This window comes from Acinetobacter sp. F9 (assembly GCF_019195275.1).
In the GTDB taxonomy this organism is placed as follows: Bacteria; Pseudomonadota; Gammaproteobacteria; order Pseudomonadales; family Moraxellaceae; genus Acinetobacter; species Acinetobacter pseudolwoffii.
On sequence record NZ_CP078068.1, the window covers coordinates 1,867,354 to 1,915,914 of the forward strand.

General features: G+C 43.7%; 40 protein-coding genes and 2 pseudogenes. 23 read left to right on the forward strand and 19 right to left on the reverse strand.

Features of this window, described 5'->3' with window-relative positions:
• Positions 1–274: 274 nt before the first annotated feature.
• Complete coding sequence (locus KT990_RS08910; RefSeq protein WP_100355787.1) at positions 275–847, reverse strand: peptidylprolyl isomerase; 573 nt, start codon at positions 845–847, stop codon at positions 275–277.
• 103 nt (positions 848–950) lie between these two features.
• On the opposite strand from KT990_RS08910, the gene KT990_RS08915 reads away from it, so the two are divergent.
• A complete protein-coding gene (locus tag KT990_RS08915) occupies positions 951–1,625 on the forward strand; it encodes an acetoacetate decarboxylase family protein (protein ID WP_100355786.1) in 675 nt (224 codons plus the stop codon).
• Positions 1,626–1,696: 71 nt separating this feature from the next.
• Here KT990_RS08915 and KT990_RS08920 read toward each other — a convergent pair whose 3' ends face one another.
• On the reverse strand, positions 1,697–2,767 hold the full coding sequence (locus KT990_RS08920) for an alpha/beta hydrolase (RefSeq protein ID WP_218208669.1): 1,071 nt from the start codon (positions 2,765–2,767) through the stop codon (positions 1,697–1,699).
• A gap of 216 nt (positions 2,768–2,983) precedes the next feature.
• On the opposite strand from KT990_RS08920, the gene KT990_RS08925 reads away from it, so the two are divergent.
• The 6 genes and pseudogenes from KT990_RS08925 to KT990_RS08950 all read left to right on the forward strand — a co-directional run bounded on the left by KT990_RS08925 (position 2,984) and on the right by KT990_RS08950 (position 8,859).
• On the forward strand, positions 2,984–3,475 hold the full coding sequence (locus KT990_RS08925; protein WP_218208670.1) for a hypothetical protein: 492 nt from the start codon (positions 2,984–2,986) through the stop codon (positions 3,473–3,475).
• An 853-nt stretch (positions 3,476–4,328) separates the two neighbouring features.
• The gene (grpE, locus tag KT990_RS08930; protein WP_005173545.1) at positions 4,329–4,877 is read left to right on the forward strand and encodes a nucleotide exchange factor GrpE; all 549 of its coding nucleotides are present in this window, start codon (positions 4,329–4,331) and stop codon (positions 4,875–4,877) included.
• 155 nt (positions 4,878–5,032) lie between these two features.
• A complete protein-coding gene (gene dnaK / locus KT990_RS08935) occupies positions 5,033–6,976 on the forward strand; it encodes a molecular chaperone DnaK (protein ID WP_074383783.1) in 1,944 nt (647 codons plus the stop codon).
• Between the two features lie 170 nt (positions 6,977–7,146).
• Positions 7,147–7,407, forward strand: a pseudogene (locus KT990_RS08940) (OXA-134 family carbapenem-hydrolyzing class D beta-lactamase); the annotation flags it as partial.
• A 60-nt stretch (positions 7,408–7,467) separates the two neighbouring features.
• Entirely contained in the window at positions 7,468–8,376 is a 909-nt protein-coding gene (locus KT990_RS08945) for a matrixin family metalloprotease (RefSeq protein WP_218208671.1), read from the forward strand.
• A gap of 105 nt (positions 8,377–8,481) precedes the next feature.
• Positions 8,482–8,859 carry a hypothetical protein gene (locus KT990_RS08950; RefSeq protein WP_167381287.1) on the forward strand — a complete coding sequence of 126 codons (378 nt, stop codon included), beginning with the start codon at positions 8,482–8,484 and terminating at the stop codon, positions 8,857–8,859.
• A 55-nt stretch (positions 8,860–8,914) separates the two neighbouring features.
• Here KT990_RS08950 and erpA read toward each other — a convergent pair whose 3' ends face one another.
• From erpA to KT990_RS08970, 4 genes are all read right to left on the reverse strand, one after another.
• Entirely contained in the window at positions 8,915–9,250 is a 336-nt protein-coding gene (gene erpA / locus KT990_RS08955) for an iron-sulfur cluster insertion protein ErpA (protein ID WP_004281944.1), read from the reverse strand.
• A 121-nt stretch (positions 9,251–9,371) separates the two neighbouring features.
• On the reverse strand, positions 9,372–10,379 hold the full coding sequence (locus KT990_RS08960; protein ID WP_074384156.1) for a putative solute-binding protein: 1,008 nt from the start codon (positions 10,377–10,379) through the stop codon (positions 9,372–9,374).
• A 192-nt stretch (positions 10,380–10,571) separates the two neighbouring features.
• Positions 10,572–11,582 carry a putative solute-binding protein gene (locus KT990_RS08965; RefSeq protein WP_100329867.1) on the reverse strand — a complete coding sequence of 337 codons (1,011 nt, stop codon included), beginning with the start codon at positions 11,580–11,582 and terminating at the stop codon, positions 10,572–10,574.
• A 253-nt stretch (positions 11,583–11,835) separates the two neighbouring features.
• Entirely contained in the window at positions 11,836–12,840 is a 1,005-nt protein-coding gene (locus KT990_RS08970; RefSeq protein ID WP_100535514.1) for a putative solute-binding protein, read from the reverse strand.
• A gap of 217 nt (positions 12,841–13,057) precedes the next feature.
• On the opposite strand from KT990_RS08970, the gene KT990_RS08975 reads away from it, so the two are divergent.
• Both KT990_RS08975 and KT990_RS08980 read left to right on the forward strand, forming a co-directional pair.
• Entirely contained in the window at positions 13,058–14,989 is a 1,932-nt protein-coding gene (locus KT990_RS08975) for an ATP-binding cassette domain-containing protein (protein WP_180051067.1), read from the forward strand.
• Between the two features lie 344 nt (positions 14,990–15,333).
• Positions 15,334–16,497 carry a zinc-dependent alcohol dehydrogenase gene (locus KT990_RS08980; RefSeq protein ID WP_005173519.1) on the forward strand — a complete coding sequence of 388 codons (1,164 nt, stop codon included), beginning with the start codon at positions 15,334–15,336 and terminating at the stop codon, positions 16,495–16,497.
• A gap of 1,178 nt (positions 16,498–17,675) precedes the next feature.
• Here the strand turns inward: KT990_RS08980 and gyrB are convergent.
• The 4 genes from gyrB to dnaA form a co-directional block, all read right to left on the reverse strand.
• The gene (gyrB, locus tag KT990_RS08985) at positions 17,676–20,147 is read right to left on the reverse strand and encodes a DNA topoisomerase (ATP-hydrolyzing) subunit B (RefSeq protein ID WP_100329864.1); all 2,472 of its coding nucleotides are present in this window, start codon (positions 20,145–20,147) and stop codon (positions 17,676–17,678) included.
• Positions 20,148–20,203: 56 nt separating this feature from the next.
• Positions 20,204–21,286 (reverse strand): DNA replication/repair protein RecF, encoded by a 1,083-nt coding sequence (gene recF / locus KT990_RS08990; protein WP_218208672.1) that lies wholly within the window; start codon positions 21,284–21,286, stop codon positions 20,204–20,206.
• A gap of 28 nt (positions 21,287–21,314) precedes the next feature.
• Positions 21,315–22,463, reverse strand: a complete 1,149-nt coding sequence (dnaN, locus tag KT990_RS08995; protein ID WP_218208673.1) for a DNA polymerase III subunit beta — start codon at positions 22,461–22,463, stop codon at positions 21,315–21,317.
• Positions 22,464–22,571: 108 nt separating this feature from the next.
• Positions 22,572–23,948, reverse strand: a complete 1,377-nt coding sequence (gene dnaA, locus KT990_RS09000) for a chromosomal replication initiator protein DnaA (protein ID WP_074383792.1) — start codon at positions 23,946–23,948, stop codon at positions 22,572–22,574.
• Between the two features lie 661 nt (positions 23,949–24,609).
• Between dnaA and rpmH the strand changes: the two genes are divergently transcribed.
• The 5 genes from rpmH to mnmE all read left to right on the forward strand — a co-directional run bounded on the left by rpmH (position 24,610) and on the right by mnmE (position 28,715).
• Positions 24,610–24,744, forward strand: a complete 135-nt coding sequence (gene rpmH, locus KT990_RS09005) for a 50S ribosomal protein L34 (RefSeq protein ID WP_000831329.1) — start codon at positions 24,610–24,612, stop codon at positions 24,742–24,744.
• Between the two features lie 29 nt (positions 24,745–24,773).
• Positions 24,774–25,166, forward strand: coding sequence for a ribonuclease P protein component (gene rnpA, locus KT990_RS09010; protein ID WP_100355778.1), 393 nt, complete (start codon positions 24,774–24,776; stop codon positions 25,164–25,166).
• A 9-nt stretch (positions 25,167–25,175) separates the two neighbouring features.
• On the forward strand, positions 25,176–25,496 hold the full coding sequence (gene yidD / locus KT990_RS09015; protein WP_005173498.1) for a membrane protein insertion efficiency factor YidD: 321 nt from the start codon (positions 25,176–25,178) through the stop codon (positions 25,494–25,496).
• Positions 25,497–25,501: 5 nt separating this feature from the next.
• Positions 25,502–27,265 (forward strand): membrane protein insertase YidC, encoded by a 1,764-nt coding sequence (yidC, locus tag KT990_RS09020; RefSeq protein ID WP_005173495.1) that lies wholly within the window; start codon positions 25,502–25,504, stop codon positions 27,263–27,265.
• A gap of 91 nt (positions 27,266–27,356) precedes the next feature.
• Positions 27,357–28,715 carry a tRNA uridine-5-carboxymethylaminomethyl(34) synthesis GTPase MnmE gene (mnmE, locus tag KT990_RS09025; protein WP_218208674.1) on the forward strand — a complete coding sequence of 453 codons (1,359 nt, stop codon included), beginning with the start codon at positions 27,357–27,359 and terminating at the stop codon, positions 28,713–28,715.
• 388 nt (positions 28,716–29,103) lie between these two features.
• Here mnmE and KT990_RS09030 read toward each other — a convergent pair whose 3' ends face one another.
• Entirely contained in the window at positions 29,104–30,249 is a 1,146-nt protein-coding gene (locus KT990_RS09030) for an MFS transporter (RefSeq protein ID WP_100329859.1), read from the reverse strand.
• A 414-nt stretch (positions 30,250–30,663) separates the two neighbouring features.
• Here KT990_RS09030 and KT990_RS09035 point away from each other — a divergent pair, with 414 nt between their 5' ends.
• Positions 30,664–31,365 (forward strand): DsbC family protein, encoded by a 702-nt coding sequence (locus tag KT990_RS09035; RefSeq protein ID WP_005173487.1) that lies wholly within the window; start codon positions 30,664–30,666, stop codon positions 31,363–31,365.
• Positions 31,366–31,442: 77 nt separating this feature from the next.
• Here the strand turns inward: KT990_RS09035 and KT990_RS09040 are convergent, their stop codons facing one another.
• The 5 genes from KT990_RS09040 to KT990_RS09060 all read right to left on the reverse strand — a co-directional run bounded on the left by KT990_RS09040 (position 31,443) and on the right by KT990_RS09060 (position 36,634).
• Positions 31,443–31,700 carry a GlsB/YeaQ/YmgE family stress response membrane protein gene (locus tag KT990_RS09040; RefSeq protein ID WP_005173486.1) on the reverse strand — a complete coding sequence of 86 codons (258 nt, stop codon included), beginning with the start codon at positions 31,698–31,700 and terminating at the stop codon, positions 31,443–31,445.
• 172 nt (positions 31,701–31,872) lie between these two features.
• Positions 31,873–32,400, reverse strand: a complete 528-nt coding sequence (hpt, locus tag KT990_RS09045) for a hypoxanthine phosphoribosyltransferase (RefSeq protein WP_100355776.1) — start codon at positions 32,398–32,400, stop codon at positions 31,873–31,875.
• 218 nt (positions 32,401–32,618) lie between these two features.
• Entirely contained in the window at positions 32,619–33,956 is a 1,338-nt protein-coding gene (gene guaD / locus KT990_RS09050) for a guanine deaminase (protein WP_100355775.1), read from the reverse strand.
• 187 nt (positions 33,957–34,143) lie between these two features.
• Positions 34,144–35,109, reverse strand: a complete 966-nt coding sequence (locus KT990_RS09055; RefSeq protein ID WP_100329858.1) for a TerC family protein — start codon at positions 35,107–35,109, stop codon at positions 34,144–34,146.
• Between the two features lie 331 nt (positions 35,110–35,440).
• The gene (locus KT990_RS09060) at positions 35,441–36,634 is read right to left on the reverse strand and encodes a sugar transporter (protein ID WP_005173477.1); all 1,194 of its coding nucleotides are present in this window, start codon (positions 36,632–36,634) and stop codon (positions 35,441–35,443) included.
• Positions 36,635–36,787: 153 nt separating this feature from the next.
• On the opposite strand from KT990_RS09060, the gene KT990_RS09065 reads away from it, so the two are divergent.
• Positions 36,788–37,072 carry a GNAT family N-acetyltransferase gene (locus KT990_RS09065; protein ID WP_218208675.1) on the forward strand — a complete coding sequence of 95 codons (285 nt, stop codon included), beginning with the start codon at positions 36,788–36,790 and terminating at the stop codon, positions 37,070–37,072.
• Between the two features lie 24 nt (positions 37,073–37,096).
• Positions 37,097–37,387: a GNAT family N-acetyltransferase gene (locus KT990_RS09070; RefSeq protein WP_218208676.1), complete on the forward strand. Its 291-nt coding sequence runs from the start codon at positions 37,097–37,099 to the stop codon at positions 37,385–37,387.
• Positions 37,388–37,529: 142 nt separating this feature from the next.
• Here the strand turns inward: KT990_RS09070 and KT990_RS09075 are convergent, their stop codons facing one another.
• Complete coding sequence (locus KT990_RS09075) at positions 37,530–38,612, reverse strand: zinc-dependent alcohol dehydrogenase family protein (protein ID WP_218208677.1); 1,083 nt, start codon at positions 38,610–38,612, stop codon at positions 37,530–37,532.
• 306 nt (positions 38,613–38,918) lie between these two features.
• On the reverse strand, positions 38,919–40,283 hold the full coding sequence (mpl, locus tag KT990_RS09080) for a UDP-N-acetylmuramate:L-alanyl-gamma-D-glutamyl-meso-diaminopimelate ligase (protein WP_100329854.1): 1,365 nt from the start codon (positions 40,281–40,283) through the stop codon (positions 38,919–38,921).
• Positions 40,284–40,525: 242 nt separating this feature from the next.
• Here mpl and KT990_RS09085 point away from each other — a divergent pair, with 242 nt between their 5' ends.
• From KT990_RS09085 to KT990_RS09100, 4 genes are all read left to right on the forward strand, one after another.
• The gene (locus KT990_RS09085) at positions 40,526–40,867 is read left to right on the forward strand and encodes a DMT family protein (RefSeq protein ID WP_074384157.1); all 342 of its coding nucleotides are present in this window, start codon (positions 40,526–40,528) and stop codon (positions 40,865–40,867) included.
• Between the two features lie 199 nt (positions 40,868–41,066).
• Entirely contained in the window at positions 41,067–41,579 is a 513-nt protein-coding gene (gene purE, locus KT990_RS09090; RefSeq protein ID WP_005173464.1) for a 5-(carboxyamino)imidazole ribonucleotide mutase, read from the forward strand.
• Positions 41,580–41,606: 27 nt separating this feature from the next.
• Entirely contained in the window at positions 41,607–42,728 is a 1,122-nt protein-coding gene (locus KT990_RS09095) for a 5-(carboxyamino)imidazole ribonucleotide synthase (protein ID WP_218208678.1), read from the forward strand.
• Between the two features lie 653 nt (positions 42,729–43,381).
• Entirely contained in the window at positions 43,382–44,677 is a 1,296-nt protein-coding gene (locus KT990_RS09100; RefSeq protein ID WP_218208679.1) for a lytic murein transglycosylase, read from the forward strand.
• A gap of 73 nt (positions 44,678–44,750) precedes the next feature.
• On the opposite strand, the gene KT990_RS09105 is transcribed toward KT990_RS09100, so the two are convergent.
• The gene (locus KT990_RS09105; protein WP_005173456.1) at positions 44,751–45,878 is read right to left on the reverse strand and encodes an anhydro-N-acetylmuramic acid kinase; all 1,128 of its coding nucleotides are present in this window, start codon (positions 45,876–45,878) and stop codon (positions 44,751–44,753) included.
• Between the two features lie 80 nt (positions 45,879–45,958).
• Here KT990_RS09105 and tyrS point away from each other — a divergent pair, with 80 nt between their 5' ends.
• Together tyrS and KT990_RS09115 are read left to right on the forward strand one after the other, a co-directional pair.
• Positions 45,959–47,173, forward strand: coding sequence for a tyrosine--tRNA ligase (tyrS, locus tag KT990_RS09110; protein ID WP_100535507.1), 1,215 nt, complete (start codon positions 45,959–45,961; stop codon positions 47,171–47,173).
• Positions 47,174–47,692: 519 nt separating this feature from the next.
• Positions 47,693–47,979 (forward strand): annotated as a pseudogene (locus KT990_RS09115) (hypothetical protein).
• Positions 47,980–48,561 lie beyond the last annotated feature (582 nt).

Sequence of the window (48,561 nt, forward strand, 5' to 3'; positions counted from 1 at the left end):
TCTCTTAATGATCTTTCTAACACCTCGTCAGTGCCAGAAGCTGGACTTCGATATACTTAACAACTCAGCAATCTGCTTCGTTCGTTTCCGTCTATCTCGTCGGTATGTGCTCATTATAGGGCAATTTCTTACACGTGCAAGCGCTTTTAACGCACAGGAATCACGAGTGTTTTATTTTTATGCACCAAATTGGTTCAATTCCATACAATTCATTACATAAGTACATATTTTTAAAACAGAAATATAAATTAAATATTTCTGTTTTATTCTGTACCTAGTTTTTCACGACTGGTGCTTTAATCGTCACACTGGTGATTTTTACAGGGTTCACCGGCACATTTTGATGCATTCCATAGTTTCGGGTCGGTACTTTAGCAATCTGATCGACGATATCCATACCTTTAGTGACCTTACCAAAGACCGCATAGCCGGCATTTCTGGCAGAACGATCCAAGAAATCATTATCAACCAGGTTCACAAAGAATTGTGCTCGGGCAGAATCCGGCTGATTGGTACGCGCCATGGCTAAAGTACCGCGTTTATTTTGCAGACCATTCGATGATTCGTTTTTAATGGGTGCTTTGGTATTGGCTTTTTCCTGCATGTTCACATCAAAGCCACCGCCCTGCACCATAAAGCCTGGAATGACGCGGTGAAAGATCGTGTCCTTATAGAAGTTACTCTTTACATAGCTTTCAAAGTTCTTTGCCGAGATTGGCGCTTTGTCATTGAAGAGTTCAATTTCAATATTTCCTGATGAAGTCTTCATCTCAATAATCGTATTTGCAGCAAAGCTTGGTAGACTGAGCGCAGCAAGTGCGATCACACATAATGATTTCTTTAACATTTATTAACTCATCTACTTAGAAGTAATGGTTGTGAATGACTATATATTAATCTTTTATAACTCATAATGCAGTGATCTGCCGACTAAAGACAAGAGAATAAGAATGAAGCATGCATTATTACAGGAGCAAAATATCCACCAGTTTCCACCTTGGCGTTTGCAGGGTGAAGGTTTTATTCTGAATTATTGGCTGACCCCCAGCTTTATTGAGCAAGCGAAACAGTTCCGGATCGCACCATCTCCGCTGGGGCGGATGGTCCAAGTCTTATTGGTGCGTTATCATTCTTCGCCGATTGGCCCTTATGATGAGTTACTGATTCTGGATCATCCTTTAATTAGTAAACGGCACCTCAGCTCGATTCCTAAAATTTATGTGTCTACCCATGAGTCTGTGGTACACGGTCAGCATTTATGGGGCATTCCCAAAGAACATGCGCAATTTGAATGGCAGGAAAAGGATCAGGAAGTGCTGTGTCAGATTCAGCATCAAAACCAGCATATGACAATTCGGCTGAAGAAAACCAAATCTGCACGCCAGTTCTACATTAATAGTCATCATATTCCAGCATCTATGCTGAAGATTCAGCAAGCCTGGAAAGGTCAGCGTTTTCAGTTTAGTCCACAGTTCCGTGGTCATCTCTCCAAACTCTCGCAAGTAGAATGGCAAGATATCGACAATATATTTCCAGACTTTTCCAAAGCCAAATTGCTGCAAAGCTTTTATGTTCCCAAATTCAATCTGATCTTTCCTGAAGCGCAGATCAGCAGCAAAGTATAAGAATTGATAAAAACCTATCTATAAAAAAAGGTGTTTCATGAGAAACACCTTTTTGTATGCACATTTTGGATTTAACTATGTTTATCCCAAAATTTGCGAAAATCCTTGCTGATCTCGATTACATATTTTTTAGCACGGCGGGAAATCGGGGTTAAATTGATAAAACCATGGGCCTGATCGATATAGTCATGATAATAAACACTTACCCCATTTTGACGTAATTTATGTGCATAAATAGAACCTTCATCATGCAAAACATCATGTTGTGCGGTAATCACATAAGCAGGCGGCAAGTTTTTCAATTGACCATAGGTGGGAGAAACTAATGGATCATCCAGTTCAATCTGGTGGGTTTGGGCATACATCAAGGTCACCAGATCAATATCCTGATCTGACAATACCAAGCCATCTTTATAAGCATAAAAAGAGGGATGACGGCTTTTAAAATCAACCGCCGGATAAAGCAAGAGCTGGGCACGTGCTGCATAAGATTTGCCTACACTACGCTGCGCCACCACTGCTGCCAGATTTCCACCTGCACTGTCTCCCGCCACCGCAATCCGGTTTTTATACACTTTCAGCTGTTTACTATGCTGATGTGCCCAGGCCAGGGCATCTTCACAGACCTGTACCATTTGCAAGGGACTAAATTCCGGTGTCAGCGGATAAGCCACACTCAGCACCTGTACTTTGGCATGCACTGCCAGAAGGCGACAGAACTCATCATGGCTGTCCAGACCACCCACCATAAATGCACCGCCATGATAAAAAATCACCATAGGCAACTTCTTTTGCGGTGCAGGATGATAATGCCGGGCAAAGATGCTGCCACTTTGCAAAGGCAGACGCAGCTCTTCTACCATTTTCACAGCAGTCGGTCTGGCCTGAATTGTTTTCATGCGCGCATCAAATGCCACCCGTGCCTGTGCGACATCTTCACTCAGAAAGCTGCCATGCCCCTGTTTAAGCTGAATCGCCATCAGGCATTTGACCATGGGGTCTAAATTAGGATAGTGATGAGGATAGTCCAAAGCCTTAACCAATGCGTCTTGTGCAATACCAGGTAAGCGATCCAGCATACGCGCTGCTGTGCCTTGCCCTTTTTCGATTACACTTTTCAGTACTGGATGATTCACAGTCATTATTTTTAGTCCTTATTCTCTTAATTCTTCATAGTTTCTACACGATTAGCGTTTCAGTGACCATATTCTTATATAAGTCTTAATATCTACGTACATATAGTTTTATCCAATACGTTAACCTGATTTATAAAAGATGTCATTGACCATTTAAATGGTATTTTTGACGTAGTTTTGCGAGCTTCAGTATATTTTTTATTTCAAGTTGGGAGAATGCCTATGGCTGGCAAAATTATAGCTCTGTCTCTGGCGACTGCATTTTTGGCTGTAGGCTGTGTTGCTTTCCCTGAAGATGGTGGCTACTACGATGGCCGTTATGATCAGCGTTCTGATCGCCGCTATGAACAGGATCGTCGTTATGATCGGCAACGCTGGGAATATGAACAGCAACGTAAACGTATTGAACTGGATCGACGTAAACAGGAAGTGCAGCGTCGTAACTGGGAACAGGACCGTAAAAGACAGTTAGAACAGGACCGACGTAAAAGCCAGCTGGAACGACAACGCCAGGAACAGCAGCGTAAAAACATGATGAGCCAACGGCAAAAACAGGCTGAAACAGAACGTAATAAACGCCGCCTGGAGCAGGATCGTAAACGGATCACCGATCAGCGTGTCAGAAAAGCCCAGCAAAACCGTTCATCTAACCCACGCTGGAGCGATAATCGACGTCAACAGCAACAGCAGCGTCCACGCGATCGCCGTGATTAATACTTTGATTTCACTCTTTGTTAAAAAAGCCTGTAGCAGGCTTTTTTAATGGAAAATTTTATCTCAAGCTGATTGGATAAAAGCAGTATTTTTGCATGAAGGCCGGACTAAGCCGCCAAGCCATCATTTTTATCTTGATCAAAGCAAGAATGCTCAATTTTAGCAAAAAAAAAGGCCTATCTTAGAGAAAAAGATAAGCCACGAAAACACATTTCAAAATAAGAAGAAACTACAGCGATAGAATCTGGAATAAATATTAATCAAAAGTTCATCTATTGAGAAATACTTTATTGCTTAGATATTAATCGCTTTTATGTCTAATAAATAATCAGGCAAAAAAAAGCCGAGTCTTGGGGGAACTCAGCTTGAAAAAAGTAACTTGAAATAAGGCAACAGCAACCGAGTTCGGCTCTCTCCTCTGAACAAGGTCGCTGTCTATGTCAGTATCATGCAATTTTTTTACCAATATTTAAAACAGATTAAAATTATTAAATTTATTCAAAAATACGATTATCAATTTTTTATATTTATTTTCAAATAATTCATGTTTTATTTTAAAGCCCAGACTGTCTATTCAGCGACGTATACAGTAATGATTAGATGGCTCCTTGATCATTTACTTCAATTTATCTCCGCCTATATCGCGGTAAAAGCCTGCCATCTGCTCGCTGTTTTATTCAGAATTTTGTATAAATCTTAAATTTAATCTTGACTGACGCTTGAATTTTTACACCCTGCCCCGATTTCTTTAGGTAATCAAGAACTTCAACCATGGCAGTTCAGCATTAACGCAGTGAATACTGAGGCCTGAGGACTGTACATGTTTAAGAACCCATTTAAACGGAGTAAATCAATGGCGACTGAGCAAAACGAGCAAGCTCAAAAATTTGAGCAAGAGCAAGCGGAACAAGATACAGCGCAAACTCAAGCTGAAACCGAGCAGGCTGAAGTTTCCGTTGAGTCTTTACAAGAGCAGATTGCGCAGCTTGAAGGTGACTTAAAGTTAGAAAAAGCACGTACGGCCAATGCAGTCTACGAAGCACAAAAAAGTGTGGAGCGTATTCAGCGTGAATCTGAAAAGCATAAAGATACCGTTTTAGAAAAGTTCTCTAAAGAACTTTTAGAAACCGTCGACAATCTCGAGCGCGCCATTGTTGCCGCAGGTGAAGAGAAAACTCCACTGCTGGAAGGCGTTGAACTGACACTTAAATCTTTATTGAATACCTTAGAGAAATTTGGAGTCGTGGTGGTAGACACCAGTAACGGCTTTAATGCTGATCTGCATCAGGCAGTTGGGATTGATCCAAATGCCAAAGCCAATGAAATTGGCACTGTTTTGCAAAAAGGCTACACGCTGAATAACCGCCTGTTGCGTCCGGCGATGGTCATGGTTGGCGCTTAAGCCAAATAAATTCGGGAGTTTGTGAAATTTTTTCAACAATTTTACTTGAAAAAAATCGAACGGCTCTCATATCGGATAACAAGTAAATCCCTTTTAATTTCCCTTTGATAAAGGGAAAAGTTTGGGAATAAAAAAATTTTTGAGGAAACATCCAAATGGCTAAAATCATTGGTATTGACTTAGGTACTACAAACTCATGTGTTGCAGTACTTGAAGGCGACAAAGTTAAAGTAATCGAAAACGCTGAAGGCGCGCGTACAACGCCATCAATTATTGCCTATAAAGATGGCGAAATTCTGGTAGGTCAATCGGCAAAGCGTCAAGCGGTAACGAATCCGAAAAATACCTTGTTCGCGATCAAACGTTTGATCGGTCGTCGTTATGAAGACCAAGCGGTACAAAAAGATATCGGTCTGGTACCGTACAAAATCATCAAAGCTGACAACGGTGATGCTTGGGTTGATGTCAACGACAAGAAACTTGCGCCACAGCAAATCTCTGCTGAAATCTTGAAAAAGATGAAAAAAACAGCGGAAGATTACCTGGGTGAAACAGTAACTGAAGCGGTCATTACCGTTCCTGCTTACTTCAACGATGCCCAGCGTCAAGCAACGAAAGATGCAGGTAAAATTGCAGGTTTAGAAGTGAAACGTATCATCAACGAACCAACGGCTGCTGCACTTGCGTTCGGTATGGACAAGAAAGAAGGTGACCGTAAAATCGCGGTTTATGACTTGGGTGGTGGTACATTCGACGTTTCAATCATTGAAATTGCGGATCTTGATGGCGACCAGCAAATCGAAGTATTGTCTACTAACGGTGATACATTCCTGGGTGGTGAAGACTTCGATAACGCATTGATCGAATTCCTGGTTGAAGAGTTCAAGAAAGAACAAAACTTCAACTTGAAACAAGATCCGCTTGCGCTGCAACGTTTAAAAGAAGCTGCTGAAAAAGCGAAGATCGAGCTTTCTTCTTCGAATGCAACTGAAATCAACCTGCCATACATCACTGCTGATGCGACTGGTCCTAAACACTTGGTGATCAACGTAACACGTGCGAAACTTGAAGGTTTGGTTGCTGACTTGGTTGCGCGTACCATTGAGCCATGTAAGATTGCACTTAAAGATGCTGGTCTTTCGACTTCAGACATCTCTGACGTGATTTTGGTGGGTGGTCAATCACGTATGCCAATGGTTCAACAGAAGGTTCAAGAATTCTTCGGTAAAGAGCCACGTAAAGACGTAAACCCTGATGAAGCAGTCGCAATGGGTGCTGCGATTCAAGGTGCGGTACTTTCAGGTGACAAAACTGACGTACTTCTACTTGACGTTACTCCGCTGACACTTGGTATCGAAACCATGGGTGGCGTGTTAACAGCAATCATCGAGAAAAACACCACGATTCCTGCGAAGAAATCTCAAGTGTTCTCGACTGCTGCTGACAACCAGCCTGCTGTAGACATTTCTGTGTTCCAGGGTGAACGTAAAATGGCACAGCAAAACAAATTGTTGGGTAACTTCCAATTGGGCGATATCCCACCTGCGCCACGTGGTGTGCCACAAATTGAAGTGTCTTTCGATATCAACGCTGATGGTATCTTGAAAGTATCTGCAAAAGACAAGAGCACGGGTAAAGAGCAATCGATCCAGATTAAAGCAAACTCAGGTTTGTCTGATGCTGAAATCGAAGCAATGATCCGTGATGCTGAAGCGAATGCTGAAGAAGATCGCAAATTCGAAGAATTAGCGAAAGCACGTAACGAAGCGGATGCGTTAGTTTCTTCTGCTCAAAAAGCAGTGAAAGATTTGGGCGAGCAAGTGACTGCAGACGAAAAAACTGCAATTGAAACTGCGGTTTCTGAGCTTGAAGCATCAACTAAAGAAAATGATGTTGAAGAAATCAAAGCGAAAACTGAAGCGCTTCAAAACATCATCATGCCGATCACTCAGCGTGCCTATGAAGCAGCTCAAGGCCAAGGCGGTGCGCAAGGGTTTGATCCGAACGCATTCGGTGGTGACGCTGGTCAACAACAGCAAAAAGCGGACGACGGCGTTGTAGATGCTGAGTTCACTGAAGTAAAAGATGACAAAAAATAATTTGTCGCTTTAACTGAAAAACCGCGCAATAGCGCGGTTTTTTTATGTCCAAATTTTAAAGCATGAAGGTAAAATGACTAAAAATGGATCGTATGTTCAAGTAAAGCTGTTTAAGCTAAATCCAGCATGAAACGACCATCAACCCTGAAAATTCTGATTTTGCGGCCTTTCAGCAATGGGTTAAAGCCATGTTATTGCTACAGGAACGCCACGCTTGTCGACTGTATGCCAAATCCGGCCGGGGTATGGAGCTGGAAGCGCAAGTTGGCTGACGCACGGGCTGGATCGAAACACCACAGGCTGACATCGTGGCCTTTTCCCTGAATATGCAGATGCACAGTCATATGGATCCGGCGATTCGCCTGGACATTTTACAGCAAACCTTGGCCGAATTAGGACTTTATCCAAAAGCTGAGCAGGAAGGCAAATAAGCATGGGAAATGCCTTAAAATTAAGCTATATTTTTTAAAAATAAGCATCTCAATAGCAATATGCGCCTTCTATTTTGTCTGGTCATCGTTGGGTTAATCCTGTCTACCTCTATGCATATGCAGACCAAAGCTCATCCACAACTGCGCTACAACTCGCTTGCAGACCGGCTCAGTCATCCTTTTGACACACGTTTACGCTTTAAGGTCGATCAGGTAGATGCAGGCTTTGGGCTGAGTAAAGAGCAAGTGATTCAACTGAGCAAAGAAGCCGTCGAGATCTGGCATCAGGGCACCCATCGCGATGATCTGCTGCTCTATGATGAAAATGCCCAGCTGAGTATTCATCTGATCTATGATCAACGGCAACAGGAATATAATGCCTTAAAGAAAGTCGAAAAACAGTTGCTGGCAGATGATGCCCAGTATCAACGTCAGGTCAAAAATCTGGAAGCATCTTATCAACATCTGGAAAGTCAACAACAACGCTTGATCCAGCAAAGAGATCAGATTAATTATGAATTTCAGAAGCTACAGCAACGACGGCATCAGCCAAATTTATCTGCCTATGAGCACGAACAATTAGAATATGAATTTCAGGCTTTACAGCGCAAATCGGAAAATTTTAAACGGGAAGCCGAGTATCTTCAGCGACAGCAAAGTTCTTTTAACCTGAATGTTTCGCTGCATCAACATAGTCTTGAAAATCATCAACAGAATATCATTCAGGCCCAGCAACGTTTTCCTGCCCGTGAATTTCATAAAGGGGTATTTATGGGTCATCAGATTCATGTATATCAGTTTGATGCAGAAGATGATCTGCGTCTGACACTGGCTCATGAACTGGGGCATGCTTTGGGCCTGTATCATCATGATGATCCAGAGGCGCTGATGTATCCGGTACTGGGAAAACAGAATTTACAACACTTTCAGTTGCGACCTGCCGACAAGACTTTGCTGTATCACCGTTAAGTGATCAGCCTGAATTCCTTAATTAATTTAAGTGTATAAGTGTTATAAAAAACACTCTATTCGGATTTCATGTTATTGTGAACGGCTACATTGTTCAGGCCATCTTTGGAGATTCATGTGAGTTACTACCATATTTTAATTGAAGTAAATGACCACATTAGTACGATTGATGAAACGCGTGATATCGAGATCTTTGATATTGAGGATATTCAGCCACATCTTCATGCGATTTTATTGCCTTATTTCAATGAACAGCTGATTGAACTGGACGATGAGAATCTGGAATATAAAGATATTTTACATCTGGAAATCAAACAGACCCTCTTGCCGATCAATGACCTGATCGAAGAAGAGCAGCGCCTGTTGCCAAGTGATACCGATATTACCATTAGCGCTTATGAGATTTTTAATAATCGTGAGCTGAGTCAGGATGTCACATCAGTAATTTTTGACCTCTTGGAAGCGGTAAAACTGGAAAATTAAGTTTTCTTCAGATATAAAAAAGTCCTCATCAAGAGGACTTTTTTATTGTACGTGTTTAGATCGAGAATGAAGATCCACAACCACAAGTGGTGGTCGCATTCGGGTTTTGCACCACAAAGCGTGAACCTTCCAGACCTTCCAAATAATCTACAACTGAACCGACCAGATATTGATAGCTGAGTGAATCGACCAGTACTTTCACATCGCCGTTGGCAAATTCTGCATCATCTTCATTCTGACTTTCGGCAAAGTTAAAGCCATAAGAGAAACCTGAACAGCCGCCACCGGTAACATACACACGGAGCATTAAGTCTTGGTTACCTTCACTGTCACGCAACTGGCGTACTTTATTTGCGGCATTGTCGGTGAGCACAAGCGCTTGGGCATTCATGGCGGATTCCTCTGTTGAATGGAATGTCTTTAAAAAGAAAAGACCATATCGAAGTATAACACACTCAATATATGGTCAGTCTCTACAGATTAAAAGTCAAATCAGAGTAATTTTATCAGGATTATTTGTAGTTCTCATCCTGTAAGGCACATTCGAAGTTTTGCGGGTTCTGCTTACAACGGAATTGCCACAGCAGTTTCATCATGCGTTTATCATATACGCCGCGTTTGGTCAGGTCGATTCTGGAATCGCGCATCATTTTCTGATAGCCCGGTTTATCTGCAGCCGGAATATCCATCCAGTATTTTGCAGGAATATCGGCTTTCATTTTGCCCAGAATACCAAAAGCGCGCGGCAACTGGCTTCTCACCCATTCACGTGATTTTTGACCATAACCCGCCGGGAATTTATCGGGACGGATAATGATATTACCGGTCACTTGCAACACCGGATAATTCACAATCGCACCTTTTGTACCTAAGCCTTTGTGTAATTCTAGGGGTTTAAATACCGCAGCGGGTGCGCCAATGATATCAACCTGACCATTGTTAAACTTGGCGCCAAAGTTGGTGACATCGGCACTAACGGCTTGAGCACCAACCTGCTGCACCATGATTTTTTGTGCTTCATCATAGTCGAGTACCGCAATTTTTTTACCTGCAGCTTTGGCCACGGTATTAATACTACGGTCATTGACCAACAGAAAAGCATCACCGACAGGAATCACCCCCACCACTTCATATTTGCCATTGAGCATATGTTTGGCAAAAGTCGGACTCGCCAGACCCTGCATCACTTTAACGGCCAGATTCAGATCTGGAATCGCCCCGATGGCATCGAGTGAGCCGGTAAAACTGTTGAACTGACGCCCGCGCATTCCAGTAACACTAATCCCGTCACATTTTCCGGCTTTAAAATCTTCTGCAACCACGGCTTCATTGGTATTCACTCTAAGCTCGATATCAGCGCCCCAGTTTTTCGCTGCCAGCTGATAATCTTTCATGACGCTATACACATCGCCATTTTTGCCCACCAGATCAAATACGCACATCACCTGTTTGGCCTGTACCAGACCTGAAACAGTAAATGTCGCTGCGGCCAATGCCAGTATTTTCCATCTTCTTTGCATCATCCTAATGTCCTTATACCTTGTTTTTGTTATTGCGATTTCAGCCGCATCTAATTGTTTTTATATTAATCATAAGAAATCAATCTTTAGATCAAGCTTAAGCTATTTAATCAGCTGTACAATGGCTGAGCTGCCTCAGTTCAACCACAAAAAAAGCTTAGACTCAGCTAAGCTTTTTCTTTAAAAATCAAATTACTCACCCGGAAGTGAACACTCAAAATTGGCTTTGTCGACAGAACAGCGCGCGCGTTTTAACACTGACATCATGCCAGCATCATATATTCCGCGTTTGGTCATGTCCATACGGCCATCACGTAACATTTTCTGATACTTGGTTCTATCTTCCACGCTCAGATTCATTTTATATTTCGACGGAATTCCGGCTTCCAGACGGCCGATCATGGCCATACTTTTTGGCAGGTTTTTGATAAACCAGTCACGCGATTTTTGCCCAAAACCTGCCGGGAATTTTTCCGGGCGAATGACAAAATCAGACGTCACATGCAGCACCGGGAAATTAAACATCGCGCCGTTATTGCTGAGGCCTTTATAAATCTCTAGCGGTTTATAAGCATAGGCTGGTGCCCCCACCATATCCACCTGACCATTGTTAAATTTGGCCACAAAATTGGATACATCGGAAATCACGGCCTGTGCACCAACACGCTGCACCATAATTTTCTGGGCATCGTCATAGCCCAATACCGCGAATTTTTTACCTGCGGCTTTTTCGATCGAGTTAATATTTTTGTCACGGACAAAGATGAACGCCGAACCAAGTGGTGCAATCCCGGCAATTTCGTATTTTTTACCACCCAGATTAGTCACCATTTTGCTGGCATTGCGTTTGTCCAGCGCAAAACTAATGGCACGCTGTGCAATTGCATTGCTCGGTGCACCGCCCAGTGCATCGATAGAACCGGCAAATTTATTGTATTGACGGGCGCGCATGGCAGTCATAAATACACCATCACATTTTCCGGCTTTAAAATCATTGTCGGCAACAGCTTCATCCTGGCGGGCAATCAGATTGATTTCTGCGCCCCAGCCTTTTGCAGCCAGTGCCCATTCTTGCGCCATCTGGAAAGACTCACCCGATTTACCCAGTAAGTCAAACACGCAGATATCGACTTTTTCTGCATGCACTGCATTGGCAAAACCAAATGTAGAAAGTGCAGCCAATGATAAGAGTGCTTTTTTCATTGTATTATCCTTTGGAATCTTGTTATTCGCTGAGTGGCCGTACACGGAACAAATATTAAGCAAGTTTAATTAAAAAAAATAGAGCATTTACTCCATTTAAAACCCGTGTTTTGGCCTATAAAGATAAATCAGCGTATGTTCTAAATATTATTTTATAAAATATTTTTAAATATCAATTTCTTAATATTTAATAGAAGTTTCGTATCATTACATTTAATCCGTGAGAGTTACAAAGATATACATCATTTGAATTTTATTCGCCACTAATTGAACACTCAAAATTGGTTCTTTCGACGGTACAGCGGGCACGCTTCAATACCGTCATCATGCCGGGATCATAAATCCCCTGCCGGGTTAAATCGATGCGGCCTTCGCGCAGAATCTTCTGATAGGCAATGCGATCTTCACGGCTTAAGTTCAGCTTATATTTATTGGGAATTTCCGCTTCCATACGTTTCACCATGGCAAAACTGCGCGGCAACTGTTTCACAAACCAGTCTCTGGATTGTACTGCGAAAGAGTCAGGAAATTTATCCTGCCGGATGATCAGGTCGGCAGTGACATTGATTACTGGAAAATTAATCATGGCGCCTTTATTGCCCAGACCTTTTTCTAATTCGAGTGGTTTAAAGGCATAAGCCGGTGCAGCCACAATATCGACTTCGCCCTGATTAAATTTACGGATAAAATTGGAAATTTCCGACATTACCGGCACGGCTTCAATCCGGTTGACCATAATTTTCTGGGCATAGTCATAATGCAGCACGGCAAATTTCTTGCCTTTTACCTGTTCCAGTTTATTCAGCTCGCGATCACGGACAAAAATATAAGCCGGGCCAATCTGCCCGATCCCAGCCACTTCAAATTTTTCTTTGCCAATCTGGGTGATCAGGCGCTTGCTGTTGCGTTTGTCCAGTACATAACTAATGGCTTTCATGGCAATGTCATTATTTGGCACACCACCAATCGCATCAATGGAACCGGCGAATTTGTTATAGGCACGGGCCCGCATGGAGGTCATATAGAAGCCATCGCATTTTCCGGCCTTGGCATCCTGATCCACTTTGGCTTCGTCCTGATAGGCAGTCAATTGAACATCAGTATTCCAAGCTTTTGCAGCTAAAGCCCATTCCTCCATTAATTTAAAAGATTCGCCAGACTTGCCCAGCAAATCAAAAACACAGACATTTACTTTGGCATGACTTGAAGTCGATGCCAGTAGACCCAGTGCAGATAAAACTAAAAATCCCTTTTTCATTTTTATTTTACTCTATCGTATTTTTTGCTCGATCAGCTTCTACTATAAACAACTGTTAATGCTGAAAATAGAGCTTATACTCAACTTATGCGTCCATAATATATAAATTCACAGTATTTAAAAGCTGGCTCATTTCAGTAAAAGTCGCAAGATTTTTCATTTTCACAAGGCTTTCCTTTAGAATAGGCGCATCTTATTTCTTAGCTTTGATTTCTCAATGATTCAGTTAGACCAGTTATCTATACGTCGCGGTGGACGTGTTTTATTTCAAAAAGCGTCGATGCAGTTACACCCAGGATGGAAAATTGGCCTAACCGGTGTCAATGGTGCCGGGAAATCGACCCTGTTTTCAGCTTTGCTCGGCGGCATGGAGTCAGACACCGGTTCGTTGACCCGTCCTGCGGTATGGACCGTGGCGCATATGGCACAGGAAATCAAAGCGCTGAATATGAAAGCCATTGATTTCGTCTTGTCCGGCGATGAAGAATACTGGGATATTCAGCAGAAACTGGAGCAGCCAGATCAACTGGATGATGCAGAACTGGCGCATTTATATGGCCGTTTTGATGAAATTTCAGGTTATTCTGCGCCGGCCAAAGCTTCGCAACTGATGGCCGGTCTGGGCTTTTTTGAACATCAATCCCAACTGGATGTTTCAAGTTTTTCTGGTGGCTGGCGCATGCGCCTGAATCTGGCGCGTACCCTGATGAGCCGTTCCGATTTACTCCTTCTTGATGAACCGACCAACCATTTAGACCTGGATGCCATTCTCTGGCTCGAAGACTGGCTGAAAGCCTATGAAGGTACGCTGGTGCTGATTTCGCATGACCGGGATTTTCTCGATGCGATTACCGACCATATTTTACATATTGAAAATCAGGAACTGATTTTATATACCGGTAACTACTCGACCTTCGAGCGTACCCGCAGTGAACGTCTGGCGCAGCAGCAACAGGCTTATGAAAAGCAGCTGGAAACCCGCGCACATCTGCAAAAATATATTGACCGTTTTAAAGCGCAAGCCACCAAAGCCAAGCAGGCACAGAGCCGGATCAAACAGCTGGAGCGTATGCAGGAACTGTCTGCTGCCCATGTTGATACACCATTTACCTTCAGTTTCCGTGAACCGACCAAAATGAGTTCGCCTTTATTGCAACTGGAACATGCCGATATTGGTTATGGTGACAAGCTGATTGTCACCAATGTCAATTTACAGATCACGCCAAGCAGCCGGATTGGTTTGCTCGGGATGAATGGTGCCGGTAAATCTACCCTAATTAAATCGCTGGTCGGTGATTTAAAATTGCTTCAGGGTCTGCGCAAAGACTCGGAACTGCTCAATATTGGCTACTTTGCCCAACACCAAATGGATGCACTGGATGGCAATGCCAGCCCGATGTTACAGCTGGCCCGTATTGCCGATAAAAAAATCAGTGAAGCCAGCTTACGTTCTTTCCTGGGCAGTTTTGGTTTTAGCGGCGAACGCATGGATACGCCAAGTGAAAGTTTCTCAGGCGGTGAACGTGCCCGTCTGGCTCTGGCATTGATTGTCTGGCAGCGTCCAAACGTGTTGATTCTGGATGAACCGACCAACCATTTAGATCTGGATATGCGTCATGCATTAACCATGGCCTTGCAGGATTTTGAAGGTGCTGTGGTGCTGGTGTCGCATGAACGCCAGCTGATTGCCAGTGTCTGTGATGAATTGCTGCTGGTACATAATGGTCAATGCCGTGAATTTGACGGTGATCTGACCGCTTATGCCGACTGGTTACGCCAAGCCCGCATTGAGATGATCAAAAATGGACAAAAGCCAGCCGAGCCGGTGAAATCTCAGGTCGAAGTCAAAGCAACCATTTCCAAACTGGACAAAGAAGCACAGCGTAAGGAAGCGGCACGCCAGCGGGAACTGAGCCGCCCGATTCGTAAAAATATCGAAAAATGTGAAACACAGATTTCAAAGCTGCAACCACGACTGGCTGAAATTGAAAGCTTGCTCGGAGATAGTGCTTTATATGACGCCTCACGTAAAAATGATTTGCTCAAACTGATGAATGAGCAAACCGAGCTGAAAGCCAAACTGGAAACAGCCGAGGAACAGATGCTGGAACTGATGATGGAACTGGAAAGTCTGGAGCAGTCCTTCTAACGCTATTTCAATACCCCCCATTATCTGAGAGATGAGTAACAAGCGTTATTCATCTCTTTTTTTTTATTAAAACCACCCATTTTTAATATTTTCCTCCTGCTTTTCATCTTCGTGTAGTTCCTCGCTATTCTTGAGTGCTGCATCTCTTCTTCAAAACTCGACACATTTTGTCGTGAATTACGCAAGTGCCATATAAGTTTATTTTTTAAACAGTGGAGTGGCTTTTTTCATACATTAATTTACAGCGTCAGCTTGCATCCTAAGGCTCTAATACAAGTGTTTTTTAATTTTTGGCAGCCTTGATTCGAGTCTGTTTAATGTTGAACTAGAGAGAGGAAATCCGCATGCGTGCTCTTACTTATCACGGTACTCGCGATGTACGAGTTGAATCTGTTCCTGATCCAGTCATTCAGGAAGCAGATGATGTCATTCTCAGAGTAACTGCTACTGCTATCTGTGGCTCAGACCTGCATCTTTATCGTGGGAAAATTCCCGCAACCGAACAGGGTGATATTTTCGGTCATGAATTTATGGGGGTGGTCGAAGAAGTCGGTCCTGAAGTCACTTCAGTAAAAAAAGGCGATCGGGTGATTATTCCCTTTGTGATTGCATGTGGCCACTGTTTTTTCTGTGAACACGAGCTGATGGCTGCCTGTGAAAATACCAATAGCGGACGTGGTGCAATTATCAATAAAAAACAGATTCCACCAGGTGCCGCCCTGTTTGGTTATAGCCATCTGTATGGCGGTGTGCCAGGCGGTCAGGCCGAATATGTGCGGATTCCCAAAGGCAATGTCGGACCGTTTAAGGTTCCCGGTTCCCTGCCTGATGAAAAAGTATTGTTTCTGACCGATATTTTACCCACAGCCTGGCAAGCTGTGACCAATGCCCAGATTGGCCGAGGTTCCAGTGTCGCCATTTATGGAGCTGGGCCGGTCGGTCTGCTGGCTGCGGCCTGCGCACGCATGCTTGGTGCTGAACAGATCTTTATGGTCGATCACCATCCTTATCGCTTGCGTTTTGCTCATCAAACTTATGGGGCGATTCCGGTCAATTTTGATGACGTGGATGCAGCCGAATTCATCATTCAAAATACGGCAGGTTATCGTGGTGTCGATGCGGTGATTGATGCGGTGGGTTTTGAGGCCAAAGGGAGTATGCTGGAAACGGTAATGACCAATCTAAAACTGGAAGGTTCGAGTGGTTCTGCGCTAAGACAATGTATTGCGGCGGTGCGCCGTGGCGGTGTGGTCAGTGTGCCGGGGGTTTATGCCGGTCCAATTCACGGTTTCCTGTTTGGTGATGCCTTCGATAAAGGCCTGACCTTTAAAATGGGACAAACCCATGTGCACAAGTTCCTGCCACAATTACTGGAACATATTGAAAATGGTGATCTTTCGCCAGACCTGATTATTACCCATCGCATGAAACTGGAAGATGCTGCTGAAGGTTATCGCATTTTCGATAAACGTGAAGAAGACTGCCGCAAGATTATCCTGACACCATAAAAATTTAAGCAATAAGAAAGCGCCGTCAGGCGCTTTTTTTGTTTTTTACCGCATTTGATGAATTGTATTTTTTCTATTTTCAATTCACAAAACTTTGATGTCCTTTTCTGTTTTTTCTAAACATCATGCATAGCATGATTGTCAAAATGAAATTTAGACCTTAACCAGCAGATACAAATCTAAAGAGTTAAGAAAGGAAAGTAATAACACGATGATTTTAAATTAAAAAAATGAAAATTCACTTGATTGTTAAATTAATTATGTAGTTTAACTACACCCTCTATTTTTCAATCAAAATATATTTCACGCTCATTATTAAATAAAACTACAATAGATATATAAGTAATTAATTTTAAAAGTATTTATAGTTTTCAATAAAAATAGCTGCTCAAGCATGCTGACGAGTAGCTATTGATTTTGCAGGGTTGTATAACAGAGGAAATATAACTCTAAATAGCACTTTAAATTCAAAACGCCATTTTAAATTCAAAAGCACTTGCCCACAAGCCAAATATTTTTAAATTTAAAACCAGGAGCTAACTAGAGAGGGAGTTGGTTTGTGGATAAATACAATCTTATTCACATAATTAATTAGGGATAACTTTGTAGTTATCCACATATTTGATCATATTTAGAGCAGACCTTAAAATAATCCTATTCACATATTATTTGAGATACGGCAGGATATTTTAATAAGCCATTCAAATAATAGAATTTAAAAAAACCAGCTTTATCATTTTGTATTTATTATTTTCCAGCTCTATCGCTCTCCACTCTTCAATTCGGCCTTCGCTACGGGTATTTTTCATACACCAACTTTGGCTTCAATGGCTTCTACACGCTATTTTGCAGCACTTGTACAATTGATCCTAGTATCGGTAGTTATCCTTTAAACCCTGCTAAAATCTTCATATTTATAGTGGCACAATTACTTCCCCACCATGATAAATTGCATTCATCCAGATCTCATACTTGTCTTTATATTGCTTACTTATGGATAATTTTTTTAGGTCGATTAGCCACCGCTTAATTCGACTTTTTTTGCAGCTAAAATCAGCTGATCATTTGGCAGAAAAGCACAACCTAGGTTGGAATGCTTCTAAAATAATTCAGATGATATTCGCATAAATTTTGCATCAAAAAAGCGCCTCGAAAGGCGCTTTTTAAAATCATCTTAATCAGGTATCAATGTCTGCATTCAAGGCATTTTCTTCAATGAAGGCACGACGTGGTTCCACATCATCGCCCATCAGACAAGAGAACATGCGGTCTGCTTCAATCGCATCGGTGACTGTCACTTGCAGCATGTTACGGTTATCCGGATCCATGGTGGTTTCCCACAACTGTTCCGCATTCATCTCACCCAGACCTTTATAACGCTGGATCATCATACCGCGACGCGAGTCAGACAGAATATGCTGCCAAACCTGATGAAAATTGTTCACGTTAATCTTACGATCACCCTTTTGTAAATAAGCACCTTCTTCAAGCAGGCTGAACCAGCTCTTCGAATTCTTTAATAAACGTGCATATTCACTTGAACCTAAAAGCACAGAGTCTAATAGATAACTATGTGGCAGGTTATGCACATAGATGGTGATTCTTGGTAACCAGCTTTGAGTTTTCTGGCCATCTGCCAGTTCTTTCTCGAAAGATTCCAGCGTTAATTCTGGACGTAGCGTCGGCTGAATGGCTTCAATCGCTGCACGCAGGTTTTCACCCCAAGTTTCGACATAACTTTTATCTTCAAGCTGATCGAGTTTAAAGGCGTCCAGCGACAGCAAAGCATCGAGCAAGCTCGCCGGATAACGCTGGGTTAAACGCGCCAAGCTCTTCTGTGAGGTTTGATAATCGGCAATCACCCTTGCCAGTGCTTCACCACGAATCGCAGGTGCTTCAGCACTGATATGCAGTTCTAGCTCGTCAATGGCATTGGAAATCAGGTAAGTTTCCAGTGCATCGTTATCTTTGATGTACTGTTCCTGCTTGCCTTTTTTCAGCTTGTAGAGTGGTGGCTGGGCGATATAGATATGACCACGCTCGACCAGTTCCGGCATCTGACGGAAGAAGAAGGTCAACAGCAGCGTACGAATGTGCGAACCATCGACGTCAGCATCGGTCATGATAATGATTTTATGGTAACGCAATTTGTCCGGGTTATATTCTTCACGACCAATACCACAGCCAAGTGCAGTAATCAGTGTGCCGACTTCCGCAGAGGAAATCATCCGGTCGAAACGCGCACGCTCTACGTTCAGAATCTTACCTTTCAGCGGCAAAATCGCCTGCATTTTACGGTTACGGCCTTGCTTCGCAGATCCACCCGCAGAGTCACCCTCGACCAGATACAGTTCAGACAAGGCTGGATCTTTTTCCTGACAATCGGCCAGCTTACCTGGAAGACCGGCAATATCCAGTGCGCTCTTGCGACGGGTCATTTCACGGGCTTTACGCGCTGCATCACGGGCACGCGCGGCATCAATAATTTTGCCGGCAATCGATTTCGCTGCTTGTGGATTTTCTAAAAGATATTCAGAAAATGCCTTGTTCATGGCCTGCTCAACCGCAGTTTTCACTTCACTCGACACCAGTTTTTCTTTGGTCTGCGAAGAGAATTTCGGATCAGGCACTTTCACCGAGACGATCGCGGTTAAACCTTCACGCGCATCATCACCCGAGACTGCAACTTTTTCCTTTTTCAGGATATTTTCGCTGTCCATGTAGTTATTTAAACCACGGGTCAGTGCAGCACGGAAACCAGCCAAATGTGTACCACCATCCTTTTGCGGGATGTTATTGGTAAAGCAGCGTACGTTTTCCTGATAAGAATCATTCCACTGTAATGCCACTTCTACCGTAATGCCGGTGTCGAGCTGTGCAGTAGTGAAATGGAAAATATCGTTCAGATGCGTTTTGCCTTCGTTAATGTATTTAACGAACTCAGATAAACCACCTTCATAGTCATAGATATTTTCAAGGTTGACGCGCTCATCGCGAAGTACAATGCGTACACCTGCGTTCAGAAACGATAGTTCACGCAAACGACGCGCCAGAATATCGACATTGAATATGGTTTGGCTAAAAGTTTCAGCACTTGGGTAAAAACGTACAGTGGTACCTGACGTTTCGGTTGTCCCTGTTTCACGTAATTTATAAACAGGATCACCATGACGGTATTCCTGTTCATAGGTTTTACCTGCACGACTGATGTTCAACAGTAGTTTTTCAGAGAGTGCGTTGACCACAGACACACCTACGCCATGCAGACCGCCTGAGACCTTGTAACTGTTGTCATCAAACTTACCGCCGGCATGCAGAATGGTCAAAATCACCTCTGCCGCAGACACGCCTTCTTCAGGGTGAATATCGGTTGGAATACCACGACCGTTGTCAGAAACTGAAACCGATTCATCTTCATGAATAGTCACTATAATTTCATCACAGTGGCCTGCCAAGGCTTCATCAATCGAGTTATCGACTACTTCGAACACCATGTGGTGCAAGCCTGTACCATCGTCTGTGTCACCAATGTACATGCCCGGACGCTTACGTACTGCGTCTAAACCACGTAATACCTTGATGCTAGAGGAATCATAAGCCTTTTCAATGGTTTGTTCTGTTTGAGAAGCAGCTTGATCTTCTGAACTCATGGTTTCTCCCTAGTGAAAAATAGGTCTATCCCAAGATGGGTAAAACTAAAAAAATACTATTGCACAACAACCTGAACTGTACCGTTTTCAACATTGAATAACTGATATGAGATAGACAAATCATGTAAGTGCTTTTGTACTGATTCATGGTCTAAGGTGGTAATAAAAACTTGACTACCAAGTTGGCTCAATCGCTCAATTAAACGTTGTTGTGCGGTTAAATCTAATTCTGCTGTCACATCATCTAATAATACCACAGTTTCCTTATTACAAGAATGCAGCATTGCGATTTGCGACAGTTTTAACGCCATCATCAGCAGCTTTTTTTGCCCGCGTGACAGAATCACATCAGCATCCCCCAGAGGGGTTTTCAGACGCAAATCTGCGCGATGTGGACCGTATTCTGTATAACGTCTTTCCAGATCTTTTGCATGCTGATTGGTCAGATCATTCAGCAGGCCGGTTTCACTATGAAACCCCGGACTGTATTCCAGACTGATCTGCAGATCAGGCAATAGCTGCTGCAGATCATCTTCAAAAAAGGACTTCCACTGTTCCACGATACCCGCACGCTGCGAATGTAAAATCTCGCCATATTCGCTCAGCATCTGGTTCCAAGGCTCCAGATCGGACAGACTCAAGAAACGTTTGCTTTTGAGCAAACTATTGCGCTGCTTCAAGGCACGCGAATAATATTGCCAGGCATGATAAAACTCAGGTTCCACGTGGAACATTAACCAGTCTAAAAGTTGACGTCGTGGCTTGGCACCATGATCAATAATATCGGTGCTTTGTGGGTCAATCAGCTGCAAAGGCAATAGCTTGGCGAGTTGGCCCTGCGTTGCCACCAGATCACCATTGACCTTGATCAGCTGTTCCCCGCTGGCCATTTTTTGCATGCCGATTTTTTCGATCGCGGACTGTGCAAACACAATCGCGTCCTGTGCGCCATGCTGAATATAATTTTTCGGGATATGGGTACGGAAAGAACGACCGGCAGCAAGTAAATGAATCGCTTCTAAAATCGAGGTTTTGCCTGAACCATTTTGGCCATAAAAAACATTAAACGGCTGCAATCCGTGGAGAGCAACCGTCTTTAAATTCCGTACACGCTCAATATGTAAACGCGTAATATGCATGTCTTATACGAGTATCAATAGCCGCGACTTAAACACGCATCGGCATGACGACATAAGTTTGATCGGTATGTGCCGGGTCTTGTACTAACACAGACTGATTGGCTTCAGTCATGGTCATGGAGACATCATCACCATCCAGCACACCCAGCACCTCAATCAAGTACTGCGCATTAAACGACATCTCCAGCGGTGAGTCAGCATATTGAATGGCTAAGTCCTCAATCGCTTCATCCTGTTCCGGGTTATTGGCGCGAAGTTGCAGGGAATCGGCATTAAAATTCAGGAACACGCCACGGAGTTTTTCATTACTTAAAATCGCGACACGCTGCAAAGACTGCTTGAACACATCATGCGCAATCATCACGATTTTGTCACCGCCACGTGGAATCACACGACGATAATCCGGGAATTTACCATCAATCAGTTTGGTGGTAAAACGCACGGTAATATCGGCCTGTTCCTTGTCACGGCTTGGCATATTGATGGTCACATTCAGCAGTTCACGACCAATCAGCAAAGATAACTGCTCATCTTCAACACTGAGCAGACGCTGTAATTCCGCAACGGCTTTACGTGGCACAATCGCTTGAATCGGCTGGGTCGCAGTAGATTGAGCCGCAGTTTCACAAAGCGCCAGACGGTGGCCATCGGTGGTCACAGCACGCAGCTGGTTGGTATCAATTTCCAGCAAAGTACCGGTCAGGTAAAAACGCACATCCTGCACCGCCATCGCAAAGGCAGTTTTCTCGAATAAACGCTTCAGCTCACGCTGGGTGACTGTTACTTGCGTACCTTGGGTGTTTTCAGTATTCAGTAATGGATAATCATCAGCAGGCAAGGTACCCAGTACAAAACGGCTGTTACCTGATTTGAGAATGCAGCGCTGATCTTCAGTAATATGCAAATCCACCAATGCCGCTGAAGGAAGTGACTTACAGATATCAATCAGCTTACGCGCCGGAACTGTGGTCTCCCCGGCCTGCAAACATGCACCTTCAGCCAGTGTTGTACTGGCCACCAGTTCAACCTCAAGGTCGGAACCGGTAACGGTCAATGCCTGTGCAGTCACCTGAATTTTCAGGTTAGATAAAATATTTAAGGTATGGCGACGTTCAACCGCTCCTACGACATGTGAGAGAACATTCAGTAAGCTTTCTTTCGCGATTTTTAAACGCACGGTGCATTCCTCTAAAGCTGAAGATTAATATAGAAAAAGTGAATTTTTAACGGTTTACTATGCGGCAAAAGCAGCCGCATAGCAAGAATAGAATTTGAGCGATTTAGGTCAACTTTGCAACAGACGTTGCAGGTTTTTATAGTCTTCGTTAAAGATTGGATCTTCCTCACGCAGGCTCTGCACTTTCTCGCAGGCATGCATCACGGTACTGTGATCACGACCACCAAAAGCCATGCCAATTTCTGGAAAACTGTCGCCGGTCAGTTCACGTGCCAGACCCATCGCCAGCTGACGTGGACGGGCATAAATTCGGGTGCGTTTCGGTCCGACAATCTCTTTTAAGGGAATACGGAAATATTCACTGACCACACGCTGAATATTTTCAGTACTGATGGTGCGGGCACGAATCGCCAGCACATCTTTTAAGGATTCACGCACCACATCCAGATCAATCGGTGTGCCTTTAAAACGTGAAATTGCCACCACTTTGTTTAGCGCACCTTCTAGTTCACGCACGTTGGCCACCACCTGCTGCGCAATAAACAGGGCACAGTTACGCGGTAAATCCACCTGATTGCTTTCGGCTTTTCTTAATAAAATTTCAATCCGGGTTTCAATATCCGGTGGTTCAACCCCGACCGACAAGCCCCAGGAAAACCGTGAAACTAAACGTGGATCCAGTTCAGTCAGTTCTTTTGGATAGCGGTCCGAGGTCAGAATAATCTGCTTAGATTCATCTAAAAGTGCGTTAAAGGTGTAGAAAAACTCGACCAGGCTGGCTTCTTTACCGGCCAGTAAATGGATGTCATCGACCAGTAACAAATCCAGAGAACGGCAGTTTTTCTTAAATTCTTCCACTTTGCCTTGCTGCAAAGAACTAACAAAATCTTGTACAAAGCTTTCCGCGGTCATGTACATCACCCGTGCATTCGGCTTGGCCTGCAACAGTGCATTGCCCACGGCCTGCATCAAGTGAGTTTTACCCAGACCGGTCGGCCCATATAAAAATAAGGGATTATGCTGTGAAGCACCGAGTTGGGTCAGTACCTTGCGACAGGTTTCTGCTGCCATCTGGTTAGAACGGCCTTCGACAAACAGCGAGAAAGTAAACAATGGATTGAGCTGACGTCTACGGCTATTTTTAACCGTATCTTCTTTTTCTTTTTTCGGTTTTTGTACCGGCATTGGGGTTGAAGTCAACGCCGCGGTGGTGGTCGCTGGCTGTTCACTGGCCGATAAAATCGCACCAGGACGTGAATCGACCAAAATTTCGACCTTGCGTACCCGTCCTTCAGACAGCTGTTCGGCCAGAATCGTAATCAGTTCCAGATGATGCTCTTGAATGTAACGCGTCCAGTAAGGATTAGGTGCATACAAACGCAAGCTATCTTCCAGCTCTTCTGCAACCAATGGGCGAATCCACATTGTAAAGACATTTCCAGAGAGCTCTTGTCGCAGGCGATTTAAGCAGTCCGTCCAAAGCATGTGAATCCCCTATTCATTCCATTGTTCATTCAAAAAAGATGACCGCGACCAAAAGCGGGTCGCCATTCTAACCAAGTTATCCACATCTGTCATGATCATTTCCACAGAAACTGTGCAAAAAGCCATCATCGTGCATAAATTTAAATTTAAAACCCGGTGTGGATAAGTTTATCCGCAAGCTGTGGATAAAATATAGCACAAAGTTATCCACAAAGTATAAAATTATTAGAAACAGTTTTATCCACAACATAAATATATGTTTAATTAAATAAAAAGTGGCTTATCCATAGAAAAAGTGCTCCCTAATAATAATAAACTTAAATTTATAAATTTGAATTTATTTATAAGCTTTGAGTTTTCTGTGGATAAATCGAGAGACTACGAATTTAAACTCAAAAACAGAATCTTGCTTTTCAACACTGGATAGATTGTGGATAACTTTGTTGATAGAGTTGTTTATAAGTTATATATCTATGTATAACAATAATTTAATCTGTGGTTAAGTATAATTTAGTCATTTTAGCAACAGTTTTTTTGACAACTCGGGTAAAAATCTTTTTTAAGCTTATTTGAAAAGAAAAGTGCTTTTGCATTGACAGCTCAAGCAATGAGCACTAAAATCGCGGACCTTCATAGAAAGATCATTTTTTGGAGTTTCAATATGAAACGTACATTCCAACCATCTGAATTAAAGCGTAAGCGTGTTCATGGTTTCCGTGCTCGTATGGCTACTAAAGCTGGTCGTCAAGTATTAGCTCGCCGTCGTGCAAAAGGTCGTCATAGCTTAACTGTTTAATCAGTTACGCTAAGACGATTTTGGGTGTTATGACAAAACTTTATAGTTTTGGTACAGAGTTGCGATTACGCTGTGCCGCCGATTATAAAGGTGTGTTTGATGGTGCGCTTTTTAAAGTGCATCAGCCCCATTTCTTATTTCTTGCAAAACATTCCGAACTGCCAAATAGCCGTTTGGGTTTAGTTGTTGCTAAGAAGAAAGTGCGCCGAGCACACGAACGAAATAGAGTAAAACGACTTGCTCGCGAAAGTTTTCGCCTGCATCAACAGCAATTAGATGACTTAGACATTGTAATCATGCCAAAAATTGGTGTGGAAGCAGTGCCTAATGCAGAATTGCATCAGCAATTACAATTTGCTTGGCAAAAACTGAACCGTCTTGCCAAAAAGCATACAAAAATAGCCCCCTCCCCACAAAAGTAGAGTAGGCCAATGGTACGTTTACTACATTGGTTGATACGTTTCTATCAGATTGCGATCAGTCCTTTATTGGGGCCGCGCTGTCGTTATATTCCAACTTGTTCTCAATATTCCTTGGAAGCAGTCCAGATACATGGGGCTGGACGTGGAGTGTGGCTGGCTACTAAGCGTATTTGCCGTTGTCATCCGTGGGGGGGCTCGGGATATGATCCTGTTCCCTCTAAAGCGATTCGTTTTATTTCATTTCAGCAAATAGATTCTCAAACGCTTCACGTTGCTGTACCCTTTCGTGATCGTTTATTGAACCAAAATCACTCTCACCACTTGGGGTAATACATATGCAACAATGGGCCAGGATTGCAATTCTCGGAGCCATGTTTGTTGTCGCATATTTGCTCATTTTGGCGTGGCAAAAAGATTATGGAAATGCTGAAACCAAACCGCAGCCAGAAACTGCTGTTGTTTCGCATGACGTATCTGCAGATTTGCCAAATGCTCAGACGGCTACAGTTGCCTCTGATCTGCCACAAGCGAATATGCCAGCGCAGCAAGCCACGGATGCCACAGCACCTGTAAGTCAGCAGCTTATTTCAGTACAAACTGACCTTTATCATCTTTGGATCAATCCGAAAGGTGGTGATATTGTTCGTGTTGAATTACTCAATCATGACAAAAACAAGGACAGCGATGAACCGTTCGTGATGCTGGAAAGCGATGCGAAACGTACTTATGTCGCTCAGTCTGGTCTGATCGGTCTAAATGGACCGGACAGCAGCCGTAACGGCCGTCCGACGTATGAGCTGGAAAAAACCGCTTATACCTTGGCAGACGCGAAAGCAACCAAATCTAAAGAGGGTGAAAACCTTAAAGTCTTGTCTGTACCGTTGGTATTTAAAACCGCGGATGGTGTCGAGATTATCAAAACCTTCAATTTCACTGAAGGTGAATATCCGGTTGTTGTGAACCACAAAGTGGTGAACCGCAGTGCTCAGACCTGGCAAGGTCAGATGTTTGGCCAGATCAAACGTGATAATTCAGAAGATCCGGGTAAATCAGACCAGGGTATTTTCACGTTAGGGACTTTCCTGGGCGGTGCCTGGGGTACGCCAGACGAGCAGTACAACAAGCTTAAATTTGACAACTTTGTTGAAGAAAAAGTCAGTACTGAAGCGACAGGTGGCTGGGTTGCCATGGTACAGCACTACTTTGTCAGTGCTTGGGTACCTGGTAATCTGAAGTTGACTCAGGGTAATGGTGAAGCGTATAGCGCCAAGCTTGAATCACGTAAATCAACCGATAACATGAACATTATTGGTTTTACTTCTCCAACCTTTAATGTGCCTGCAGGTACTGTGGCCGAGATTGATGCGACCTTCTATTCAGGTCCAAAAATCCAGTCAGAATTGAAGGATTTGGCCACAGGTTTAAACCAAACAGTCGATTATGGCTGGTTATGGCCAATTGCGAAGCTCTTGTTCGTGGGTCTGGAATTCTTCCATGGTTTAGTGGGTAACTGGGGCTGGGCAATTATTCTATTGACCATTCTGGTGAAACTGATTCTGTGGCCATTGTCGTCGAAGAGCTACCGCTCAATGGCGAAAATGCGTGTGATTGCTCCAGAAATGCAGCGTATGAAAGAAGAGTTTGGTGAAGACCGTATGCGCTTCTCTCAGGAAATGATGGCACTGTACAAACGTGAACAGGTCAATCCGCTTGCGGGCTGTTTACCGCTGTTATTACAAATGCCAATCTTCCTGGCTTTGTACTGGGTCTTGATGGAATCGGTTGAACTGCGTCATGCGCCATGGATGCTCTGGATTCAGGATTTATCCTCAATGGATCCATGGTTTATCCTGCCATTGTTAATGGGTCTGACGATGTATATTCAACAGTCCTTAAATCCACAACCCACTGATCCAATGCAAGCCAAAGTCTTCAAGATTATGCCGGTGATTTTTACCGTATTCTTGCTGTTCTTCCCTGCGGGCTTGGTTCTATACTGGATTGTGAACAACTTGATCACCATCCTGCAACAAGGTTTGATTAACAAGTCTGTTGCTAAAGAACGTGCCAAACGTGATGAAGCAACGCCAGTCAACTAAGTTGTAATGACGGGCTGAATAAATCCGCTTAAGATGATACTCTTAGGCGGATTTTTTTTGGCTGAACTTTTGGATTTTTTAGGTGAATTTTATGCTCAACCGAACCACGACTATTGCTGCGATTGCAACGCCACCAGGACGTGGCGGCGTTGGGGTGATTCGCCTATCGGGTCCAAAATCCTATGAAATTGCCGAAGCACTTACAAAACAATCCCTTGCCGGTGCACGCTATGCTGCCTTTCGTAAGTTTTACGATGCCGCTGGTGAAGTTATGGATGAAGGCCTAGCCATTTGCTTCCCGAATCCGCATTCCTTTACCGGTGAGGATGTGGTGGAATTACAAGGTCATGGCGGTCCGGTGATTCAAAATGCCTTGCTTGCACGTTTGCTGGAACTGGGTGCGATTGCTGCCAAAGCCGGTGAGTTTTCCATGCGTGCTTTTGAAAATGGCAAGATGGACTTGGTACAGGCTGAAGCCATTGCTGACCTGATTGATGCCACTTCACAAGCAGCTGCGCGTTCTGCAGTTCGTTCTCTGCAAGGTGCATTTTCAAACAAAGTCAATACGGTGCTTGAGCAGCTGGTGCATTTACGTTTGCACGTGGAAGCCGCAATTGATTTTCCTGAAGAGGAAATTGACTTTCTGGCCGATGGCAAGATTCTGAATCTGCTCGATGGTGTGGCGACTGCGGTCACGCAAGTTCAGCAATCAGCACGTCAAGGTCAGTTATTGCGTGAAGGTTTGCAAGTGGTGATTGCCGGTAAACCGAATGCCGGTAAATCTTCATTACTGAATGCGCTGGCCGGGATTGAACGTGCGATTGTGACGGATATTGCGGGTACTACGCGTGATGTGCTGCATGAAAAAATCACCTTAAATGGCTTGCCAATTACCTTGACGGATACCGCAGGCTTGCGTGAGACCGGGGATATTGTCGAAAAAGAAGGGATTCGCCGCGCAATCAAGGAAATCGAACAGGCCGATTTGTTACTGCTGGTCTATGACCTAAGTCAAGGTGAAGATCCGCTGCAACTGGCCCAAGAATATTTTGCTGAACATATTGAAGCAAAACGCTTGATGCTGATTGGGAATAAGTGTGATCTGACTGGTGCTGAAGCTGCAATTGCTGATTTGAATGGTTTTCGGCATATCGCAGTCTCTGCCAAGCAGGAAACTGGTGTGCAAGCGCTCATAGAGGCGATTACAGCGCATGCAGGCTTCCAGCCTGAAGAAGATACCTTTATTGCGCGTACCCGTCATTTAGACGCAATGAAGCGCACTCAACTTTATTTGGCTGAAGCACGTGAACAATTGGTGGTGTACAACGCCGGTGAACTGGTGGCGGAGTCCTTACGTCTAGCCCAGAATGCACTGGGGGAAATTACCGGTGACTTTAGTGCCGATGATCTGCTTGGAAAAATTTTCGGTTCGTTTTGTATTGGAAAGTAAGCAAAAAATTATGCATAAATAGCCCTCATCAGAGGAATGCCAGTCAGTTAAGAAATTGACTAGTATTTTCTTTTTTAAATTCATGATCATATTTGACAAGTAGAAAAGTCATCCGCAACTGTTTGAGGCAGGACTAGATTTAAAAATGATTGTTTCTGCGACAAATTTACTAGTCGATGGAGGCTGACGAGTTTTGCGGTGAGGAGTGTTGCTCCGCAAGATGCCTTCCTTGCGAAGCTTCGCTTCTCATTTGGGCGAAACCAAAGTAACAAATTATTTTCAAGTATTTGATTTATAAGGTGAAGACTCCGTCATGAACGACTAAAAAGTTAAAGAGTCTATTTCTAAACTCCTTAACTGATCAGCATTACCTCATCAGAGGGCTATTTTAAGCTTTTACACTGAGCTTCTGGTGGCATAACCAGAGCACGACACATAAAGCACTCATCGCCACACAGAAGCTGATCACAGCGAAATTTAATCCAAAATGGTCGGCCAAGTAACCCACCGCAAGAATCGGCACAATGGTGCCCAAATAGCCAATAAACAAGTAGGTCGACATCACCGCGGCCCGGTTTTGCAAAGTGGTTATAGCATGAATTATGCCAAAAGCCCCCATCAGGGCAAAACCATGCCCAATACCAAATAAGAGATCGCTCACGAAGAATAAGAAACTTGCCTTAAGCAATATACACAATGCAAGGCTGAGCAGGCTAATCAGCATCATGACCAAGCCGATATTCAGACATTTTTTTGCAGCGACCGCTTTGGCCAGGTATTGCACCACTGCAGATACCAGCAGAATACAGGTAATGGCGGTACCACTTACTAAAGGACCATGCCACGGTAAAATATCTTGCACAAAAGAAGGCGAAAGTGAGGCAAATAAACTAAAGGCAGCAAAGGCATTAAATGCAGTGAACCCAATGATCATAAATACAGCATGATATTGAGCCTCAGGACGCTGTAATTTGGGGGCGATACTAAAGGGCTGACGCTCAAAAGCAGGCACTTTTAACCAGAATAAACCGATAAAACAAAGCACTGCTCCAACAATAATCGGAATATAGGGAGTCACCAGCGGGGCTTGAGAAAACTGCGCAATGACTCCCCCGATAAACGGACCCAGACCAAAGCCAATCGCAGTCAAAATAGAGACCCATTGCGGCGCAAGCTGCTTATGACTCTCCGGAATGGTCTGCATCATGCCAAGCATGGCAGAAGTCGTCATCAAACCAGAGGCAATCCCGATAATGAAACGGCCCAGAGATAAAATTAGGGCATTATTGGCAAAGACCGAAATAATCAAACCCAGACTAATAAACACGAGGCCAATTTGTAGAGTTTTTAAAAAGCCAATGCTATTGCTGGTGCGCCCCAGGAACAATAAGGTGCCCAGACAGCCAAACATATAGGCGACAAAAATATAGGTAATCTGGCTTGGGGATAAATTCCAGAGTTGTTGATAAATCGGATAGAGTGGACTCGCCAAAGCAGTACCAATCGTTCCCATGATTAAAGCCAGGCTGACCATCCAGAAGGGTCGCCAAGTGGTTATTGTTGTCATGAACATGCCGTTATAGTGTTGATCCTTGGCCAATCCATGTCAGGGCATAGCGAAGAAAAAGAAAAGTATATGCAGTGTAGAGCGGGCCAAGAAACATGGTCAAGGGCGAATCAGTAAAAGATTTTAAATCAAATAGATGTGTTTATATATTTCAATAAAATAATATATTATTTTATAAGATATAAAATCTTAACCAGAATTTAATCTCATACAAGAATTTATTTTTGTCCGTCATTTAAGCTTCTTTTATCGCTTCTGTTCCACGTGAAACATAATGCACTGATTAAACTTGGAATAAACAGTAACATAAATCCGTGGGTAATTTAAAAGCAGACCCATTAGAATCGAAGCATATTTTTATCTGATTCATGTAGAACATTCATGTTAAAAAAAACACTGATTATTGCTTTAAGTACATTTGTTTCAAGCTTCGCATTCGCTAATATTGATATGGTAAAAGCCAATCTGGCAAAGAATAGCCCCAATTTAAAAATCGAAAATATCCAGACCACGGAAATGAAGGGCATCTACAGTGGTTTTATGCAGGGTCAAGTGGTTTATCTGAATGAAGATGCCCAGCATCTGATTGCCGGGTCGATGCTGCGGATTCAGGATCAGCATAATCTGACCCGTGATTTGATACTAAAACAGAACAGTGTTGACTGGAAAAAATTGCCGCTTCAAGATGCTGTGAAAAGTGTAAGAGGTACGGGGAAACGTCAGATTGCGATCTTTTCTGACCCAAATTGCCCGTATTGTAAACAGCTTGAAGTAGAGTTGAAAAAACTCAAGGATGTGACGATTTATACTTTTATTCTGCCTTTAAAGCCACAATCGGTTGCGCCTTCAAAACAGGTGTATTGCGCGTCTAATCCTGCTCAGGCCTGGGAAGATCTGATCACTCAAGGTAGCCTGCCAAAATCGAAAAAAAGTTGTGCCAATCCGATTGAGCGAAATAAAAAACTGGCCCAGTCTTTGGGTGTGAATGGGACACCAGCAATTATTTTCTCGAATGGTTTTAAAGTCATGGGGGCCTATCCGGCAGAACAGATCGAACAGATTTTTAAGGAATTTTCACTATAAAGTTGAGAGATATACAAGAGCAAAAAGCACCCGACTGGGTGCTTTTACTGGAACTGCTCAGATTGAGCCAGAACCGCTTAGACCGTACGGCGTTTGGTCAGCATGTTATAAATAAACAGAATAATCACCGCACCAATCACGGAAGCAATCAGACCTGCTGCAGAATCTGCCGAATAAAGACCGAGCATACGACCAGCAAATGTAGCCAATAAGGAACCGGCAATACCTAACAGGGTCGTCATGATAAAGCCTGCCTTGTCATTACCCGGATGAATTGCACGTGCAATCAGACCCGCGATAAAACCAATGACAATCGCAACAATAATTGTCCACATAGGTATGCTCCTTATTATCATGTCTTTGTTTTTACATCATGTTTAATTATCTTGAAACAGAATAGGAAGCAAAAAAAGTTGAATCCTGAAACGAGATGTTATTTTTTGTTCCTGTTTTTCTGTCTATTTGAGACATAAAAAAAGTGGCCTAAGCCACTTTTTTAAATAAATTTTAAAGACCGATTTCACCAATAAATGGCAGATGACGATACTTCTGGTCATAGTCCAGACCATAACCTACGATAAATTTATCTTCAACTTCAAAGCCCAAAAATTCGACCTTTAAATCGATTTCACGACGTGATGGTTTACTTACCAAAGTACACAGTTGAATCGAGTTCGGTTGGCGGGTTTGCAGGATTTCCAGCACCTTGCTCAAGGTATTTCCCGAGTCAATAATATCTTCAACCACCAGCACGTCTTTGCCACGGATTTCGCCGTCTAAATCTTTCAGAATTTTTACATCACGCGAAGATACGGTGCCGCCGCCATAACTGGATACCGTCATGAAATCCAGTTCATGGGGTTTGGAAATCACCCGACACAAATCGGCCATAAAAATCACTGAACCACGTAATAAACCGATGAGCACAAGGTCTTTGTCACTATGGGCATAGTGTGCATCGATTTGAGCACCAAGCTCTTTGACTTTAGCTTGAATTTCTTCAGCGGAAATCATTACGCTCATTTGAACGGTCATGGGTAGATACCTAAAAAGTAAAAATAGCAAAATAAAAAAGGTGTTGACCTGCAACACCTGAATACACTGTAATTTTAATACATCCCTACTGCAGATGCACCTGTTTTGCATGCTGTAAATGTAATCATTTCTTTGCTGCCTGCGAATCCCTGCGCAGGATGAAAGTACAGGTCAGCAACATGGCGGAGACGATCAGCCAGCGATGGCGGTGCTGGGTTTTAGTCGTCTGAGCGGGTACATCGGGCTTTGACATAGACAGCTTCTCCGTAGACATAGGTCACTGCAATATTACGGTCATCGCCGAGCATGGTCAGTGCAAAAAATGCATCTTCAATATTTTTGGCTCTGCTTTGGCGTAACTGCTGTAAAGCAGTGGCATTTAGATCCAGCACCACAAAGTCCGCCTCCTTGCCGATATTAAAGTTCCCCAAACGATCGTCCAGACTTAAGGCTTTAGCACCGCCTAAGGTGGCATGATACAAGGCTTCAAAAGCAGAGAGTTTTTCTCCCTGCAATTGCTGCACTTTGTAGGCTTCATTTAAGGTCTGTAACTGGTTAAATGAGGTGCCTGCCCCGATATCGGTACCCAGACCGACTTTCACCTGCTTGTCCCACGCTTTCTTTAATGGGAATAAACCACTGCCCAGAAACAGGTTTGAGGTCGGACAAAAGGCAATCGCTGAATTGGTCTGCTGCATGCAATCCCACTCCTGCTCTTCCAGGTGTACACAATGTGCAAACACTGATTTTGCACCGGTTAAACCATAGTGATGATAGACATCCAGGTAGCCTTTACGTTCCGGAAATAACTCTTTGACCCAGGCAATTTCATTTTTATTTTCACTTAAATGGGTATGTACATAGACATCTGGATATTCGGCTTTGAGCTGACCTGCTTTTTCAAGTTGTTCATTGGTGGACGTCGGGGCAAAGCGAGGGGTAATGGCATACAGGTTACGGCCTTGCCCATGCCATTTCTCAATCAGCGCTTTAGAATCGGTATAAGCACTTTCTGCCGTATCCGTCAGCGCTTCCGGTGCATGTCGGTCCATCAAGACTTTACCGGCGATCAGACGCATATTTCTGCGGCTCGCCGCTGTAAACAAAGCATCTACTGATTCAGGATGTACGGTACAGAAGACCAGTGCCGTGGTGGTGCCATTTTTAAGCAATTCCTGCACAAAAAATTCGGCGATTTTTTCGCTATAGGCTGTATCTGCAAACTGGATTTCTGTTGGAAAGGTATAGGTATTTAACCATTCCAGCAGTTGTTCGCCATAGGCCCCGACCATCTCGGTTTGCGGGAAATGAATATGGGTATCGATCAATCCCGGCACAATCAGCTGTTCAGGATAATGGGCGACCTGGATATTTTCAGCTAGATGTTTCTGCCCTTCATCCCAGCTGCCAAACCATTGAATCTTGCCGTCTTGCATGATAATCAGACCATCTTCTACATAGCGCACCTGGTCATCAATCTCATGTGCCTGGGCAACTGTATGCTGGATATCAAGGAAACGACCGCGGACTGCCGTTGTTGCAATCTGAGAAGACATGTTAAAACCTGTGCTTTTAATTTTTTCAATAGATTGTAACCCACTTCAGTGGATTTATAACGTGATCATGCTGACTTCATTTGCCTGAGTTAAGTCGAAGCTGTGGTAAGGCAGTCGAGCAATAAAAAAAGTCCGCTCATGATTGAACGGACTTTTGTGACGCTAAAGATGATCGTCTATACAGTTATTAGAGCGTGGTTTGGTTATGTTTTTTACTGTGGCGAATCGACAGGATCGCCGTGATCGTCAAGACAATCACAATAAAGCTCAGTGAAATCCAGATTGGCATATGGAATACATCCAGCATCAGCATTTTAAAGCCGATAAAGACCAGAATAATCCCGAGGCCATAGGGCAGATAATGCATTTTTGATGCGGCACCCGATAACAGGAAGAACATCGCGCGCAGACCCAAAATCGCCATCAGGTTAGCAGTCAGTACAATGAAGGGATCGGTGGTCACAGCGAAAATTGCCGGAATAGAATCGACCGCAAAGATCACATCCGAGGCTTCGACCAGAATCAAAACCAGGAATAACGGCGTTGCCCACAGTAAACCATCTTTACGGATAAAGAATTTGTCAGCTTCAAGTTGCGGGGTAATCCGCATACGTTTACGCAGCCATTTCAGAATCGCCATATCTTCAATATTGCTTTCTTCTTCATCCTGACCACGCAGGAATTTAAAGCCGGTATACACCAGGAAGGCACCGAAGATATATAAAATCCATGAGAATTCCTGAACGAACCAGGCGCCAATAAAAATAAAGATGGTTCTGAGGACAATCGCACCGAGTACACCGTAGAGCAGCAATTTACGTTGCAGCGCGGGTGGAATGGCGAAAGCAGCGAAGATCATCAGCCAGACAAAGACGTTATCAATTGCCAGGGATTTTTCCAGCAGATAACCAGCGAAGTATTCCATGACCTTGGCATTGGCAATTGCAGTACCTGCGGTCTGCTCCAGATAGAGCCATAAACCACCACCAAATAAAGTCGCGACACTGACCCAGGCAATACTCCAGTAGGCCGCAGTCCGGACTTTGACCTCCTGACCATGCTGATGTTTAAAGCCGACGAAATCGATGATCAGCATGACTGCGACAATCGCGAAAAAGACAAGATACAGCCACAGCGTACCAATTGTTTCCATGTGAATTCTCCACATCTGACAATCGGCCATAAAAAAACCTTGACCTGTTGTCAGATGAAAAACATCTATACCAACATGATCAAGGTCTTGCCTACATCTTAGTGTTACACTTCTCATTGAAAGTGTCGCAGTAAGATGCTCAGATACCGACTTTTTGCAAAGTGTAATGACGATATTCTGACACGTTGAACAATCTGAACTACAATTGCTAAACGTTTGGAGGAGGCTACTCCCCTTGTTCAAACGAAATTCTGTTTGAGCAAATGCTCAATATGCAGAAGCATGACAGATTTTTATTAAGACTACAATTTCATTTACAAAAATGCATGATTCAAGCTATTTTTTGAGCAATAAAATCCGGACGGCGAATTAAATATAACGTGATGAGAAAACCCAGACTGGCCAAGATGGCCCCGAGCCAGCCAATACTGTGCAAGCCGATCTGTGCCGTTGCGATCCCACCGAGTAAAGCGCCAGCACCAATTCCAATATTATACAGGCCAGAATAAATCGCCATGGCCACGTCGGTGGCATCGGAGGCCAGATTTAAGGTCTTGGCTTGCAAGGCCAGACTAAAACCAATAATACTGACGCCCCAGAGTAAAGCCAGGGTATTTAACTGCAAGACATTGCTGGACAACGGCAGCAATAATAGCAACGAGATAGCCAGTCCAAGTGTGAACAGTGGAATAGTAAGTTTGGGAAAATGCGGTGCAAAACGGCCAAATAGATAAGAGCCGATTAAACCTGCCCCACCATAGACCAGCAATAAAGTCGTGGTCTGTACAGAACTGAGCTGGGCAATATTCAGTGAAAATGGCTCGATATAACTATAGGCGGTGAATTGTGCACTAATTACAATGACCGTCAGGGCAAATACCAGCATCAGGCTTGGACGTTTTAACAAGGTTTTCAAGCTGCTGAGTGAACCTGAATTGACACTCGGTAATAAGGGCAAGGTTTTGGCCAGTAGCAGGCAGACCACGCTGGCGACGATGGCAATCAAGGCAAAACTATTGCGCCAGCCATAGGCCTCCCCGATCATGCGACCAAAGGGAATTCCCAGAACCATGGCCATGGCAGTACCTGTGGCCAATAAACCCAAGGCTTGAAATTCTTTGCCTGCTGGTGCGACACGTACTGCAAGCGAAGCGGTAATTGACCAAAACAGCGCGTGCGCTACTGCAATCCCGATCCGGCTAAATACCAGAACACTGAAACTCCAGGCAAAATAAGACAGCACATGACTGGAAATGAAGACCGCAAATAAAACCATCAACAAGAAACGTCGTTCAATGTTTTTGGTCAGTAGCATCATCGGTAAAGACAATAAAGCCACGACCCAGGCATAAATGGTCAGCATCAACCCGACCTGAGTCGCCGACATGTCAAAACTTGCACCAATATCACTGAGTAAGGCCACGGGAATAAATTCGGTGGTGTTGAAAATAAAGGCGGCACTGGCTAACGCAATTACGCAGATCCATTGACGTCTTACCGATGAGCTAAAAGAAGGGCTGGACATAAATATCTGGCTTAAACAACAGACAGGCAGTTTAAACCTGTTCATTGCACGGTGATATCAGGAAAGAGCACAGATTCACAATCGTTTAAAGAAATCGAACAATATGCGACTGAAAAATATGTCAGTCTGGATTAAAAATACGGAGTTTAGAGGATGTTGATTGAGCATCAGCAACAAGGCAGTCAAGGTCAATGGTTTGTCGAGCCAAATGAAAAGCGTCTGGCCGAAATGAGTTATTTCTGGAAAGATGAGGATCGACTGGTGATTGAACATACCTGGGTCGATAACAGTTTGCGTGGACAACATGTCGGACATTATCTGGTCGAAGCAGCAGTCAAGTTTGCCCGTGAGCAAGGGGTCAAGATTATTCCGGAATGCCCTTTTGCTCAATCGGTATTTGAGCGTGATCCTAATTTCAGCGATGTGTTAAGCAGTTAAAAATGAAAATAAAGGTGGAGATCTATGCAGGTTCAATATCAAGATTCAAAACGCGGTGGTGTATTTTTTATGGAAGATCAAGGTCGACGTCTGGCCGAGATTACCTATCAATGGCGGGAAGCCTCGGTGATTATTGCAGATCATACCTGGGTCGATCATTCCTTGCGTGGTCAGGGCGTTGCCCGAAAAATGCTGGATATGCTGGTCGATTTTGCCCGTGAAAAAAGTTTAACCATCATTCCGCAATGTTCCTATGTGGATGTGATGTTTAAGCGTGACCAAAGTTTATCTGATGTCGCGGCCTCTTCTACTTAATCATTTAGATCGATTTGCCAAGAGCAAAACGGCCTAATGAGCTTTCAATACAAGCTGATAAGTAGTGCGGTGATATGCCCTATTTTTCACTCCAGCTACAAATAAAAAAAAGTCCGCCAAGCGGACTTTTTACTTTCCCGCATTAATTGAGTTCGATCATCACTTTCAAGGCCTTTTCATCGGCTGCATGCTTGAACACATCATAAGCTTTTTCAAATTCATTAAATTTAAAGTGATGGGTCGCCAGTTTTTCCAGCGGTAATTTACCGGAACAGCAGGTTTTGAGCAGCATAGCAGTGGTATTGGCATTGACCAGTCCGGTGGTGATGGTCAGGTTTTTAATCCAGAGTTTATTCAGTTCAAAATTAACTGATTTGCCATGTACGCCGACATTGGCAATATGTCCACCCTCTTTGACTACATGCTGGCAGATATTCCAGGTCGCCTCCAGACCAACCGCTTCAATGGCACAATCGACCCCTCGCCCATCCGTCAGCTCCAGCACACGTTGTATGGCATCTTCTTTCGCGGAGTTAATGCTATGCGTCGCTCCCACTGCTTTGGCGAACTCGAGTCGGTTGTCATCGACATCGACCATGATGATGTTGGCCGGTGAATAGAATTGAGCGGTCAGCAGGCAGCTCATGCCGATCGGGCCGGCACCGACAATCACCACATTGTCTCCGGGTTTGACATCGCCATATTGCACACCAATTTCATGTGATGTCGGCAAGATATCCGATAAAAACACAGCGACATCTTCATTTAACCCTTCAGGTAAATGATAAAGAGAAGTATCCGCAAACGGCGTGCGTACATATTCGGCATGAGTACCATCAATCATATAGCCCATGATCCAGCCGCCTTCATTGCGACAATGTGCATACAGCTGTTTCTGACAGTTTTCACAGGTTCCACAGCGGCTGACACAGGAAATAATCACCCGGTCGCCTTTTTTGAAGTTTTGAACGGCAGAACCGACTTCTTCTACAATGCCAATGCCTTCATGGCCTAAAATACGGCCATTAAAACTGCCCTGTTTGCGTGTGGCTTGCTGTTCAATTTCCGGGTTTTTACCTTTCCAGATCCCGAGGTCTGTACCACAAATAGTGACTTTAGTGAGTTTGATAACCGCATCGCTGGGATGCAAAATAGTGGGAATGGGACGGTCTTCAAACCGGATGTCGTTTTCGCCGTAATAGACCATGGCTTTCATTGTTGTCATGACACATCTCCTGAAGGAGTGAGGAATGAGAATGACCTGATTCTGATCTGGCTGTCAGGTCTATAAATACCTGTGTTCTTCTCGATTGTGCCTTGAGTGATGTGCTGCTGCAATCTATCTCGCGTTCAGATTGCAACAAAACATCATGCGTAATGACTAATGAGTGATCGGCATTTTAGGCCAATTTGACATCATGCAATGTGAAGGTCAAAACAGCCATTCTCTCTTTTTGCTAAAACAATTGCCCTAAAAAAAGAAGCCCGCATCGCGGGCTTCTTTTTTCACATACTTATCCACGCATCTATTTTATGCGTTTAAAGCACTGATCAATTTCTGATGCAAACCACCAAAACCGCCATTTGACATGATCACCACCACATCGCCCTCACCTGCCTCTGCTACCACGGTCTGAATGATGTCATCCAGTGTGCGTGCAATTTTGGCTTTATTTGGCGCAGCATTAATGACCGGTTGCAGATCCCAGTCCAGTCCTTCCGGTTGATACCAGATTACTGCATCGGCCAGACGTGCTGAATGAGCCAGACCCTCTTTATGACTGCCCATACGCATGGTATTGGAGCGTGGTTCAATAATTGCCCAGAGTTTGCGTTCACCCAGACGTTTGCGCGCGCCCTCCAAGGTCGTATCAATCGCTGTCGGATGATGGGCGAAATCATCATAAACCTCAATACCACGGACTGTGCCTAACAGTTCCATACGGCGTTTTACCCCACCGAAATTAGATAAAGCTTCACAGGCGGTTTCAATCGAGACGCCGACATGCTCGGCAGCGGCAATCGTCGCGAGCGCATTGGCCACCGAATGCTGTCCGGTCATGCTCCACTGCACTTCACCTTTCACCACACCGTGTTGCAAGACTTTAAAGTGAGAACCATCTGTCGATAACTGTTCGGCATACAGTTCAGATTTTTCGTTGGCATCCAGACTGGTGCGCACCACCGGTGTCCAGCAACCCTGCTCTAGTACTTCATCGATATTGCTTTCAGTAATCGGCGCAATGATGCGGCCTTCGCTAGGAATGGTACGAACTAAATGATGGAACTGCTTTTGAATCGCGGCCAGATCATCAAAGATATCGGCATGGTCAAATTCAAGGTTATTTAAAATCGCCGTTTTTGGATGGTAATGCACAAACTTGGAACGCTTATCGAAGAAAGCCGAATCGTATTCATCCGCCTCGACACAGAAATATTTGCCGCCACCGAGACGTGCACTCTCACTAAAACCCAGTGGCACACCACCAATCAGGAAGCCTGGCTCTAAACCGGCTTGATCCAGCACCCAGGCCAGCATGGTTGTGGTGGTGGTTTTGCCATGTGTACCCGCAACCCCCAATACATGTTTGCCTTGCAGAACATGATCTGCCAGGAACTGTGGGCCTGAAATATAAGGCAAGCCTTCATTCAGCATATATTCTACTGCATCAATACCACGCTTCATGGCATTGCCGACAATGATCAGATCTGGATGCGGCTGCAAATGACTACGCTCATAACCCTGCATCAAGCTGATGCCTGCATTTTCAAGTTGGGTCGACATCGGTGGATAGACGTTCAAATCTGAACCTGTCACCTTGTGGCCCAGATCGCGTGCAAGGAGCGCCAGCGATCCCATAAAAGTGCCACAAATACCCAAAATATGCAGATGCATCTACTTCACTCCGTTCCTGTCTGACCCATCACCTTATATTGGTGCGGTTATCATGATTTATTCAATTTGCAAGCAACGATAGCAAGGCTTACACGGAAAAGATAGTCAAAGTTCAAGCATTGCTGCGGGAATTTTTAAATCCTGTTTCACGGATAAATTCAGAGGAAATTTCAAATTTAGAGAATATCTTTTTGCAAAATAAATCGTAGAATAAACCCGATCTTTTTGCAGAGTACATGCCGATGTTGCCGGCTTTATTTCTTCTGGTAATTGCCAATTGCTTTATGACCTTGGCATGGTATGGGCATTTAAAATTTTTACCGCATGATGCGCCGTTGTGGCAGGCAATTTTATTCAGCTGGATGATTGCCCTGTTTGAATATAGCCTGATGATTCCGGCCACCCGATTACTGGCACAGCAGGGACTGGCCGTGGGGCAAATGAAAATCACTCAGGAAGTGGTGACCTTGCTGGTCTTTGTGCCTTTTATGATTTTCATGTTTAAGCAGCCCTTTAAACTGGATTATCTCTGGGCAGCCTTGTGTCTGTGCGGATGTGTGTATTTTGTCTTCAGAAGTTCCTGATCGAAAGCTTTGCAGACTACACGCCTATTTTTATTCCAGTTTTTAATATTCTGCTAAAAAAATAAGAAAAATCGAACCTTGCTTTGACCGTTAAATTTTATGAAGCCGAAAAATCAGTCTATAATAAGCACCTCCTATTAAAGCTTGGCTCTCTCGTCGAGATTTATTTTTTGTTACTTTAATCTCTGGAAAATTTGCAATGAATGCGGCTGCTGCACAAGATGCTCCTCTAGTAGGAATTATCATGGGTTCTCAATCAGATTGGGCAACTCTCGAACATACTGCCAACATGCTCAAGCAGCTTGGTGTTCCATTTGAAGCTGAAGTCGTTTCTGCACACCGTACTCCTGACCGTTTATTTGAATATGCTGAGCAGGCGCGTGATCGTGGCATTCAGGTGATTATTGCCGGTGCGGGTGGTGCTGCGCATTTGCCGGGCATGTGTGCGGCAAAGACTGATCTTCCAGTCCTGGGTGTGCCAGTCAAATCATCCATTTTAAACGGCGTCGATTCTTTGCTTTCGATTGTACAAATGCCAGCAGGTATTGCGGTGGGTACGCTTGCGATTGGCCCTGCCGGTGCAACCAATGCAGCCATTATGGCAGCGCAAATTTTAGGTCTGACCCGCCCTGATATCGCGAAAAATGTTGCAGATTTCCGTGCGGCACAAACAGATAAAGTGGCAAGCAATAACATTCCTGGTCAAAACTAAAACCAAGCTTCATACGGGACAGACATCATGGATAAAACCATCGGTATTTTTGGCGGCGGTCAGCTCGGGCGCATGATGGCACAAGCGGCATTGCCATTGAATATTCAATGTACTTTCTTTGAAGCAAGTACGGATTGCCCTTCTGCGGCACTCGGTCAAGTGATTTCCAGCAAGGCCGAAAATGGTCTACAGGATTTTATGCACAGTGCTGATGTATTCAGTCTGGAATTTGAAAATACCCCGCTTGCAGATGTGGATGTGCTGGTGAAAAATAAAGACCTGCATCCACCACGCCAAGCCTTGGCAATTGCACAGCATCGTCTGTCTGAAAAAGCCCTGTTTGATAGGCTCGACATTCCTGTTGCGCCGTATAAAGCAGTGACTGCACTTGACGGTTTACAGGCTGCTGTGGCTGAACTGGGCTTACCGATTGTATTAAAGACCTCTCGCGGTGGTTACGATGGTAAGGGTCAATTTGTCCTGCGTAGTGCTGATCAGATTGAGCAGGCTTGGGCGGAACTTGGCCCTGCCGGTGAACTGATTGCAGAAAGCTTTGTGACGTTCTCACGTGAAGTGTCGATCATTGCGGTACGTGGTCAAAATGGTGATGTAAAAACCTGGCCCCTGGCTGAAAATCATCATCACAATGGCATTCTGTCGCACTCGATTGTGCCTGCGCCGAACAGTGCAGACTTGCAGCCGGTCGCACAGGACTACATTACTCGCCTGCTGAATCATCTGAACTATGTGGGCGTCTTGACCCTTGAGCTGTTTGTGACAGATAAAGGTCTATATGCAAACGAGATGGCACCACGTGTGCATAACTCAGGGCATTGGTCGATTGAAGGTGCAGTCTGCTCACAGTTCGAAAACCATATTCGTGCGGTGGCCGGTCTGCCACTGGGTTCAACGGAAGTGATCCGTCCAAGCGTACTGGTGAATATCATCGGACAGCATCCAAAATCTGCAGATGTTCTGGCTTTAGAAGGTGCGCATTTGCATCTGTATAACAAGTCAGAGCGTGAAGGTCGTAAGATTGGTCACATTACCCTGATGCCAACCGACAGTACTCAGCTGACGACTTTATGCCGTCAACTGGCGAAGATTTTACCGAATCCACTGGCATTGAGCGAAGATATGACCATTTAAACGCTATCTTGCTGATAAAAAAAGCGATCACTTCGGTGGTCGCTTTTTTATTTATCCAGATTCAGGCATGATTGCGCCTCTTCGAAAATGCCTGCCATTTATCGGATCATGATATTTTTCAATTGATTGTAAAATAAACAATTGCGTATACATAAAAGAGTCTAAATGAAGATTCACAGACCACAGAGAAATACTTTGAATTTAAAAATTCAATGCTGGTTTGAATTCAAAATAATAAATTTAAAACAGTCTTTGAATTTAAAGTTTAAATGAATTCAAAATATGAATTTAAATTCAAACCGCTACTTTGAATTCAAAGTTTTAAATTTAAAAATAAACCAAGTCACCCTGTTTTTTAATTCACAAAACAAGACCTTGATAAATATCTGATTAATCCTGTTTATATTAAGTTATCCACAAAGAAGGTTTTGAATTTAAAGGTTGTTTCCTGGATTTTAAATTTAAATTCAAACAGCACCGCTGTTTTTTGAATTTAAAAACAAGTTGTGGATAAGTTATTTTAAATTTAAAACTACAAAATGAATTCAAAAGTGCAGAAATTATGAATTTAAATTTACCTATTTGAGCTTTAATTTTTAGATTGAGCTGCTATGTTAAGAACATAATTCAAAATCTAAATATTCAAGGGTCTTATGCAACGTTTTGCGCTTGTGGTTGGTTCTTTATTCTTGGCTGTTTCTCAGGCAAATGCCGAGCTGATTATTAATGGTCAGCGTGTCGACACGACTACTTTGCCTTCAGCGGCCAGCAGCCCGTCAAATTTCCCTGCCCAGAATAATTTTCAAAACTGTTTGGCGAATTTACGTAGTCAGGCTGTAGCAAAAGGTGTTAGTGCAGGCAGCTATGACCGTTATACGCAAAATTTAACGCCTGATTATTCCGTAATTGAACGTTTAAACTATCAACCGGAATTTTCTACCCCGATTTGGGACTATTTGTCTGGTTTGGTCGATGAAGAGCGGGTTCAGCTCGGCCGGCAAAAATTACAGCAACATCGCGAAGTCTTAAATCGTGTTTCCGCAGCCTATGGCGTGCCTGCAGAAACGATTGTCGCGGTATGGGGTGTAGAAAGTAATTTTGGTGATATTTCCGGTCGCTATCCTTTATTGCAGGCTCTGGGAACATTGAGCTGTGAAGGGCGACGCCAGAGTTATTTCCGTGGTGAGTTTTTTACCACGATGAAACTGTTACAGCGCGGTGATGTACGAGAGGATCAGCTGAAAGGTTCATGGGCTGGAGCTTTTGGTCATACCCAGTTTATGCCATCGACCTATGATGAGCTTGCGGTCGATTTTGATGGCGATGGCCGCCGTGATCTGGTCAGTAGTATTCCGGATGCTTTGGCATCAACCGCCAACTTTTTAAGCAAGCGTGGTTGGCAGGCCGGACAGCCTTGGGGTTTTGAAGTAAAAATCCCGCAAGGCATGTCAATCTCAAATGAAGGCCGTCGCAATAAAAAATCACTGAATAGCTGGATTAGCCGTGGTGTAGTGCGTGCCGATGGTTCCCCTTTAATTCAAGGGAATTTATCAGCATCTTCTCAAGCTGGCTTGCTTGCGCCTGCCGGCCCAAATGGCCCGGTGTTCCTGGTCTTTAGAAACTTTGATGCCATTTATAGCTATAATGCAGCAGAAAGTTATGCCTTGGCGATTGCGCATTTATCTGATCGTTTACAGGGTAAAGGGAGCTTCAGCACATCTTGGCCAACCGATGACGCGGGTACTTCGCGTTCAGAACGTCGCGAGATTCAGCAATTTTTACTAAATCGTGGCTATGACATTGGTGCGGTGGATGGTCTGATCGGTGATAAAACCCGTCAGGCGATTCGTCAGGAACAGCAGCGTTTGGGCTTGAGTCCGACCGGCCGCGCCGGCCAGCAGATTCTGCGTGCGTTCCGTAATGAAAATGCCAAACTGATGATGCAATAAGTAAGATTGAAAATGAAAAAGGTCTGTATAAATGCAGACCTTTTTTTATAACTTTAGATTGCTCTGGTCAGGTTTAAACAGCAGTAATGGTTCCCAGAACACGGTAGCCTAAAGCACCGGTCACCGCTGGCAGGTTACCATTCAGTTGCTTGATAAAACGCATCGCCAGCCAGGCAAAGGCGGTGGCTTCTACCCAGGTCGGACTGAGGCCCAAATCAGCCGTGGTTTGTATGCTCCATTCATGTTTGCGTAAGCGCCAGCGCAGTTGCTCAAGTAAATAAGAATTATAAGCGCCACCACCACACACGAAAACTTGTCCAGTATCCATGCCAGAACGATAAATGGCTTTTTTAATGGCACGGGTGGTGAGCTTTAATAAGGTCGCCTGCACATTTTCCGGGGTATCTTCCAGTTCATCGTATTGCAGGTCATTGCGCCAGTCGGCAATCTGTTCATCCAGCCATTCCAGGTTAAAGTCTTCACGGCCGGTACTTTTAGGCGGTTCTTTAGAGAAAAATTCGTGTGACTGTAAACGATCCAGCAGGCTGCGAATCGGCGTACCATAAGCGGCCCAATTGCCATTTTCATCATAAGGCTGGCCGGTATAACGCGCGCACCAGGCATCCATCAGAATGTTGGCCGGCCCTGTATCAAAGCCATAAACATCATCAGGCTTTCCGGCAGGTAACAGGCTGACATTAGCAATCCCGCCCAGATTTAAAATCACCCGGTGAATGCTGTCATGCTGGAAAATATCCTGATGAAAGGCCGGCACCAATGGTGCGCCTTGACCGCCAGCCGCCAAATCACGACGACGGAAATCTGAAATCACCGGAATCTGGGTGATTTCGGTAATAATATTGGGGTCACCAATTTGCAGGGTAAAACCATGCTCAGGGCGATGGCGGATGGTCTGACCATGTGAGCCAATGGCTTTAATTTTAGATTTATCTAACTGGTTGTTTTCAATCAGTTGGTTGATACCATGACCAATCATTTCTGCCAAGGCCACATCGGCCTTGCCCATACGGTCAATTTCATTGTCATCGGGCAAAGTCAGTGCCATCAGCTCATGCCGCAGGTCAGGATCGAATGCCAAAGTGAGTGTGGCATGAAGTTGTAAAGGATCAAAAGAAGCAGCAACAATATCGACACCATCCATGCTTGTGCCGGTCATTACCCCAATATAGATCGCTGTCATGGTTATTCTTAAGCCTGCAATATGCTGAAAAAGTGTTAGTATATCGCACAAATTGAGTAACTGATGTATTGGATTTTGTGATGTCAAATTTCCTGCCGGCTGAAGAACAACTTGCCCTCATTCAACGAGGCACCCATGAAATTATTTCTGAAGAAGACCTTCTTAAGAAATTAAAAAAGAATCGTCCATTAAAAATTAAAGCAGGTTTTGACCCAACTGCGCCTGACCTGCACTTAGGTCATACGGTTCTCATCAACAAGTTAAAAGTATTTCAGGATTTGGGCCACGAAGTATTCTTCCTGATCGGTGACTACACGGCGATGATCGGTGATCCAACAGGTAAAAGTGCTACACGTCCACCATTATCACGTGAACAAGTTTTAGAAAATGCAAAAACCTATCAAGAACAAGTGTTTAAAATTCTTGATCCAAACAAAACCAAAGTTGTATTTAACTCAGAATGGTTTGCACAAAAAACCGCGGCTGATTTAATTCAATTGGCATCACAGCAAACTGTGGCGCGTATGTTGGAGCGTGACGACTTTACCAAGCGTTATAACAGTCAACAGCCGATCGCGATTCACGAATTCTTGTATCCATTGGTACAAGGTTATGATTCGGTGGCTTTAGAAGCGGACGTAGAGTTGGGCGGTACAGACCAGACCTTTAACCTGTTGATGGGGCGTACGCTACAAGGTCGTTATGATCAGGAAGCACAAGTGTGTATTACGGTGCCTATTCTTGAAGGTTTAGATGGCGTGAATAAAATGTCTAAATCTTTAGGCAACTATATTGGTGTATTTGATGCGCCAGGTGCGATGTATCAAAAAGTGCTTTCAATGCCGGATGCATTGATTGAGCGTTATTTTGATCTGCTCAGCTTTAAATCAATTGAAGAAATTCAGCAGTTGCTAAAAGAAATTGCTGAAGGCCGTAATCCTCAAGAGGTGAAAAAGATTCTTGCGCTGGAGCTGGTTGAGCGTTTCCACGGAAGTGACGCTGCTGCGCATGCACATAAAGGTGCGGGTAATATCATTACTGAGGGTGAATTACCGGAAGGTACGCCAGAAGTCACTATTTCACGTGGCGAGTTTGGTGGTGAAATCTTTATTACTTCAATTTTACGTGAAGCAGGTTTAACCAAGAATGCGGCCCAAGCCAAAGATGCTTTAGGTCGTGGCGCGGTGAAAGTGGATTGGCACACTGTAGATAGTTCTTATTCGGTCAAGGAAAATCTGACCTTGATCGTTCAGGCCAGCAAAAAAGCGATTGCGAAAGTTACTTTCACCGATTAAAAAATTGATAAGTTATTGAAATAAAAGCAGGCTTCGGTCTGCTTTTTTATTGATGTCCTATATTCATAAAGCAAATAAGCAACTTCAAAAAAAACCCTATAAAAACAAGAGTTAAATTTTCCCAAATTGCTTGCTTTTCGGGTTTATTATCTATAGGATTTATTCATCTAGAGAATTGGTTCAAAGCATCTAGAGGGTGATAATAAGACAACTCCACAATTTATAAGGTCTCTTCCCCAAGAGACTCTTTTTTAAGCTTTAAAGTGAATAACTATAATAATGACATAATGGATCGGGTAAAGATTCAATTCTAAGGAGGAGATTTTGGGAGAGATCTCTTCCTTTTTTATTTGTAGCGATTTCATTCTGAACCTTTAAAACCGCAGGTATTATTTTCTTGGAGGACATTCCACCTAGAATTCATCCTCTAATTAAGTGTTGTTTTGCTAGCTAAAGAGTGGCTGACTATATTGGTTCGCAAAAGACACCACAATATAAAAAGAAAGCAGAGGGGGTTCGATGTATCGCTATCCAACAGAAAATATTTTTGATGAAGACATTGATTGTATTTTAAGTTTCTTATTTGAATATCAGTCTGCCGAACAAAAACAGCAACGTTATATCCCTGTCTATAACTTATTTATGCAGCTTGATCTGGCTGCGAATTACTATCTATTTTCCCTGATTGAAGAGCGTTTACCGCGACGTGCAAAACTATTTTTTGTTGCTGAAGACTATCAGGGCAAAAAGACATAATTATAGAAGTCATGCAATACTGGCTTGGGCAGCGCAAGCAGGAAAAGTAACTGAATAGAATTAACCTGCTGATATGTTCTATCTCTATATCTATATAGATAAGCAAGCTTGTGCGGCCTTATAGCCAAAAACCAAAATCATTGAATAATGCTCTATAGCCTAAGATACCGATACGCTTTTATAAGAAGTTTCACTGAAAAAGTGCGGATGAAGCTAGCCAGCCAAAAGGAAAGAATCGTTGGTTTCGCTAATATGTCATGATTTGGTTTTGTTTCTGGGGGTTGAACGAGATAAAAAGCATTATTTAAAGATAAAAAGTAAAAAATCACTACTCTAACTATTATTTTGATCGCTTTTAAGTCTAATTAAATTTTGGCTTATAAAAATAAAATGATGTGTTTAGTGCATTTATTGCATAAAAACGCTTAAAAATTAGATAAAAAAGCGATTTTTTAGGATTTTTTGTAGAAAAAAAAGACATACGTGAAAAATATAGTGAATTGGGGGTTGCAATGATTCTGAAATCCTCTAGAATGCACCCATACCGACGAGATAGACGAAAACGAACGAAGCAGATTGCTGAGTTGTTAAGTATATCGAAGTCCAGCTTCTGGCACTGACGAGGTGTTGGA

Coding starts and splice junctions, on each gene's coding strand:
- KT990_RS08910 (WP_100355787.1), bottom strand. CDS start 847: ATGTTAAAGAAATCATTATGTGTGATCGCACTTGCTGCGCTCAGTCTA.
- KT990_RS08915 (WP_100355786.1), top strand. CDS start 951: ATGAAGCATGCATTATTACAGGAGCAAAATATCCACCAGTTTCCACCT.
- KT990_RS08920 (WP_218208669.1), bottom strand. CDS start 2,767: ATGACTGTGAATCATCCAGTACTGAAAAGTGTAATCGAAAAAGGGCAA.
- KT990_RS08925 (WP_218208670.1), top strand. CDS start 2,984: ATGGCTGGCAAAATTATAGCTCTGTCTCTGGCGACTGCATTTTTGGCT.
- grpE (WP_005173545.1), top strand. CDS start 4,329: ATGGCGACTGAGCAAAACGAGCAAGCTCAAAAATTTGAGCAAGAGCAA.
- dnaK (WP_074383783.1), top strand. CDS start 5,033: ATGGCTAAAATCATTGGTATTGACTTAGGTACTACAAACTCATGTGTT.
- KT990_RS08945 (WP_218208671.1), top strand. CDS start 7,468: ATGCGCCTTCTATTTTGTCTGGTCATCGTTGGGTTAATCCTGTCTACC.
- erpA (WP_004281944.1), bottom strand. CDS start 9,250: ATGAATGCCCAAGCGCTTGTGCTCACCGACAATGCCGCAAATAAAGTA.
- KT990_RS08960 (WP_074384156.1), bottom strand. CDS start 10,379: ATGCAAAGAAGATGGAAAATACTGGCATTGGCCGCAGCGACATTTACT.
- KT990_RS08965 (WP_100329867.1), bottom strand. CDS start 11,582: ATGAAAAAAGCACTCTTATCATTGGCTGCACTTTCTACATTTGGTTTT.
- KT990_RS08970 (WP_100535514.1), bottom strand. CDS start 12,840: ATGAAAAAGGGATTTTTAGTTTTATCTGCACTGGGTCTACTGGCATCG.
- KT990_RS08975 (WP_180051067.1), top strand. CDS start 13,058: ATGATTCAGTTAGACCAGTTATCTATACGTCGCGGTGGACGTGTTTTA.
- KT990_RS08980 (WP_005173519.1), top strand. CDS start 15,334: ATGCGTGCTCTTACTTATCACGGTACTCGCGATGTACGAGTTGAATCT.
- gyrB (WP_100329864.1), bottom strand. CDS start 20,147: ATGAGTTCAGAAGATCAAGCTGCTTCTCAAACAGAACAAACCATTGAA.
- recF (WP_218208672.1), bottom strand. CDS start 21,286: ATGCATATTACGCGTTTACATATTGAGCGTGTACGGAATTTAAAGACG.
- dnaA (WP_074383792.1), bottom strand. CDS start 23,948: ATGCTTTGGACGGACTGCTTAAATCGCCTGCGACAAGAGCTCTCTGGA.
- rpmH (WP_000831329.1), top strand. CDS start 24,610: ATGAAACGTACATTCCAACCATCTGAATTAAAGCGTAAGCGTGTTCAT.
- rnpA (WP_100355778.1), top strand. CDS start 24,774: ATGACAAAACTTTATAGTTTTGGTACAGAGTTGCGATTACGCTGTGCC.
- yidD (WP_005173498.1), top strand. CDS start 25,176: ATGGTACGTTTACTACATTGGTTGATACGTTTCTATCAGATTGCGATC.
- yidC (WP_005173495.1), top strand. CDS start 25,502: ATGCAACAATGGGCCAGGATTGCAATTCTCGGAGCCATGTTTGTTGTC.
- mnmE (WP_218208674.1), top strand. CDS start 27,357: ATGCTCAACCGAACCACGACTATTGCTGCGATTGCAACGCCACCAGGA.
- KT990_RS09030 (WP_100329859.1), bottom strand. CDS start 30,249: ATGGTCAGCCTGGCTTTAATCATGGGAACGATTGGTACTGCTTTGGCG.
- KT990_RS09035 (WP_005173487.1), top strand. CDS start 30,664: ATGTTAAAAAAAACACTGATTATTGCTTTAAGTACATTTGTTTCAAGC.
- KT990_RS09040 (WP_005173486.1), bottom strand. CDS start 31,700: ATGTGGACAATTATTGTTGCGATTGTCATTGGTTTTATCGCGGGTCTG.
- hpt (WP_100355776.1), bottom strand. CDS start 32,400: ATGACCGTTCAAATGAGCGTAATGATTTCCGCTGAAGAAATTCAAGCT.
- guaD (WP_100355775.1), bottom strand. CDS start 33,956: ATGTCTTCTCAGATTGCAACAACGGCAGTCCGCGGTCGTTTCCTTGAT.
- KT990_RS09055 (WP_100329858.1), bottom strand. CDS start 35,109: ATGGAAACAATTGGTACGCTGTGGCTGTATCTTGTCTTTTTCGCGATT.
- KT990_RS09060 (WP_005173477.1), bottom strand. CDS start 36,634: ATGTCCAGCCCTTCTTTTAGCTCATCGGTAAGACGTCAATGGATCTGC.
- KT990_RS09065 (WP_218208675.1), top strand. CDS start 36,788: ATGTTGATTGAGCATCAGCAACAAGGCAGTCAAGGTCAATGGTTTGTC.
- KT990_RS09070 (WP_218208676.1), top strand. CDS start 37,097: ATGCAGGTTCAATATCAAGATTCAAAACGCGGTGGTGTATTTTTTATG.
- KT990_RS09075 (WP_218208677.1), bottom strand. CDS start 38,612: ATGACAACAATGAAAGCCATGGTCTATTACGGCGAAAACGACATCCGG.
- mpl (WP_100329854.1), bottom strand. CDS start 40,283: ATGCATCTGCATATTTTGGGTATTTGTGGCACTTTTATGGGATCGCTG.
- KT990_RS09085 (WP_074384157.1), top strand. CDS start 40,526: ATGTTGCCGGCTTTATTTCTTCTGGTAATTGCCAATTGCTTTATGACC.
- purE (WP_005173464.1), top strand. CDS start 41,067: ATGAATGCGGCTGCTGCACAAGATGCTCCTCTAGTAGGAATTATCATG.
- KT990_RS09095 (WP_218208678.1), top strand. CDS start 41,607: ATGGATAAAACCATCGGTATTTTTGGCGGCGGTCAGCTCGGGCGCATG.
- KT990_RS09100 (WP_218208679.1), top strand. CDS start 43,382: ATGCAACGTTTTGCGCTTGTGGTTGGTTCTTTATTCTTGGCTGTTTCT.
- KT990_RS09105 (WP_005173456.1), bottom strand. CDS start 45,878: ATGACAGCGATCTATATTGGGGTAATGACCGGCACAAGCATGGATGGT.
- tyrS (WP_100535507.1), top strand. CDS start 45,959: ATGTCAAATTTCCTGCCGGCTGAAGAACAACTTGCCCTCATTCAACGA.